Origin of the sequence: Streptomyces sp. NPDC088194 (assembly GCF_040702025.1) — a bacterium.
In the GTDB taxonomy this organism is placed as follows: Bacteria; Actinomycetota; Actinomycetes; order Streptomycetales; family Streptomycetaceae; genus Actinacidiphila.
The window spans coordinates 112,848-170,518 of record NZ_JBFBIV010000006.1 but is presented as its reverse complement, the minus strand read 5'-3'; the positions used below and the strand labels follow the sequence as shown (position 1 = coordinate 170,518).

Here is a 57,671-nt window from a genome sequence, read left to right as displayed (position 1 = left end):
CGGGTCGGGGACAGCATGGTGCACGTGGCCCCGCACCAGTCGCGGGCCGCACCACCCGCATCACCCGCATCACCCGTCGCCGGCGGACCGCCGGCAGAACCGGAGAACCCGCATGGAGTACCGCACCCTCGGCAGCAGCGGCGCAAGCGTGTCGACGCTGGCGCTCGGCACCATGACGTTCGGCGCCGAGACCGACGAGAAGGGCGCGTTCGCGCAGCTCGACCGGTTCGTGGCGGCCGGCGGGACCCTCATCGACACCGCGGACGTCTACAGCTCCGGCGTCTCGGAGGAGATCATCGGCCGCTGGCTGGCCGCCCGCCCCGCCGACATCACCGGCCGGGTGGAGATCGCCAGCAAGGGCCGCTTCCCGATGGGCGACGGCCCCAACGACGCCGGGCTGTCCCGGCGCCACCTCGACCGCGCGCTCAACGCGTCGCTGCGCCGGCTCGGCGTCGACTGCATCGACCTCTACCAGGTGCACGCCTGGGACCCGTACACCCCCGTGGAGGAGACCCTGCGCTTCCTCGACGACGCGGTGCGGCAGGGCCGTATCCACTACGTGGGCCTGTCCAACTTCACCGGCTGGCAGCTGCAGAAGGCCGTGGACGTCGCGGACTTCCGCGGGCTGACCCGCCCGGTCACCCTCCAGCCGCAGTACAGCCTGCTGGCCCGGGAGATCGAGTGGGAGATCACCCCCGCCTGCGAGTCCGAGGGCCTCGGCCTGCTGCCGTGGAGCCCGCTCGGCGGCGGCTGGCTGACCGGCAAGTACCGCCGTGACGAGCTGCCCACCGGCGCCACCCGGCTCGGCGAGAACCCCGATCGCGGTGTCGAGTCGTACCATCGGCGCAGCGCGATCGCCCGGACCTGGGACGTCGTGGACGCGGTCCGCGCCGTCGCCGACGAGCAGAGCGCCACGATGGCCCAGGTCGCCCTCGCCTGGCTGCTCGGCCGCCCCGCCGTCACCTCCGTGATCCTCGGCGCCCGCACCCTGGAGCAGCTGGAGGACAACCTCGGCTCGGTGGACCTGCGCCTCACCGCCGAGCAGGTCGAGCGGCTGGACACCGCGAGTGACCCGGGCGCCGCGGATTACCCCTACGGCGTTCCCGGCGTCAACCAGCGGGGCCGCGACATCCGGGGCCGCGGCTGACGGTCGCGCCTCGGCCGACGGTTCCGGCCGACGGTTCCGGTTGACGGTCTCGGCGCGGTTGGCGGGTCCGCCGCCGACGGCCGTGCCACCGCTGACGGTTCAGCCGTCGGCGGGCGCCCGCGGGGAGGGCATGCCGCGCCCTCCCCGCCCCTTGACCTCGCGGCCCCGCGGGAGCCTTCCCCGCGGGGCCGCGAGCCTGCCCCCAGCCCGCGTACCCGCCGTTCCCCGCCCCCGACTTGGCGCCCCTCGGCGGAAGGAGCCGCATCCTCCTGGCGGCGCGGGGAACCCCGCGAGACCCACCCGCCGGGCGGGCGCCGGAAATGCGGCCGGTACCGTGAGGGCGGGTTTCCGCAGGCCCCGCGCTGCGTGGATGTGATCGGTTCACGCCGTAAACGCCAGAACCGCGCAGAGCGCCTTGCGCAGGTCGGGGCCGATCGCGGCGCGATACGCTCGCTCTCCGATCGGCCGAAACGGAGGGCGGAGTCGATGGGGACGCACGAGCGCTGGACGCGGCTGCTGGAGGTCCTGGGCGACCGGGGCCGGATCAGCGTGGCCGAGGCGGCCGAACTGCTGGACGTCTCCGCCGCCACGGTGCGCCGGGACATGGAGGAACTGGCCAGGCAGCAGCTGCTGACCAGGACCAGGGGCGGCGCCGTGCTCAGCGGTGTCGCGTACGACCTGCCGCTGCGCTACAAGGCCGGGCGCCAGGCCGACGAGAAGCAGCGCATCGCCAAGGCCGCGGCCGCGCTGATCCCGCCGGGCGCGGTGGTCGGCGTCAACGGCGGCACGACCACCTCCGACGTGGCCAGGGAACTGGCGATGCGGGCGGACCTGGCCGAGCGCGGCAACGCCACCGCGCTGACCATCGTGACCAACGCGATCAACATCGCCAACGAGCTGGCGGTGCGGCCGTATGTGAAGACGGTCGTCACCGGCGGGGTGGCGCGGCCGAGTTCCTACGAGCTGACCGGGCCGCTGGCCACGATGGTGCTCCAGGCGATCTCGCTGGACTACGCGATCCTCGGGGTGAACACGGTCGATCCGCGGTTCGGCGCGGCCACCCACGACGAGGGCGAGGCCAGCGCGAACCGCGCGATGGCCGAGCGGGCGCAGAAGGTGGTCGTGGTCGCCGACTCCACCAAGCTGGGCAAGCGGGCGTTCGCCCAGGTCTGCGACGTGTCGGCGATCTCCGTACTGATCACGGACAAGGGCGCGCCGGAGGAACTGGTGGAGCAGTTCGTGGCCCAAGGCGTCGAGGTGTCCTGCGTCTGAACGGCCGGCCCGTGCACGGGAGTCCGCGCCGGGCCGTCCTCGTGGCGCCCGCACCCGCGGGGTCCCTCCAGGAGCCCGCCCGGTTCGCCCCGCCCGCACAAGTCCCCCTGCGTGAAGCTGATTCGAGATGTTCATAAGGGGCATGCTCTTGTCAATTTCGCGCAAGCCTGCCTAGATAGTCCTCGCATGGTTCTGGAGCGGCCGCCCCGCGGCGGCCCGACCGATCAGTGAGGTTGCCCCTGTGACATCACCTCTCGCCCGGCGCACGCGCGCCGCCCTGGCCGGCAGCGGCTGTCTCGCGCTGGCGTTCACCGGACTCCTGTTCACCGCCCCCGGCGCGTCCGCGGGCACCCCCGCGGACGCGTCGTCGGCGCCGTACCCGAACTACGCCCCCACCCCGCCCATGGGCTGGAACGACTGGTCGTACTACCAGTGCAACATGGACGAGCAGACCATCCTCGACAACGCCAAGGCCCTGGTCAGCAGCGGACTTGCCGCCAAGGGGTACGACACGGTCACCACCGACGACTGCTGGATGGCCAAGTCCCGTGACAGCTCCGGTGCGTTGGTACCCGACCCGGTGAAGTTCCCCGACGGCATGGCCTACGTGGGCGACCAACTGCACAAGCTGGGACTGAAGTTCGGCATCTACGAGGACGCCGGCACGGCCACCTGCGGCGGCTACCCCGGCTCGCTCGACCACTGGCAGCAGGACGCCGACCTGTTCGCGAAGTGGAAGGTCGACTACGTCAAGCTCGACGGCTGCAACGTGCCGACGAAGCCCGGCGAGACGGACGAGCAGAGCTACCACGACACGTACTCCGCGTGGAGCCAGGCGATGCTCAACACCGGTCGGCCGATGGTCTTCTCGGTCTCCGCGCCCGCGTACTTCCAGGGCGGGGCCGACTGGGACAAGGTCATCGGCTGGTCGGCGCAGGTCGGCAACCTGTGGCGGGAGGGCGCGGACATCGCGCTCGGCCAGGAGAGCGGAGCGGCCAAGTGGTCCTCGCTGCTCTACAACTACGAGTACAACGTGGGCCTGGCCGACCTGCAGAGCCCCGGGCGCTGGAACGACCCCGACTTCCTGCTGGCCGGCGACTCCGGGCTGAGCCGGGACGAGATCCAGAGCCAGATGTCGCTGTGGTCGATGATGGCCGCGCCGCTGATCTCCAGCACCGACCTGACCCACCTGTCCGCCGACGCGCTGGCGGTGCTCGGCAACAAGGACGTCATCGCGGTCGACCAGGACCGCACCGGGCTGCAGGGCCGGATCGTCCAGCAGGGCGGCGGCTATGACGTGCTCTCCAAGCAACTCGCGGGCGGGCAGCGGGCGGTGGCACTGTTCAACAGCTCCGACACCGCGCAGACGATCACCACCACCGCGGCCAAGGCCGGCTTCGCGCACGGCTCCTCGTTCACGCTCAAGGACCTGGTGACGAAGAAGACCACGGTCACCACCGGCACCATCTCCGCGGACGTGCCCCCGCACGGCACCGTGCTGTACCGGGTCGCCCCGGGCGGCAGCCCGCTCCAGCAGCCCGCCACCGCGGTGAGTTGGAAGGACGTCAGCACCACCGCGCACCCGGACCGGTACCAGGTCAGCCTCACCAACCACGGCGCCACCCCGCTGCTGGGCGCCACGGTCGCGCTGAGCGCCCCGTCCGGCTGGAAGGTCTCGCCGTCGAAGGCGCTGCTCGGGCTGGTGGTGAACCCGGGCCGGACCGCCTCGGCGACCGTCCAGGTCACCGCGCCCACCGCCCAGCCGGGCACCACGGTCTCCACGGTCACCGCGACCGCGAGCTACCGTGCGGGCCTCGCCGGCAGCGGCACGGTGAGCGGGCCGCTGACCATCACCTCGGTGGTGCCCTACCCGTCGCTGGCCGCCGCGTTCAACAACATCGGCACGACGCCGGAGAGCGACACCTCCAAGGGCGACTTCGACGGGTCCGGTGACAGCTACTCCGCCGACGCCCTCGCGAAGGTGGGCGCCACCCCCGGTGCCACGATCCAGGCCAACGGGCAGACCTTCACCTGGCCCGCGTCCGCGCCCGGCACCCCGGACAACGCCACGGCCGCCGGACAGGAGATCACCCTCGCCGGTTCCGGCAGCCAACTGGCCTTCCTCGGCGCCGAAGCGGGCTTCACCTCCGGAACCGTCACGGTCACCTACACCGACGGCACCACCAGCACGGGCACCCTCGGCTTCCCCAACTGGTGCTGCTCGACCACGAACGACTACGGCTCCCAGGTCGCTCTGACCACCGACCACCGGGACACCCCGTCCGGGCCGGCCAACTTCGGCACCAGCTACCAGGTGTTCTCCAACACCGTGAGCCTCGACGCGGGCAAGACGGTGCGGTCGGTGACCCTGCCGAACCAGGCCGCGATCCACGTCTTCGCGATGTCCGTCAAGTAGCACGTCCTCCCAAGGAGCAGGCGTCACCAAGGAGCAAGCGCCGCACGGCGGTCACGCGTCCCCGGCGGGGGAGTCCGATCTCCTCCGCCGGGGACGCGCCGCCTTGCGACGAGGCGCTAGTTCCAGGGCAGTCCGGCGCGGTGCCGCCAGTAGGCGGACGGCGGTTCGGCCAGTTCCGCGAGCGTGGCCAGCTGGGTCGGGGTGAACACGACCTGCCGGGCACGGAGGTTGGAGGTGAGCTGGGCGGCGGTCGCGGCGCCGGACAGGACCACGTCGGCCCACGGCTGGTGGAGGGCGGCGGCGAGGGCGACCGCGTCCGGCGTGGTGCCCAGGGCCGCGGCGAGCGGGCCGAGTACGGGGGCGAGGCGGGAATCGGGCGCGGCGAGCCGCCCGTTGGCGAGGGCCTCCTTGACCATCACCCGGCAGCCGGCGGCGTGTGCCTCGGCGAGGGCCGGTCCCGCGGAGGGTTCGAGCGGGTTCCAGGTGGACTGCACGCTGCGGAAGAGGGGCGCGCCGTCGACGGTGACCGCCAGCGCCGCGCGGATCGCGTCGGCCTGCGCGGGGCCGCTGGTGCTCAGGCCCACGAGGACGCCGTGCGCGGCCAGTTCGGCCAGCGCGCGGTGCAGCGCGGGGTCGGTGAGCGCGGGGCTGTCCGGGGTGACGGAGTGCACCTGGTACACGTCGAGCCGGTCGCCGAGCAGCGCGCGGGTCTCGGCGAGCTGCCGCTCGTACGTGGCCAGGCTGTGGTCCTTGATCTCGTGCGCCTCCGCGTCCACCCGCCAGCCCGCGGTGTAGGTGTAGCCCCACTTGCTGGACACCACCACCCCGGGCGGCTCCCGCTGGTCGAGCCACTGCGCCAGGAACTCCTCGGAACGGCCGTACGACCGGGCCGCGTCGAAGTCGCGCACGCCGTCCGCGTAGGCGAGGTCGAGCAGTTCGTGGGTGCGGCGGCGCATCGCGTCCACGGTGCGGTCGGGCGGCAGGTCCCGGTCGCGGCCGAGGTTGATGTAGCCGGGGCGGCCGACCGCGGCCAGGCCGAACCCGATCCGGGCCGTGGGCTCGGGCGCGGGTGTGGACGCGGGCGGGTCGGCGGGGGAGTGCGGCGGTGTGGCCACGGGGGCGGCTCCTGCGGTGGTGCGGGCACGTACGGACGGCGGGCGCGGGCGGCCGCGAAGACCCCGGCGGACCTGCGGCCGTACCGGCGCCGGCGCCCGTGGGGGCGCCGACGCCCGCGGGGACGCCGGCGCTCCGGCCGGCCGCTATGTCGCCGTCGCCAGGATCTCCGCGAGCGCGGCGGCCGCCGCCTGCGCGTCCGGCCCCTGCGCCCGCACGGTCACCGTACGCCCGGCGGTCGCGCCCAGGCCCATGACGGCCAGCACGCCGGCCGCGTTGGCGCTGCGTTCCCCGAACTGGAGCAACAGGTCGCTGGTGAACCGCGCGGCGGCCTGGGCGATCCGGCCGGCCGGGCGGGCGTGCAGGTCGGCCGGCAGCACCACGGAGATCTCCGCGGTGGGCTCGCCGGCGGGCGCGGTGCGGACGGACGGTTCAGAGTTTGCTGACATGGCGGGCCTCCGTGGCGGCGGTGAGTACGGCGGCGAGGTCCGCGCCGGCCGCGGCGGTGACCGCGGCGGCCACGGCGCCCTCGACGAAGGGGGCGTCGGCGATCACTGCGCCGTCGCGGGGCTGGTCTTCCAGGACGGCCCGGGCGGTGAGCACGGAACTGCCCAGGTCCGGCAGGATGAGCACGCCTGCGCCGCGGTCGGCCTCCTTGACCGCGGCGGCGACACGCGCGTAGCTGGTGCCGATCCGGCCGTCGTCCGTGCCGCCCGCGACGGCCACCGGAACGGCGTCGGAGCCGATCTGGCCGAGCAGCCGGCGCAGCCCTGCGGCCACTTCGGGGCTGTGGGACACGAGTACGATGCCGACAAGTTCAGTCATGAACAGCGATGCTAGATCTCGGAACAGCATTCAGCAATACCGAACGAAGAGGTTTTCCCATGGTGCAAGCGGTGCAGCGTGCCGTCCAGATCCTCCGGGAGCTGGCCGTCACCGGCCCCCGGCTGGGGGTCACCGAGCTGGCCGAGCGGCTCGGCGTGGCCAAGCCGACCGTGCACGCGCTGCTGCGCACCCTGGAGGCCGAGGGCATGGTGGTGCAGGACCGGGACAGCTCGAAGTACCAGCTCGGGCCCTATCTGGTGCACCTGGGCAACTCCTACCTGGACACCCAGGAGTTGCGGTCCCGCTCGCTCACCTGGGCGGACCTGCTGGCACGCCGGGCCGGTGAGGCGGTGTGGGTCGCGGTGCCCACCGGCGACCACATGCTGGTGGTGCACCACGCCTTCCGTCCCGAGGGGGCCGTCCAGATCCTGGAAGTCGGCGCGTCCATCCCCTGGAACACCTGCGCGCTCGGCAAGGCGGTGGCGGCCTTCGCCCCTGACGAGGAGCGCGAGCGGCTGCTGGCCGGCGAGCTGACCGTGCTCACCGGCGCGAGCATCACCGGACGCGAGCCGCTCGCCGCCCAGTTGGCGCAGGTCAGGGCGCAGGGCTACGCGCTGGAGGACCAGGAGTCGGCGATCGGCGACGCGGGGGTCGCGGCGCCCGTCTTCGACCGTTCCGGCGCCGTGGTGGGGGCGATCGGCGTGGTCGGGCCGGTCGAGCGGCTGCTCGCGGAGCCCGCCCGGCAGGAACTCGCCGTCGCGGTACGGGAGACCGCCCGCAACCTGTCCCGGGACCTCGGCGCGCCGCGCGGGGCGGCACGGGGTACGGCGCGAGGCGCGGCCGGCTGAACCCTCCCCGCGCCCGCGCGCCTTGAGCGGCGGGCGCGGCGCCGTACCGGGGCCGAGCGCGTGAAGCGCCGGCCCTTCCGCATGCCCGACCGTGCGCCCGGGCGCCGACTCGCGCCCCCGCATGCCCCCGTATGCCGCCATGCGCCGGGACGTGCTTCCGTCCGCCCCGCGGGCTCCGGCAACACACGCTGGGCCGCAGGGAGTTGGGCCCCCGCGCGGCGCCGAACCCCTTGACACCGGCGAAACGCCCGCTTAACTTCCCACTACGTTCATCATTAATGAACGTCATTCGGTAATAGGGAGGATTGGCTCCCCTCTCCCGTTGCCCGACCGGCCGCCAGGCATGGACCCTGCCCTGACCTGCCTGGCGGCCACCCGTCCGGTCTCCCCGGCACGCCTCTCCCCGCCACGCCCATACCACCCGCCCCGCACGCGCAGGAGGTGAGAGCCCGCGACCGCCACCGGCGGCCGGGCGCTCAGGATGGAAGACACCGCACTCCCGACCTACCCGCAGAAACTTCTCGCCGAGCTGCTGGGCACCGCGATGCTGGTGTTCGTCGGCGTCGGCTCCGTGCCCGCCACGACCCTGCTCGGCGGCGCCGCGCCCTTCACGATGGCCGAACTCGGCATGATCGCCTTCGCGTTCGCGATGGTCGTGATCGCTATGGTGTACGCGATCGGCCACATATCCGGCTGCCACATCAACCCCGCGGTCACCCTCGCGCTGGCCGCCACCCGCCGGATGCCCTGGCGCGACGTCCCCGGCTACCTCGCCGCGCAGGCGGCCGGCGCGCTGCTCGGCGCGCTCGCCATCGTCGCCGTACTCGGCCGCAGAGCCGTCGGCGCCGGACTCGGCATCGCCTCCTACGCCGCACCGACCGGCGCGGGACACGCCTTCGCCGCCGAGGCGATCGGCACGTTCATCCTGGTCTTCGTGATCTTCGGCGCGATCGACCGCCGCGCGCCCGGCGGCTTCGCCGGCCTCGCCATCGGCCTCGCGGTGTTCGCGGTGATCATCCCGATCGGCCCGGCCACCGGCGCGGCCGTCAACCCCGCCCGCGCGTTCGGCCCGATGGTCATCGGCGCGCTCTACGGCGGCACCGTGCACTGGGGCCAACTGCCGGTCTACGTCGGCGCCGAGGTGGTCGGCGCGCTGCTCGCCGGCCTGGTGCACACCGCGTTCGCCACCCGCCGTACCCCCGCCGCCCGTACCGCGGGCACCGCCGGCCGGCCGGCGCCGGCCGCCGCCCCCGAAGGAGCCCTGTCGTGAAGAAGCTGATCAACGCGCCCGAGACCGTGCTCGACGACGCTCTCGCCGGTATCGCGGCCGCCCACCCCGACCTCCTGACCGTCGACACCGTCCAGCGTTTCATCACCCGGGCCGCCGGCCCCAGACCCGGCAAGGTCGCGCTGGTCTCCGGCGGCGGCTCCGGCCACGAGCCGCTGCACGGCGGGTTCGTGGGCGCCGGCATGCTCGACGCGGCCTGTCCGGGTGAGGTGTTCACCTCGCCCGTGCCCGGCCAGATGGTCGCCGCCGCGAAGGCCGTCGACGCCGGCGCGGGCACCCTGTTCGTGGTGAAGAACTACACCGGCGACGTGCTGAACTTCGAGATGGCCGCCGAACTCGCCGCGGAGGACGGCCTGTCCGTCGCCTCGGTGCTGGTCGACGACGACGTCGCCGTCCAGGACTCCACCTGGACCGCCGGCCGCCGCGGCACCGGCGGCACGGTCTTCGTGGAGAAGATCGCCGGCGCGCTCGCCGAACGCGGCGCCCCGCTCGCCGACGTCGCCGACACCGCCCGCCGGGTCAACGCCGCCACCCGCTCCTTCGCCGTCGCCCTCACCGCCTGCACCGCGCCGGCCGCCGGCAAGCCCGGGTTCGAGCTGCCCGACGACGAGATCGAGGTCGGCGTCGGCATCCACGGCGAGCCCGGCCGCCGCCGCGAGAAGCTGCGCCCGGCACGGGAGATCGTCGCCGACATGCTGGCCGCCGTCCTCACCGACCAGCCACTCGCGACCGGCGACGAGGTGCTCGTCATGGTCAACGGCCTCGGCGGCACCCCGCTGATCGAGCTGTACGTCGTCTACGGCGAGGTCGCCGCGCTGCTGGCCGCACGCGGCGTGCGGATCGCCGGGAACCTGGTCGGGAACTATGTCACCAGCCTCGACATGGCCGGCGCGTCGGTCACCGTCTGCCGGGTCACGCCCGAACTGCTCGACCTGTGGCGCGCGCCGGTGCACACGGCGGCGCTGCGCTGGGGCGTCTGACCCGGCCATCGCCCGCGGGTGCCGTGCCAAGGCGTACCGCGCGCCATCCGATCGCCCTATCCGACTGCGCGCACTGCCCGCACATCACTTGCCGCCCGCGGGTGCCGTGCCTGCGCGTACCGCACGCCACCCGACCGCCCGCACCGCACGCACACCACCGCACTGACGAACGGAGATCCCGTGGACACCGCCCTCGCCCGCACTTGGGTGCAGGCCATCGCCGCGGCCATGGACACGCACAAGGACCGGCTGACCCAACTGGATTCCGCCATCGGCGACGCCGACCACGGCGCCAACATGCACCGGGGCTTCGCGGCGGTCGCCGCGGCCCTGCCGGAGTACGACGCGGCGACCCCCGGGCTGATACTCGTCAAGACCGGCTCGCTGCTGATCTCCGTGGTCGGCGGCGCGTCCGGGCCGTTGTACGGAAGCGCCTTCCGCTCCGTCGGCAAGGCGCTGGACGCGCCAGAAGCGCCAGAAGCGCCGGACGCGCCCGACGAGCCGGACGGGTCCGGGCCCGAGGCGGGTACGGCCGGTCCCGAGCGGCTGGCCGCCGCGCTCGCCGCGGGACTGGCCGGGGTACGGCGGCTCGGCGCCGCCACCGAGGGCGACAAGACGATGATCGACGCGTACGCACCCGCCCTCGCGGCGTTCCGCGCGTCCGCCGCGGCCGGCGGTGACCTGGCGGAGGCGGCCGCCGCCGCGGCCGACGCCGCCGAGGAGGGCATGCGGGCCACCACCCCCATGCAGGCCAGGAAGGGGCGGGCCTCCTACCTCGGTCCGCGCAGCGTCGGCCACCAGGACCCGGGCGCCACCTCCACCGCGCTGATCTTCCGCGCCCTCGCCGACACCGCCGCCGCGGCCAAGGCGGCGGCATGAGCACCCGCCTCCGCTATCCGGGACAGCCCGCCTCGCCCGGCACCGCACTCGGCGAACTCCACCGCACCGACCGCCCCTTCCCCACGCCCACCCCGACCCTCACCCGCGTTCCCCGTCAACCCGCCGACGCAGGCACGGGCACGGGCACGGCGTACGGCCCCGGTGGAACGGCCGCGAATACCGCCGCCGAGGGCGCGGAGTGCGGGTGCGGGCCCGGCGATCCCGCCACCGAGGGGAGCGGCGAACCCGTCATCTCCGGCCGCGCCGAAGCGAGTTCCGGCACCCCCGCCTCCGCCTCGGCCCCCGCCGGCCCGTCCGGTCCGCGCCGGCTCACCGCGCTGCCCGCGCCCGCCGACGCCGGCGAGACGGCCGGCGCACCCGAGGCCGGCGGGCTGGTCGCGGACGCGTTCGACACGGCCGCCGACCGCCTGCACGCCGTGGCCGCCGGGCTGCGGGCGCGGGGGGACGAGGAGCAGGCCGACATCATCGAGATCGGCGGGCTCATCGCGCGCGATCCCGATCTGCGGCAGCACGCCCTCCGATTGGTCGCCGGGGGAGCGGACCCGGCGGACGCGGTGCACGAGGCCGTGGACGCGCAGGCCCGGGCCATCGCCGCGCTCGGCGACCCGGTGCTCGCCGAACGGGCCGCGGACGTCCGGCAGGTGGGCCGCCGGGTGCTGGCGGTGCTGCACGGCGTCCAGGAGCCCCCGCCCGACCGGCCGGTGGTGCTGGCCGCCCGCGAGATCGGCGCCGCCGACCTGCTGGAGCCGGGCCGTACGGTGACGGCCGCGCTGTCGGTGACGGGCGGGCCGAACTCGCATGCCGCCATCGTGGCCCGCTCGTTGGGCATCCCGCTGCTGCTCGGCGTCGACCCGCTGGTGCTCGACCTGCCCGACGGAGTGGAGACCCTGGTCGACGGGGCCGCGGCCGTCGTCCACCCCGCGGCCGGGGAACGCGAGAGCGCGCTCGCCGCGATCGCGGCCGTACGGGAGCGGCGGGCCCGGCTCGCCGCCGAGCGGCACCTGCCGGCCCGGACCGTCGACGGCCACCCGGTGACCCTGCGGGCCAACGTGGCCACGCCCGCCGATGTGCGGGCCGGCCTGCTGGCGGGCGCGGACGGCGTCGGCCTGCTCCGTACCGAACTGCCCTTCCTCGACGCGGTGCGCTGGCCTTCCCGGGCCCGGCACACCATCGCGCTCGGGCCGGTGCTCGCCCCGCTGGCCGGGCGGATCGCCACCGTCAGGACGCTGGACTTCGCCGACGACAAGCTGCCGCCGTTCCTGTCCGCGGACCGGCCCGCCGGCCGCGGGATCGGGCGCGGGCTGCCGCTGATGCTGGCCCGACCGCACGCGTTCGGCGAGCAGTTCACCGCACTGCTGGCGGCGGCGGCCGGTGCGCGCGCCGAACTGCGGATCATGATCCCGATGGTGGCGGACGTCGGCGAACTGCGGGCCTGCCGCGCCCTGCTGGACCGGGCGGCGGCGGAACTCGACCTGCCGGCACCCCCGTTGGGGATCATGGTGGAGCTGCCGGAAGCAGTCCGGCGGATCGACGAACTCGCCCGCGAGGCCGCGTTCCTGTCGCTGGGCACCAACGACCTGACCTGCCAACTGCTGGAACTGGACCGCCGGGACCCGGCCGCGGGACCGGCGTCCACCGCACACCCCGCGGTCCTGCGCGCGATCGCCGCGGTGGTCGCGGCCGCACGGGCGCACCGGCGGCCGGTGTCCGTCTGCGGCGACGCCGCCGCGCACCCGCTGGTGCTGCCGCTGCTGGTCGGGCTCGGCTGCGACACCCTGTCGGTGGCCCCGTCCGCGCTCGACGAGGTCCGGGCCGCGGTCCGCCGGCTCGACCACACCTCCTGCCGGGATGCCGCGGCCGAGGCGCTGGTGCTGCGGACCGCGGAGCAGGTCCATCACCTGGTCCGCTGCCGGCTGCCCGCGCTGCCCGACTGACGTCCGGCCGGCGCGGACGGCCCGCGGACCGGGGCAGGGGCGGGGGGCGCTGAAGGCGGCGGAGACGGGGGCACAGACACGGGGGCACAGACGGGGGCGGGCTCACCTGACGATCCGGTGAGCCCGCCCCTCCCAGGAACCCGGCGGTGTCAGGCGGCCGGGTTGGTCGTGATCTGGCCCTCGCCGCTCTGCGCCAGCCAGGTCGACCAGCTCAGGTTGAAGTCCGCGTAGCCGTTGTCACCCTTGGCCTTGCCGCGCGGAGAACCGGTGATGGTGATCGGGTCGCCCGGCTTGATGAAGTTGTAGAACCACTTCGCGTTCGCGAGCGACAGGTGCACGCAGCCGTGCGAGCCGTAGCTGTGCCCGGGGTACGGGTCGCCGGTGGAGTAGTGCACGTAGGTGCCCGAGGTGGTCAGGTGCACGTCCCACGGCAGGGTCAGGTCGTAGTAGTCCGGGCTGGACTTGTTGCAGCTGATGCCGACGCTGCAGGAGGTCATCCGGACCTCCTTCTGCTTGTCGATGACGGCCATCGTGCCGTCCCACGACGGGAACGACGGGCTGCCGGCGTCGATCGGCATCGTCTTCACCACGGTGTCGTTGTGCGTCACCTTCATGCTGTGGCCGGTGACCGACACGCTGGCGCGGTTGTCGTCGCCGATGGTGAAGGTGTGCGTGTAGCTGTGGGTGCCGTAACGCCCGTTGCCGTTCGGCACGTTCTTCAGGTCCGCGTCGATGGTGACCTTGGTGCCCGGCTTCCAGTAGTCCTGCGGGCGGAAGTCCGCCCGGGTGCTGCTGAACCAGTGCCAGGCACCGGTGGTGGGCACCGACGTCGATATCTTCATCGCCTTCTCGACGCCGGCCCGCGCCGAGGTCGCCACCGGGTTGGTGAAGACCACGGAGATCGGCATCGCCACGCCGACGGTGGTGCCCGTCTGCGGCGTTATCGTGTCGAGAAGCATCGGCGGACCCAGCGGCTTCGGCGTGGTCGGCTTCGGGCTCGCGGTCACCGCCGAGCCTGACGACGACGCCTTCGCGTCGTCCTTCGGCGGCGTCGAAGCGGACGAATTCCCACCGCACGCGCTCGTGCCCGCGAGCACCGCACCTGCCACCAGTGCGATCCCCATGCTGGTCCTGACCCGACCCATGTACCTGTACTCCGCTCATATCACTGCATCGGCTGCGACTACCAAACTTAAGACTCCCCGGCGATCAGCGCGGTTCCGGTCGCCGGTAAAGCGGATGCCAAGCTTTCGAACCGACCCCGGAACGTGACGAGATGGCCGCCGTGCTCACGGACGGTGCCGCCGGTGCGGGACGGGGGAAAGCTTGGGCATGCTGGCCCCACCCCAGTCGGCAAGGCAACAGTAGTGAGGTCAGAGGCCCGTGGACGGCACAGTCGTAGAGGGCGCCGCGCCGTGCGGTACCCCTTTCGGAACGGCTGCGACGGGGAGTTCGGATCATGACGGATCTCACACGACGGAATGTGCTGCGCGGCTCGGGCGCGGCGGCGCTCGGCGGGTTCACCGCGCTCGGCGCACCGGGTCTGCCCGGTCTGCCCGGCGCCCCGCGGGCACAGGCGGCGTCGCCCACCGCGCGCCGCGACCCCTACCCCTTCCTGCACGGCGCGTTCGCCCCGGCCACCGAGGAGGTGACCGCCTTCGACCTGCCGGTCACCGGCCGCGTCCCACGCGAGCTGGACGGCCGCTATCTGCGAACGGGCCCCAATGTGCTGGGGCTTGAGGACCCCCGCGCCCACCACTGGATGCTCGGCGAGGGCATGGTGCACGGCGTGCGGCTGCGTGACGGGCGCGCCGAGTGGTACCGCAACCGCTGGGTCAGGTCCGCGGCCGTCGCCGCGAAGCTCGGCGAGCCCTACCCGTGGCAGGCCCCCGCCGACGACTTCGCCAACAACACCCACGTCATCCCCTACAAGGGCCGGGTGATGGCCCTCCAGGAGAGCGGCCCGACGCCGTACGAACTCGGCGAGGAACTGGACACCCTCGGGCCGTACGACTTCGGCGGGACGCTCAGCGGTGCGTTCACCGCGCACACCAAGTACGACGAACAGGCCGACGAGCTGCACGCGATCACGTACTACCCGACCTGGGACCACGTACGGCACCTGGTCGTCGACCGCACCGGGCGGGTGGCGCGCACCACCCGCATCCCGGTCGCGGACAGCCCGATGATGCACGACTTCGCCCTGACCGGGCGCTATGTGGTGGTGTTCGACACCCCGGTGACGTTCGACGCCGCCGCCGCGCAGGCCGGCGCGCTGGTGCCGTACACCTGGAACGACAGGCATCCGGCCCGGGTCGGGGTGCTGCCGCGGGCCGGCGGGCCGATCCGCTGGTTCGAGACCGACCCGTCGGCGTACTACTCGCACACGCTCAACGCCTACGACGACGGGACCACCGTCACCGTCGACTTCACCAGCTTCCCGACGCCGTTCTTCGCGGCCGGGCGCGGCTGCGACGGCCCCTCGGCGCTCGGCACGCCCCGCCTGGACCGCTGGACGATCGACCTGGCGCACGGGCGGTTGCGCTCCCAGCGGATCGACGACCGGCCGCAGGAGTTCCCCCGGGTCCGTGAGTCGCTGGTCTCCCGCCGCCACCGGTACGGCTACGCGGCCACGGCCGGAGAGATGTGGCGGGCCTACGAGACGGTGGACGGGGTGGCGCCCGACCGCGTCTTCGGCAACGCGCTGCTCAAGCACGACCTGTTGCGGGGGAGCACCGAGGTGCACCGCTTCCCGAAGGACTCACCCGCGAGCGAGGCGGTGTTCGTGCCGGCCGCCGGCGGCGGCGCCCGCGCCGAGGACGACGGCTACGCCCTCGCCTACGTCCACGATCCCGTGCGGGGCGCCGCGGATCTGGTGATCCTCGCCGCGCAGGACTTCAGCGGGGCGCCGCTGGCCCGTATCCATCTGCCCGGGCCGGTCCCCCTCGGCTTCCACGGAAGTTGGGTCCCGGCGTGACGCGGACGGGCGGGCTCACGCGGACGGGCTCACGCGGACTCGCTCAGGCGGACGGGCTCACGCGGACGGGCGGTCCGAGGGGACGCGGTCGGTCCGCCAGCACATGGAGCGGAAGGGGAGGTCGATCGTGCCGTCGGGGTCGAGGAGGCCGGGGCGGGCGCGAAGGGCCTGCTCCGCCTGGGAGATGAGGGCGGCGCGCTGGTCGGCGGGGAGGATGAGGAGACGGCTGTAGGTGCCGAGGAGGGCGGCCGCGTCGGCGGGGGTGGTACGGCGGGCGCAGGTGAAGGTGGCGTGCTCGGGCTCCGCGAAGGGGGAGCCGGGGCCGGCGAGGGTCTCCCGCAGCCGCTCGCCGCGCCGGAAGTGCTCCCGTGGCGGGCGGTCACGTTCGGCCGTACGGGCGGCGCGCAACCCGGTGCGCCACTCGTGCACCCAGGGCACGGTGTCGTCGAGTCCGTTCCACACGACGCTCAGCCGGCCGCCGGGCCGCAGCACCCGGGCGATCTCCGGCACCGCCCGCTCGGTGTCGAACCAGTGCCACGCCGAGGAGACCACGACCGCGTCAAGGGTGCCGTCCGGCAGCGGAATGGCCTCCGCGGTGCCCTCGAGCACGGTCACCCCCGGGTTCCGCTCCGCGAGCACCGCCCGCATCCGGCCGTCCGGTTCGACCGCGACCACCTCGGGCCCCCGCGCGGTGAGCAGCCCGGTCAACGTGCCGGCCCCGGCAGCCAGGTCGAGCACCCGCGCGGCGCCCTCGGGCACCAGCCAGTCCACGGCCGCGTCACACGGCGCCGGCCGCAACCGCCCGTACTCCGCGGCGATCGAACCGAACACGGTGGCCCGGCCCTCCGTCCCAGCGGTCTTGCTCGCGTCCTCGTCGGCCATGCCCGGCAACTCCTCCGCCTCGCGATTCCCGTTCAGTGACCGAGCGTAGGCGATCAAGCCGGCGGGGCTAGCAGGTGGTGTCGGTGGCGTAGAGGACGATCGCATCGAGGATGCCGCGATCGAGGGAACGGGACACCGACAGGTCCCAGCCGCCCTTGGACAGACCCGTGTCGACCAGGCCGTGCGCGGTGGTGCGCCGGTAGACGTGCCAGCCGTCGGCCACGAGGGCGCGCACGACCGCGGTGTAGTTGCCGGGAGTGTTGGTGACCGTGCTGTAGCCGCTGTCGGCGAAGCACTCCGCTGGCAGCGGCTTGCCCGTGCGCTTGACGGAGACCTTGAGCCCGACGGTGATGAGCCCGGTGACCTGCGGCGCCCGCACCGCCGTCACCACGCCCGAGAGGTCGGCCTCCACCACGGACTTGCTCAGGTGCGGCCCGGCCGGCACCCCGTCGCCGGGTTCGTCGCCCGACAGCAGCAGGACGAAGACGGCCGCTGCGCACAGCACGGTGGACCACGTGATCCGCATGCATCCCCCCGGTTGCGTCCGCTGCACGGACCCTATCGGCTCGGCCCGCGCCCGGCGGACGCATCCCAGCGGACGGGGCCCAGCGGACGGGGCCCGCGCCCCGGTTCGTACCGCCGGGGCGCGGGTCCGTGGCGTAGAAACCGGCCGGCACGGTGCCCGTGGGGTTCACAGCACCTTGAGGATGTCCTCCACCCGCTCCTTCGCGTCGCCGAACAGCATCTGGGTGTTCTCCCGGAAGAACAGCGGGTTCTGCACGCCCGCGTAGCCGGTGTTCATCGAGCGCTTGAAGACCACCACGTTCTCCGCCTCCCACACCCGCAGCACCGGCATGCCCGCGATCGGGCTGGCCGGGTCCTCCGCCGCGGCCGGGTTGACGGTGTCGTTCGCGCCGATCACCAGCACCACGGTGGTCGCCGCGAGATCGTCGTTGATCTCGTCCATCTCCAGCACGATGTCGTACGGCACCTTGGCCTCGGCGAGCAGGACGTTCATATGCCCGGGCAGTCGCCCCGCCACCGGGTGGATGCCGAAGCGGACCTCCACCCCGCGCTCGCGCAGCCGCCGGGTGAGGTCGGCGACCGGGTACTGCGCCTGCGCGACCGCCATGCCGTACCCCGGGGTGATCACCACCGACGAGGCGGAGCGCAGCAGTTCCGCGGTCTCCTCGGCGTTGATCTCGCGGTGCTCGCCGTACTCCCTGTCGTCCGAGGGGGCCGCCTCCATACCGAAGCCGCCGGCGATCACCGACAGGAAGGACCGGTTCATCGCGGTGCACATGATGTACGACAGGTACGCACCGGAGGAGCCGACCAGCGCGCCGGTGACGATCAGCAGGTTGTTGTCGAGGAGGAAGCCGGACGCCGCCGCGGCCCAACCGGAGTAGCTGTTGAGCATGGAGACCACCACCGGCATGTCACCGCCGCCGATGGACGCGACCAGGTGCAGCCCGAGCGCGAGGGCGACGACGGTGACCGCGATCAGCAGGCCGATGTTCGGCGACGCCACGAACGCGGCGGTCAGCCCGACGAACGCCACGAGGGCGCCCACGTTGAGGTAGTTGCGGCCCGGCAGCATCAGCGGGCTCGACTTGATCCGCGCGGACAGCTTCAGGAACGCGATGATCGAGCCGGTGAAGGTGACCGCTCCGATGAAGATGCCGATGAACACCTCGGCGTGGTGGATGCCCAGCAGGTCGTGCGCGATGGTGGTCTGGCCGCTGCCCTTGGCCTCCACTTCGAGATAGCCGTCCCAGCCGACGAGAACCGCGGCCAGGCCGACGAAGCTGTGCAGTATCGCGATGAGTTCCGGCATCCCGGTCATCTCGACCCGGCGGGCCCGCCACAGGCCGATCCCCGCGCCGATCACCATCGCGACGACCAGCAGGCCGATCCCGGTGGCGGCGATGCTGCGGGAGGCCAGGCCGATGGTCGCGGCCAGCGCGATCGCCATGCCGGAGATGCCGAACACCACGCCGGAACGGGACGTCTCGTGCTTGGACAGTCCGGCCAGGCTGAGGATGAACAGCAGAGCCGCGACGATGTAGGCCGCCTGCGCGGCGGTCGATGCAGTCATCGCGGCCTCAGTCCTTGGAGAACATGCCGAGCATGCGGCGGGTCACGGCGAATCCGCCGAAGATGTTGATGGACGCCAGCAGGATCGCCACGAACGACAGCACCGTGACGGCCGTGTGCGCGTGCCCGATCTGGAGCAGCGCGCCGACCACGATGATGCCGGAGATCGCGTTGGTCACCGACATCAGCGGGGTGTGCAGGGCGTGGTGCACATGCCCGATCACGTAGTAGCCGATCACGATGGCCAGCACGAACACCGTGAGGTTGCCGATGAGTTGGGCGGGGGCGAAGCCGGCGAGCACGAACAGCACGGCCGCTGCGGCGCCGACCACGGTGTAGCGGCGGCTCGCGGTGGCCGGCCGCTTCGCCGCCTTGCCCGCGGGCGGCGTCGGCGGTGACGCGCCGCCGGCCGCCGGCGCGGGCGCCGCCGAGACCTGCACCGGCGGTGGCGGCCAGGTCTTCTCGCCGTCGCGCACCACCGTCACCGAGCGCTGCACCACGTCGTCGAAGTCGAGCACGACCCGCCCGTCCTTGCCGGGGGTGAGCAGCTTCAGCAGGTTCACCAGGTTGGTGCCGTACAGCTGCGACGCCTGGGTGGGCAGCCGCCCGGCCAGATCGGTGTAGCCGACGATCGACACCTGGTTCGGGGTGACGACCACCTCCCCGGCGACGGTGCCCGCCACGTTGCCGCCCTGCGCGGCCGCCATGTCCACCACGACGCTGCCCGGCCGCATGCTCGCCACCATCTCCTCGGTGATCAGCAGCGGCGCCGGGCGGCCGGGGATCAGCGCGGTGGTGATGATGATGTCCACGTCCGCGGCCTGCTGGGCGTAGAGCGCGGCGGCGCGGGTGTTGTAGTCGTCCGACATCTCCTTCGCATAGCCGGTGGCGCTCACCTCGGCCTCCGCCGACTCGACCGAGAGGTACTCGCCGCCCAGCGACTTGACCTGGTCGGCGACCTCCGGCCGCGGGTCGGTGGCGCGCACCACCGCGCCCAGGCTGCCGGCGGCGCCGATCGCCGCGAGACCGGCCACGCCCGCGCCCGCGATGAGCACCTTCGCCGGCGGCACCTTGCCGGCCGCGGTGACCTGGCCGGTGAAGAACCGCCCGAAGAGGTGGGCCGCCTCCACCACCGCCCGGTACCCGGCGATGTTCGCCATCGAGCTGAGCACGTCGAGCGACTGGGCCCGGGAGATGCGCGGCACCGCGTCCATGGACAGCGCGGTGACCGGCCGCTCGGCGAGCGCGTCGACCAGGTCGGGGTGGGTGGCCGGGGCGAGCAGCGCGACCAGCACGGCACCGTCGCGGAGCAGCCCGATCTCCTCCGTCGACGGCGCGTTCACCGCCAGCACCACGTCCGCGCCCCACGCGCCGGCCCGGTCGCCGATCGTCGCGCCGGCCTCCTCGTACGCCTCGTCCGACAGGCTCGCACCGTGTCCCGCCCCGGCCGCCACGACGACCTCGTAGCCGAGCCCGCGGAGTTGCTTCACGGTCGCGGGGGTGGCGGCCACCCTCGTCTCCCCGGGTTGCGACTCCGACACGACCCCTACGACACCCACAGGTTGCGCAGACTGACTCATCTTGGTCCCTTCTGGCCTGGACGGGTTCGGTTACGCAGCCTGCCATGCATTACCAGATGGGCATTGTTCATTCGCGATCGGTACCGACTGCTTCGACACACCCGGTGCGGAAGGGGGCCGACGTGTCCGCCGTGCCAGCGGCGTCAGCCGCGTCAGGCCGTCAGCGGTGTCAACCGCCGTACCACCGGCCGCGAGGACCGGCGCCGTCACTGCGGATCGCCGGCGTGAGCACGCGGATCGCCGGCCGAGGTACGCGGACCACCCGCCGGACGCGCCGGGAACGGCCTGTACCCGATCCCGCCGGCGGAGCGCTACGATGCGTCGCAGGTCATTCGGGCAAGGGGCCCGGGAGTGGTTGCTGGGGGTTTGGCATGGTTGCCGGTCGGGTTGTCAGGTTCGACGGTGCTCGCGGTTATGGGTTCATTGCGCCGGAGACCGGTGGTGAGGACGTGTTCCTGCACGTCAATGACCTGTTGATCCCGGAGTCGTTCGTGCGCTCCGGTGTCGCGGTCGAGTTCGAGGTCGAGGACGGTGACCGGGGGCTCAAGGCGTCCTCCGTCCGCCTCGCCCACGGTGCGGACGGTGTGCCCGCCGGTGTCACCGCCTCGCGCGGTTCCGCGGTCTCCTCCGCCCCCCGCTCCTCGGGTGGCATCGACCTCGACGACCCCATGTGCGACGTGCTGAGCGAGTACGAGTACACCCGCGAGTGCACCGAACTCCTGCTCAAGACGGCACCTTGGATGACCGGCGAGCAGATCATCCAGATTCGCCAGCAGCTGCTCCGCTTCGGCAAGAGCCACGGCTGGGTCGAGGACTGATCGAGGACTGATCGAGGGCTGATCGAGGACCGGCGGCACCCGCCGGCCCCCCGCCGGGCGGCATCTCCTGAACACGCCGGAACCGTGCCGTCCCGAGCCCCGCAGGCACTACCGTGGGTCCCGAGACGTAACGTAGGCGTAGCGGCGCACTCCGCGTGACTACGCCTGGGCTCCGGGGGGTTGTGCCGTGCTTGATCCGCTGTCGGTGTCGGCGGTCACCACGTTCCTCGGTTCGGTCGGCGCCGGTGCGGCCGGCGAGTCGGGCCGCCGGCTGTGCGAGGCGGTCGGCGGTGTCGTGGCGCGCGTCGCCGGCCGCGAGGTCACCGCTCCCGCCGACGCGGCTGCCCGCGAAGCACTGGCGGCGGTCCTGGTCGACCAGGCCCGCAGCGACCCTGAACGGGCCCGTGCCCTCGGCACCTGGATGAGCGGCGCCCCCGCCGACCCGCGCCCCGACCGCCGGCACGTGCCGCACACGCTGCCCGCCTCCGTACGCTTCTTCACCGACCGCAAGGGCCCGCTCGCCGCACTGGACCGGGAGGCGTTCCGCAAGCCCGACGGCCGTCCGCGGATCGCCGTGCTCTACGGTCCGGAGGGCGTCGGCACCAGCGCGCTGGCCCTCCACTGGGGCGGTCTCCAGGCACACCGCTACCCCGACGGCACCCTCTACGCCGACCTGCGGGCCGGCTCCACCAGCACCGCCCCCACGGCCACCGCGCTGCTGCGGCACTTCCTGCTCAAGCTGCACGTCCCGCAGGAGCGCGTTCCGCCCGCCGCCCAGGACCGCGCCGAACTGTTCCGCGCGCTGCTCGCCGACCGCCGCCTGCTGGTCGTGCTGGACCACGCGCGGACCGCCGCCCAGGTCGTGCCCCTGGTCACCGCCGCGCCCGGCGTGTTCACGCTGGTCGTCGCGCGTCGCCCGCTCACCGGCCTGGACGCGCGGCCGGTGCTCGTCGACCCGCTGGGGGACAAGGACGCCAAACGGCTGCTGGTCGACCTCGTCGGCAAGCAGGCCGTGGCGGCGGCCCGCGCCACGCTGCCCTCGGTGCTGGAGCGTTGCGCCGGTTCGCCGTTCGCGCTGCGGGCCGCGGCGACCGACCTGGCCGGGGCCGCCACCGCGCCGCCGGCCGCCGGCGGGGACCCGGTGCGGACCGTGGTCGACGGCCTCTACCGCCGGCTCGCGGCGCCGGCCGCCCGGGTGTACCGGCTCGCCGCGCTGCGGGCCTGGCCGGCGCTGGACCCGGGACCGGTGGCCGCCGCGGCCGGGATCGGCGAGCCGGAGGCACGCGACCTGCTCGCCGAACTCGCCCAGCACGGCCTGCTGGAGCCGGCCCCCGACGGCCGGTACCGCTTCCGCCCCGCGGTCCGCGCGCACGCGGCCGACGCCGCCGCCCGCGAGGACGGCGTCGCCGCGTGCGCGGCCGCCCTGCGCCGCGCCGTCGAGTGGTACGTGTCGTTCGCGGTCCGCGCGGACCACGCGGCGCTGCCGCAGCGCTGGCACATCGGCCCCCGCTACGACCGCTACGACCGGCTCGGCGCGGACGGTGTGAGCGGCGCGGACGGCGGAGACGGTGTGAGCGGCGCGGACGGCGGGGCCTTGGCGGGCCGGTACGAGGACGAGGGCGCCGCCATCGCCGCGTTGACCGCTGAGGCCGACAACATCGTGGAAGCCGTCCTGGCCGCCGAGGAGTTCGACGACCCCGCCGCCGTCTGCGAGGGTGCCGAGGCGCTGTGGGCCCTCCAACTCAAGGCGGGCTGCCACGACACGGTGCTGCCCGCCCTGCGCGCGGGCGTCCGCGCCGCTCCCGCCTACCACGGCGACCCGCGGATGGCGGGCCGCATGCACACCCAACTGGCCCTCGCGCTCATCGAGTCGGCCGGATACGAGGAGGCGGGCCGCGAACTGGCCGCCGCCGCAAGGGCGGAGGAGACCGCCGGGCATCTGCGCGGCCGGGCCACCGCCGTCGAGACGCTGGGCCTGCTCCGGCTGCGGGAGTGGCGCTTCGCCGAGGCGCTGAGCTGCTTCGAACAGGCCGGGCTGCTGCTCGCCCGGATCGGCCCGGACGACGACGGCCGTGAGGACGTGCCGCGCGCCACGGCGCTGGTCGAACGCCACCAGGGCCGGGCGCTGCGCGGCCTCGGCCGCTTCGAGGAGGCGAGGCAGCGCCTGGACACCGCGCTCGCCTACTTCGAGCGGACCACCGACGAGCCCTACAACGCGGCCCGGGTCCTGACCGACCTCGCCGAGACCGACCTCATGGCCGGCGACGCCCCGGCCGCGCTACCCCTGATCGACCGTGCCGCCACCCTCCTCGGCGCGCAGCACGCCACCGTCCACCTCGACTACCTCGCCGCCCTGCGGCTGCGCTGCCGGCCCGAGCAGCCGTGACGCCACCGCGTGCACGGCCGTCCCGGTCCGCACCGTGAACTCGCGGGTGAGCAGCGGCTCGGCGCCTTCGCCGTGCGGCCCGAGCAAGGCGAGCAGCGCGGACGCGTACAGCGCCGGGTCCGGACCCTCCACCGGGCCCTCCACCGGGTCCTCCGCCGGAGTCTCGCCCGGCGCCTCGGGACGTGGCCGCGCGGTGAGTTCGGCCAGCAACCCGCCGCGGTGGCGTACGACGCACGCGTGCCGGCCGGTGACGTACGCGGCGAGCGAGCAGGACGGGTACCGCGCCAGTACCTCCGCGGTCCAGCGCCGCGGTGGGCCGAGCCGCGGGTCGTCCGGGTCGGCGTGGCGCAGGATCAGGTCGGCGAGGTCGAGCACGCCGGGGTCGAGGGTGTCCTCGTGGACGGCCAGATGCCCGTCGCCCGGCCCGTCGGGTTCGTGCCGAGGGTCGGCGTGGCGGCGTACCGCGAGGACGCCGTCGGCGTCGCGGTGGACGATCACCCGGAGCGGCGCGGTGGGCTCGGCCGGTTCGTACGGGGGCAGCGGCAGCGGGTCGAGCCGCGCGGGGGCGGCGGGCTCGGGGATGCCGATCAGCCGGTAGAACAGCTCGCGCAGCAGCCGCGCCGACCCGCCGGGCGAGGAGGTCGTCAACTCGGCCGGACCGCGCAGCGGTCGGTGCTCGGTGATCGCCCGCTCCAGTTGCGGAAGGAGCGCCGCGTACGGGTCCAGGCGGGGCGCGGCGCGGACGAAGGCGGCCACCGGAGTGCCGGGCCCGAGGGCGGCGAGGGAGGCGGAACCGAGCAGCACGGGTGTGCCGCGGGCGGCGGCGTAGTAGCTCACCGACCCGAAGTCGCCGATCACCAGGTCCGCGGCGATCAGCGCCTGCCGCCAGCCGGCGAGCGGGTCGATCAGCGTCAGGCCCGCGCGGCGGGCCCGGTCGAGCCACAGCCGCACCTGCCCGGGGCCGTGCCCGGCCCAGATGTTCGGGTGCAGCACGGCCGCCACCCGGTACTCGTCCGCGGGCAGCTCCGAGGTCAACCGCGGCAGCAGCAGCGGCAGTACGTCATCCGGGCCGCCGTCGCCGAACAGGGACGTCGGGTTCCAGGTGGAGTTGAGCAGGACCAGCCGCTGGCCGGGGCGCACGCCCAGCGCCCTCCGGTAGCGCGGCCGGTGGTGCTCGGCGGCGAGCATCCGGTCGTAGCAGGGGTCCCCGCCGAGCACCGCGGTCGGTACGGCTTCCGGGCAGGCGGCGGCGAGGCGGTCCACCTGCTCGGGGTGGGACAGCACCATCGCGTCCGCGATCGGTTCGCCGCGGGCGAGCAGCCACTCCCGTGACAGCCCGAAGACCGATTCCGGCTTTCCGGCTTTCCGGCTTTCCGGCTTTCCGGCTTTCCGGCTTTCCGGCTTTCCGGCTTTCCGGCTTTCCGGCAAGGGTCTTATTGTAGCCGATTCCATGTGAAAGTATGACCAATTTGCCCTCAAGGCGCTCCAGTTCGCCGCCGAAGCTCGCCGACACCGCCAGGTCCACCGGGGTGCGGAGCGCCTGGTCCCAGGGCAGCACCGGGACGCCCACCGCGTCGAGGAGTTCGCGCACCCCCGCGCCGAACGGCGAGGAACCCGTACAGGTGGCGAGGAGTTGGACCCGCAGGTCGTCGCGGAAGAGCGGGAGCACGTCGAGCAGCCGGGTCGCCGAGGTGACGTTGTGCACGACGAGCAGCACCCGGCGGCAGCTACCGCGGGTCGCCCAGCGGGCCGCCTCCTCGCCGACGGGGACGCGTATCCACGCGTCGCCCGGCTCCGCCCCCTCCAGCACCTGCGCACCCCTTTCGGCCGACCGTGCAGGTCGGCGGCCCTCCAACCTACTCGGGCGAGGCCGGGTACGGGGCGCGGGGCGGAGCAGAAGCGCGGGCGGTCGCCGGGGCGACCGGCCGCGCTAGTGCTGGGGCCGGAAGCGGGTCTGGGCGTAGGTCCCGCCCTTGCGGAAGGCGAAGACCGTGGTCGGCGCCACCTCGAACACCGGCACCGTGCCCAGCGCCCCGCCGTTCGGCCCCGCGTGCCGGAAGCCGTCGTCCAGCGGCTCGAACCGCCACTCCTCGCCGTACTTCGCCACCCATGCCGCCGCCAGCTCCGCCAGGCGCCGCTGCCCGGTGACGCGCACGGCGCTGCCCTCCACCGCCACGTCGAGCCCGTCCTTGAGCGCGCTGCCGCCGGTGGCGAGGACCACCTCGGGGTGCACCGCGAGGTTGCGTGCCTTCTGCTCGCCCTCGCCCGTGCAGAAGTACATCGCCTCGCGGTGCCAGACCGCGATCAGCGGCGTGAGATGCGGGCGTCCGTCGGCGCGTACGGTCGTCAGCCAGTACGTGCCCGCGGCGGAGAGCACCTCGCCGACCTCCGCCCAGGTGCTCGGCTCCGCCGCCGGTTCGCTGAACCGCCGGTCCAGCACGCCCACTCCGGCACCCGTGTCCTGGTGCTCCGCTCCCATGCCGCCACCTCCGCTGCCGCGCCTGCCCGCTTCCTTTCCCGCCAGCATGACGCATCCCACTGACAACGCGACGGAAGCCGCGTATACCTTGAACAGCGCGAATCTCCGCGAACATTCATGAACGCCCGCGAATCGTACGAAGGCCGCGGATCGGCTACGCCGTCACTCCGCGATGCCCCGGGTCAGCAGCACGACCGTCACGAACGTCCGGTACAGCCGCACCGGGTCCTGGTCGGTGAGGGTGACCGTGAGCGGGTCGGCCGGGTCCGGTTCGACGCCGGTGATCCAGGTGGCCATCTCCGCGAGGTCGGGGTTGCGCATGCGGACGGTGAGCGTGGCGGGCAGTGCGATCGCCGGGAGGGACGCCGAGGGGAGGGTCTGCACGGCGCGGCGGGCCGCCGAGCGGATCACCTCGCGGGCCTCTTCGGGATGCATGCTGTCGGCGGCGAACCGGGACACGGACGACTTCACGACGGCGCCGACCGCGTCCGGGCAGAAGGGGCGCAGTTCGGCCGCGGTGGTGTCGTCGCCGGTGATCAGGACCACCGGGACGCCGTGGCCGAGAGCGACCAGCGCGTTGATGCCGCTCTCGCCGGCGACCACGCCGTTGAGCCGGACCTCGGCGATCGCGGCCGGGTTGTAGGTGTGCGACAAGGTGGCGGGCGCGCTGGACATGGAGCCGTGGTACGAGACGAAGAAGACCGCGTCGAACGAGTCGTCCAGGCCCTGCATCATGTAGAGCGGCTTGTGCCGACCGGACAGGTAACGGGCCCGGCCGGCCAGGGCGTCGGGGCGCAGGTTGGACATCGTGGAGTGCGAGTCGTTGACGAGGAACGCGGTCGCGCCGCCGGCCGCGGCGCCCTCGATCGCGGCGTTGACCTCCTCCTGCAGGAGGGTGCGGTAGTACGCGTACTCGGGCTGGCCGTGCCGGCACTGCGACCAGTCGACGACTCCGGCGGTGCCCTCCATGTCGGAGGACAGGAAGATCTTCACAGCAGGCTCCTCACGGCACTCACGGCACTCACGGCACTCACAGTGCGTACGGCACTCACGTCGTTCACGGTGCGCGCGGCACCCACCGCGCTCACAGCACGATTCTCGGGCGGAACTCCGGCTCGGTGGACGCGTCGGTCATCAGACCGTAGACGCTGCCCTGCTGGCCGGCCGCGCCGCCGTGGCGCCCGTCGGGGGTCATCGCCAGGGCGCGCAACTCCGCGCGGAAGTCGTCCGGCAAGGTGGCGGCGTCGGCGAGCGCGGCCCGGCACGCGTCGGCCGGCTCCTGCCCGTCGGAGAGCAGTTCCACGATGGTGCGGGCGGTGCCGCCGCGCATGCTCAGCTCGCCGCGGCCGGTGCAGGCGGCGCCGCCGGCCCGCAGGTCGCACCAGTTGCCGGCGCCGGGCAGCGCCGAGTCGCCCACCCGGCCGGGGTACTTGTAGGGGTAGCCGGAGGTGGACACGCCCACGCACATCTCGCCGGTGGCGTCGAGGGCGATGATGTTGATGGTGCCCCAGGGGCCGTCGTGCGGGGCGAGCCGGCGGATCAGCGCGAGGGCGCTCTCCCGGTAGCGGGCGTCGCCGTCGGTGGCGGCGGTGTTCTCGCCCTCGACCGACTCGCGGGAGTCGGCGACCTGCTTGCGCCACAGCTCGCGGGACTCGTCGGTGATCAGGTCGGCGGTGGTGAACCCGCACTCCTCGGCGAAGAGCGCGGCGCCCTCGCCGACCAGCAGGCTGTGCTGGGGCAGCTTCTCCAGGACCGCGCGGGCCACCGAGATCGGGTTCGGGTAGCCCTTCAGCGCGCCCACCGCGCCGAACCGGCGGCCGGAGCCGAGCATCAAGGAGGCGTCCAGCTCGACCTCGCCTCGGGCGTTGGGCAGACCCGCGGTGCCGACGTAGTGGTCGGCCGGGTTGTCCTCGCAGCGCCGCATCGCGGCCTCCACGGCGTCCAGCGCCGAACCGCCGCGGCGCAGCACCTCCATCCCGGTCGCCAGACCCGCCTCGCTGCGTTCGCTGCCGATGATCGTCGCTTCCGCCACGTGTCCTCCTGATCCGTGTTCGCGGGCGCAGTCTTGCACCCGCTGACCTGGGACGGGCAACCGGGGGCCGGGGTTCCGCGCCGGTCACACCCGCATGGCGGTCACGGCTGTGCCCGCAGGGATACGGGATGCAGGAGAGAGATTGACATCGACTTTCTTGCACATCTTCTGTCAAATATTTCGCCTGATGCGCGATCTATTGCGTCTGTGTGTTCGCGTCGTTACGATCCCCGCACCAGCCGCCGGGCCGGTCCATCTCCGCCCACCAGCCCCGCGGTTGCCGGAGTTGACGACCGATCGGAGGAGTCCAGATGGGTGTCACACGCAGGGTCTTCCTGCAGGCCGCGGTGGCCGCCACCGCGACAGGAACCGCCGTCCTCACGCAGACCGCGGCCGCGGGGTCCGCGTCGGCGGCCAGCGGTCCCGGCGACGTGGTCGGGAAGGTGACCGTCGGCTACCAGGGCTGGTTCGCCTGTATCGGCGACGGCGCGCCGATCAACGCCTGGTGGCACTGGAGCGCGAACGACGCGACGGCGCCCTCGCCGTCGAACACCGGGATCGTGGCGTGGCCCGACGTCAGCGACTACGCGCACACGTACCAGACCGGCTACGCGGCGCTCGGCAACGGCCAGCCGGCCACGCTGTTCTCGTCGTACGACCAGCAGACCGTCGACACGCACTTCCTGTGGCTGCAGGAGAACGGCATCGACGTCGCGGCGCTGCAGCGCTTCAACCCCAACGGCAGCGAGGGCCCGACCCGCGACGACATGGCGGCGAAGGTGCGCAGCTCCGCCGAGAAGTACGGGCGGAAGTTCTACATCATGTACGACGTCTCCGACTGGACGAACATGCAGTCGGAGATCAAGACCGACTGGACCAGCAAGATGCACGCCCACACCGCGAGTTCGGCGTACGCGGTGCAGAACGGCAAGCCGGTGGTGTGCGTGTGGGGCTTCGGGTTCGCCGACAACCAGCGGCCGTTCGCCGCCGACGCGTGCCTGGACGTCGTCAACTGGTTCAAGAGCCAGGGCTGTTACGTGATCGGCGGGGTGCCGACCTGGTGGCGTACCGGGGACCGCGACTCGCGTGCGGGCTTCTCGGACGTGTACCACGCGTTCGACATGCTCTCGCCGTGGATGGTGGGCCGGATCGGCAACGTCTCGGACGCCGACAACTTCTACAACGTGGCGACGGTGCCGGACCTGGCGGAGTGCGCCACCTACGGCATCGACTACCAACCGTGCGTGCTGCCCGGTGCGGTGACGCTCCGTCAGCGCGCGCACGGCGACTTCATGTGGCGGCAGTTCTACAACATGGTCCGGGCCGGCGTGCAGAGCGTCTACATCTCGATGTTCGACGAGTTCAACGAGGGCAACCAGATCGCCAAGACCGCCGAGACCCAGGCGCAGGTGCCGACGAACTCCGGGTTCCTGGCGCTCGACGAGGACGGCACGGCCTGCTCGTCGGACTACTACCTGCGGCTGACCGGCGACGGCGGCCGGATGCTCAAGGGCCAGATCGCCCTCACCGCCACCCGCCCCACCCAGCCGGTGGTCGGCGGGAGCACCACGCCCCCGCCCACCGGGAACCTCGCCCTGCACCGTTCCACGTCGGAGAGCAGCCACACCCAGTCCTACGGCTCCGGCAACGCCACCGACGGTGACGCCAACTCCTACTGGGAGTCGGCCAACAACGCCTTCCCGCAGTGGCTCCAGGTCGACCTGGGCGCCGCCACCACGGTCAAGCGGCTCGTGCTCAACCTGCCGCCGGCCACCGCCTGGGCCACCCGCACCCAGACGCTCTCCGTGCAGGGCAGCGCCGACGGCAGCAGCTTCACCCAGCTCGCCGCCTCCGCCGGCCACACGTTCGACCCGGCCACCGGCAACGCCGCGACCGTCACCCTGCCGGCCTCGGTCACCACGCGCTACGTGCGGTTGAACTTCACCGCGAACACCGGCTGGCCGGCCGCGCAGCTCTCCGAGGTCCAGGTCTTCGCGAGCTGAACCGATCGAGCCGTCCGGGCGGTCGCCGACCCTTCCCCGCGCGGCCGCCCGGACTGCCCCCGGCCGGGGCCGAGTCGGTACCCGGCCGGGGGCACCCACGTTTCGGCGCCCACGTTTCGGCGAGGTGCCCGGCGGTCGGAAAGATCCGCCCACCGCGCGCATCACTCCGCTCGGCCATGGGCATGCTCCGCCCAGACATCGGATGTCCTGTCCGGGGGGAGGTCGTCCGAAGGACTGCTGTCAGAACCCTTGAATCCATTAATTAGTAGTTTTATGTTGCTCCTGCGTTTCTGCCAGGACCCCCCGCGTGCCGCAGAACATCACAGGAGGACCACCCCTCATGACCGCCCCTCAGCCCGCACCCGCTCAGCGGCCCAGTCGTCGGAGCTTTCTCGCCCTGGCCGGTGCCGGGACCGCCGGCTCGCTGGCCGCGTTCGCCGGGCTGCCGGCCTTCACCGCGGCCGCCGCGGAGCCCCAGCGGCCCACCGCCGACCCCCGTACGGACGACGCCGCCGCCGTACGCCTGTGGTACACCGCCCCGGCATCTGCCGACGCGATGATCCAGCAGGGCCTGCCGGTCGGCAACGGGCGGATCGGCGCGCTCGTCGGCGGCGACCCCGCCGACGAGGCGCTCTACATCACCGACAGCACCCTGTGGACCGGCACCCGCAACGACGTCCTCGACGACGACGGCCAGTTCCCCTACGAGCAGGTCGAGTTCGGCTCCCTCACCCAACTCGCCCACCTCTCCGTGCAGATACCCGCCCACACCGCGGACTCCGTCACGGACTACCGCCGCACCCTGGACCTGAGCAACGGCCTGGTCACCGCCACCTACCGGCAGGGCGGCGCCACCTACACCCGCGAGGTCTACGCCAGCCACCCCGACGACGTGATCGTGCTCCACCTGTCCAGCAGCGCGGGCGGCAGCCACACCGGCCGGATCGCCCTGGCCGGCACCCATGGCGAGACCCCGGCCGGCGACCCGGGCGACCGCACCCTGTCCTTCGCCGCCGCCTTCGACAACGACCTGCGCTACGCCGCCGCCGTCACCGCCTCCAGCGGCACCGGCACCGTCGAGGTCACCGCCACCGCCATCGAGTTCACCGGCTGCGCCGACCTCACCGTGGTGTTCAGCGGCGGCACCGACTACGCCCCCGACGCCGCCCGCGGCTACCGCGCCCCCGGTCTCGACCCGCGCGCCCTCGCCCGTACCAAGGCCCGGGCCGCGCTCCGGCACAGCCCCGCCGTCCTGCGCGGCACCCATGTCGCCGACTACCGCCGCCTGTTCGACGCGATGACGCTGTCGCTGGGCACCTCCACCGACCAGCAGAAGCAGGCCGACACCTGGACCCGGCTGCAGGCCCGCGCCGCGGACGGGGCCGCGCCCGACCCGGAACTCGAAGCGTCCTACCTCCAGTTCGGCCGCTACCTGATGATCTGCGGCTCCCGCGACAGCGTCCCGATGGGCCTGCAGGCGCTGTGGCTGGACGTCAACGACCCGGCCTGGATGGGCGACTACCACACCGACATCAACGTCCAGATGAACTACTGGATGGCCGACCGGACCGCGCTGCCCGGCTGCTTCGACGCCTTCACCGACTACTGCCTCGCCCAACTCCCCTCCTGGACGCAGAACACCGGCAAGCTCTTCAACGACCCCCGCAACCGCTTCCGCAACTCCTCCGGCACGGTGGCGGGTTGGACGGTCGCGTTCTCCACCAACATCCACGGCGGCTCCGGCTGGTGGTGGCACCCCGCGGCTAACGCCTGGATCGCCAACTCCCTCTTCGATCACTACGAGTACACCCAGGACGCCCGCACCCTGGCCCGGATCTACCCGCTGCTCAAGGGCGCCTGCGAGTTCTGGCAGGCCCGGCTGGTGTCCATGACCGTCACCGACCCCGCCACCGGCGAGGACCGCGAGGTGCTCGTCGACGACAAGGACTGGTCGCCCGAGCAGGGCCCGCAGGACGGCATCGGCAACACCTACTCCCAGGAACTGGTCTGGGCACTGTTCGGCAACTACCGCACCGCCGCCCAGCTCCTCGGCAAGGACGCCGGCTTCGCCCGCACCATCGGCGGCCTGCGCGACCGGCTCTACCTGCCGCGGATCAGCCCGGCCAACGGCTGGCTGGAGGAGTGGATGTCGCCGGACAACCTCGGCGAGGACCAGCACCGCCACCTCTCCCCGCTGATCGGGTTCTTCCCCGGTGACCGCATCACCCTCGACTCCTCGCCCGCCGACCTCGTCGCCGCCGTCCGCGCGCTGCTCACCGCCCGCGGCATGGACAGCTACGGCTGGGCCAACGCCTGGCGCGCCCTGTGCTGGGCCCGGCTGCACGACGCGGAGAAGGCGTACCAGCTGGTCACCACCAACCTGCGGCCCTCCACCGCGGACAGCAACGGCTCCGCGCTGAACTTCTTCGACATCTACCAGCTCGGGCAGGACAGCAGCGTCTTCCAGATCGACGCCAACTTCGGCACGCCGTCGGCGATGGTGGAGATGCTGGTGTACTCCCGGCCCGGCCGGATCGAGTTGCTGCCCGCGCTGCCGAAGGCGTGGGCGGGCAGCGGCCACATCACCGGCGTCGGCGCCCGCGGCGGCTTCACCGTTGACCTGACCTGGCGCGACGGGCGGGTGCGGCAGGCCGTGATCCGCAGCGTGGGCGGCCGCAGCACCGAAGTGGTGGCGGGCGGCACGGTCCACACGGTGCGGACGGCGCCGGGCCGCAGCGTCACCCTGCGGTTCTGAGCGCCCGAGCCGGTTCCGGGCGCCCCGAGCCGTACGGCTCAGCTCTTGCCGATCACCGCGAACATCAGCCACAGGAAGAACGCCATGAAGTGCGCCACCGCGACGTACACCAGGACGCGCAGGATCACCGCGCGCTCCTTGTGCTTCTCGGTGCTGTCGAGGGCCGGCACGACCACGACGACGGGCACGGACTCCGCCTCGGGACCGGCCGGGCCGGGACCGGGCCGCGGGGTCGGCGCGGGCTCCGCGGTGGGCTCCGGCGCGGGGTGGGCACGCGGCTCGGCGGGGTTCGTGGTCATGAACGGCCTCCTCGGGGGTCGGCGGGCTCGCGCGGCACGACGCACAGTGCCGACGTCTCGCTCTGCATGAGGGTGTGGACGAAGAGCAGGTCGACCCCGTCCGGGCCGCCGGCCGCCAGCCGGTGCGGTACGAGCGAGTCGAAGTGCGCGGAGTCCCCGGCGGCCAGGGTGTGGGAACGGTCGCCGAGTGAGAGTTCGAGTACCCCGGCGGTGACGTAGAGCCACTCCTCGCCGGGGTGCACCCGGACCAGGCCGCCCTGGGCATGGGCGGGCACGTGCACGCGCAGCGCCTGCATGGCCCGCCCGGTGCCGCCGGCCCGCCGGTACGTCCAGCCGCCGGCGGGCACCGCGGCCATCGAGGCGCCGCGTACGATGGGATCGGGCTCGGCCGCCGTCTCGCCCAGCAGATCGGAGACGGTGGTGCCGTACAGGCGGGCGAGGCCGAGGAGCACCGGCAGGGACGGCTGGCGCAGGCCGGACTCCAGCCGGGACAGGTGCGCGGCCGAGAGGTCCGCGCGGCGGGCCGCGGCCTCCAGGGTGAGGCCGCTCGCGCGCCGCCGGTCCCGCAGCCGCGGGGCCAGGGCCGAGGCATCGGCGCCGACCGCGTCGGCGGTGTCCGGGGTGGCGGTCGCGTCGTCCATGAACCCATGGAACAACATGATGTGCCTCAGAGGCAAAAGTCTTGCCTCTGAGGCAAACCGTCGTTCCTTCGTGGAGGAGAGCCGCATCTCCTCAGGGGGCTGGGGGCACCACCCTGGCGAAGCTCAGGGGGAGGAACTGCGCGACCCGCCACGGCCCTCCGGCGCGGTGGACACGGCGAGGGGCGGCCTCGGCGCGGGCGGCGGCGTCGAGGCGCCGGCCGCACCGGTCGCGTCCGGCTCGGCCGGCACCCCGCCGTCCAGCCGGTCCCACAGCCGCAGCAGCGGCGTCGCCATCACCGTGGTGACCACCGCGACCACCACCAGCACCGTGAACATCGACGGCGACACGATCCCCTCGGACAGGCCGACGTTGATCGCGATGAGCTGCATCAGGCCGCGCGCGTTCATCAGGGTGCCGATCCGCAGCGCCACCGCGGGCGGCTGCCCGCCCAGCCGCGCCGCGGCCCAGCACGCGCCGAACTTGCCGACCACGGCCGCGACCGTGCACCCCACCGCGAACAGGAGCAGTTTCGGGTCGCTGAGCAGCCCCGCGTCGGTGTTCAGCCCGGAGTAGGTGAAGAACAGCGGCAGCAGCAAGATCCGGCTGAGGGGCGCGGTCGCCTCGATCGTGCGGTCGATGCGCGGCGAGCGCGGGAACGCGGCGCCCAGGCTGAACGCGCCGAACACCGCGTACAGGCCGATCCGGTCGGTGTACCAGGCGGCCGTGCACAGGAACAGCACGGTGGCGAGCAGCAGTTGCTCGTCGCTGAGCCGCTCGGTGACCCGCAGCGCCGGCCCGCGCAGCCGGATCAGCGCGGTCAGCAGCACGACCAGCCCGGCCGCGCCGGCGGCGGCGAGCACCACCGTGTGCGCGCTGCCGCGCGCCAGGCTGACCACGCCCGCGAGCATGATCCACGCGGCGACGTCGTCCATCGCGCCGGCCGCCAGCGAGATGGTCCCGAACGCGGTGCCGGACAGCCCGTTCTCGGTGATGATCCGGGCCAGCATCGGGAACGCGGTGATCGCCAGCGTGACGCCGACGAACAGCGCCGTCACGTGCAGCGGCACCCCGGGCGGCGAGGTGTCCACGGAGCCGTGCACGGCCCAGGTCAGCCCGGCGCCCAGCAGCAGCGGCGTGGCGCTGCCGGCCGCCGAGATCAGCGCCGCCGACCTCGCCACCGGCTTGATCCGCTCCAGCCGGAAGTCGTACCCCGACTGGAACATGAAGAACACCAGGCCGAGTTGGCCGGCGACGTAGAGCATCGGGTGCAAGGCGGCCGGGAACAGGTGGTGCTCGACGGACGGCAGCACCAGCCCGAGCACCGACGGGCCGAGCAGCACCCCGGCGATCATCTCGGCGACGACCGGCGGTTGCCCGAGTGGTCGCAGCAGCAGCGCGACCAGCCGGCACAGCACCAGGATGACGGCGACGGCCAGCAGGAAAGCGGTGCCCAGTTCGGTGGAGGACATGGGGAGCAGCCCTTCGGCGGGGACGGCGTGGGGGAAAGGCGTGCGGCTCAGTCGCGGTGGTACGGGCAGGTCGGCGGGGCAGCGGTCGGCTGCGTGGTGGCCGGTGACCCGGCGGTCGGTGGGACGGCGTCCGTCGACCCGGCGGACGGCAGCGGGCGGCCCTGCGTGTCGTGCGCGGCGAACCACGTCTCCGTGAGCCGCAGCCGCCGCGCGTCCACCACCATCCAGGTGCCGAACACCGCCTGGAGCACGCTGCGCCCCAGGTCCTCCCAGCGGTCCCGGACCCTCAGCGCGGCCAGCACGGCGCCGATCCGGTAGCGGGGCAGCGGCCGGTCGCGGGCGACCAGCAGGCAGGGCGCGCGGTGCGGGATGGAGCGGGTGTGGGACACCGACGAGTGCAGGGTGAAACGGCTCAGCACCTCGCGGGTGACGGCCCGCATCACCAGCGGCGACAGCCGCCACGCCGGGCACGGCCGGTTCGCCGCGACCCCGAACGGGATGTGGTGCGCGTCCTTCGCCGACAGCCGGTCCCAGCGGCCCGGGTCGAAGACCTCCGGGTCCTGGTAACCGGTGGAGTGGTAGGCGGCGTAGTCGAAGCACAGCACCGTGCCGGCCGGGTAGGCGGCGCCCGGGCCGAGGTCGATGTCGGCGCCGGTGATCCGGTGCGCGATGCCGAACAGCGGGTACATGCGCAGCGTCTCGTTCATGACGTTGCCCAAGTCGTGGTCGTCGTCGGGGTGTTCGGCCAGCCGGCGCTGGACGTCCTGGTGCTGGGCGAGCACCAGCAGCAGGTGTGCCATCGCCTCCGACATCTGCACCACGGCGGTGTTGAAGAAGGTGCCTTGGAGGTAGTGGGCGCGGTCGCGCGGGGTGGCCAGCTCCGCGGGCAGGTCGTGCGGCACCTCGTTCGCGGCCAGCCGGCGCAGCAGGTAGCGGGTCAGCCGGGCCCGCCGGTCCATGTGCCGCAGCCGGGTGTTCTTCAGCGAGTTGACCACGTCCTCGGCGTTGTCCACGATCAGCCGCCGTACGTCCGGCGGGCACGGCTCGCGGAACACCAACTCGTGGAAGAACTCCGCCCAGATCGGCATCATCAGGTCGCGCAGCCGCACCAGCGCGGCCCGGCCGGGTATCCGCTCGTCCAGTACGCGTGCCGCGCACCGGCCCGCGGCGGCGGACAGCTCGGCGCTGGTCCCGGCGAGGATCGAGCTGGTGGTCCGCGCCACCGCGTCGTAGCGCGGCCCCGGCTCCAGGTGCTCCTGGTGCACCTCGGGCCCCGGCGACAGCCAGTACCAGAACAGGTCCGACAGCCCCGCGCCCTTGCTGCGGCCGCTCGCGGCGGGGTGCGCGTACAACTCGGCGAACCGCTCCGGGCCGACCCGCTCGTTCGGGACGATCACGCCCTCGGGCCCGTTGACCTTCGCGAACACCTTGACGCGTAAGGCGACCAGGGCCTTCGGCAGCCAGTACGGACTGGACAGCGCGACCGCGGCCACGGCGGCGCCCCGGGACAAACCCCGCGCGGCGTTCGGCGTCATGCGCCCGCCACCCCCTGCCCGCCGCGGACGACCACCTGGTCGCGGTTGAGGTCGGCGCAGTCCCGGGCGCCGCACAGCGTCAGCACGTGCGCGGTCTGTTCGGCCAGCTCCGCCAGCACCCGCGCCACCCCGGCCTCGCCCTCGGCGGCCAGCCCCCACAGCACGGGCCGGCCGATGCCGACCGCCGTGGCGCCGAGCGCCAGCGCGGCCACCACGTCGGCCCCGGACCGTATCCCGCCATCGAGCAGCACCGGGACGCGGCCGGCGACGGCCTCGGCGATCCGGGGCAGCGCCTCGATGGTGGCGGGCGCGGCGTCGAGCTGCCGGCCGCCGTGGTTGGAGACGATCAGCCCGTCCGCGCCGTCGCCGATCGCGTGGCGGGCGTCGTCCGGGTACAGAACTCCCTTGACCAGCACGGGCAGTTCGGTGCGCTCCCGCAGCCTGCGCAGGTCGTCCCAGGACAGTGCGGGGCTCATCGCGATGTCGAGCGGCGCGTCCGGGGGGCCGCCGGGCAGGCCGCGCATGTTCTCCGCCGCGTAGCCGGGCGGCAGGTCGTGGAAGCCGTTGCGGTCGTCGCGGGCGCGGCGGCCGAAGACGGGGGAGTCCGCGGTCACCACCAGCGCGGTGCAGCCCGCGTCCTCGGCCCGCCGCACCAGCGCGTCGGTGACGTCGGCCCGCGGCTGGAGGTAGAGCTGGAACCACACGGCCGCGTCCGCGCGTACCTCCCGGGCGGCCGCCACGACGTCGGCGACGGCGGTGGTCGCGGCCATCGAGGTGATCAGTACGGTGCCGGCCGCCGCCGCGGCACGGGCCGTGGCCCGCTCGCCGTCGGGGTGGGCGAGGCGGTGGAAGGCGGTCGGCGCGACCAGGACGGGTGTCGCCGCGCGGGCCCCGGGCAGCTCGACCGCGGTGTCCGGCGGGCCGGCGCCGCGCAGTATCCGGGGCAGCAGGGCGAGGCGGCCGAAGGCGCTGACGTTCTCGGCCACGGCGGTCTCCCGGCCGGCGCCGCCCTCGTAGAAGTCCCAGTGCACGGGGTCGAGTCGGGCCCGGGCCTGGTCGCGCAGCTCGTCCAGGACGTCGAACGGCAGGGCGGGGGCACCGCTGGGCGGGTCGAGGGCTCCGGTGGACAGGGCGGTCACGACGGTTCCGGGGTGGCCGCCGGCGCAGCGGGGTCAGGTGCGGGCCGCCCGGCCGGGAAGAGGTGCGTGGCGAGGAAGCGGACGAGGGGGGTGCGGTGTACCTCCTCGCTGTCCCACTCGTTCTCCAGGTTCTCCGTGATGTGGTGGTCGGCCAGCTCCTTCCCGTCCTGCCACAGCCGGACCACCGGATGCAGGTAGCGGCTGTCGAGGCCGCCGGTGTCCTGCTGCGAGAGCCGGTTCACCGAGATGTCGAACGGGTTCACCTTGTCGTGGTCGGCGCCGTATTCGAGGGTGACCGTCAGGTAGCGGTCGACCGGGCCGAACTCGCCGTCGGCGAGCGAACGGTGGAGGTGGTCGACCGGCACCTCCTCGTAGTGGCCGACCGATCCGGCGCCGACGAGGATCGCGTCACCGAGGAAGCCGAACAACTGCCACAGCGCCGAGGTGCGGTTGACCCGGGTCAGCACGGCGTCCGCGACCGCCTCCGGGGTGGCCGGCAGCTCCGTGTGCGGCCATGCCTCGCCGTGGTAGCGCCGGGCCAGGATGCGGTGCAGGGCGCGCACGCCGTAGCGGAAGCCGTGGATGAAGCCGCTGGTGGACTTCTTGAAGTCGCGGACCTGGGTGATCGTGCCGGCGAAATACAGGTCGGGCACGTTGGCAGACTCCCACGCGTCGGTCTGCGCCGGGAACCGGTCCTTGATCGTCAGCTCGGGACGGCACTCCTCGGCGAACAAGGACGCGTCGAATCTGAATCCGGTGGCCAGGATCACCCGGTCGTAGGATATCTCCTTGACCACTTCCGCGACCCGGACGAATTTCACCGCGACCCGATATCGGCCGTCCTCGTCCGATCGCCTGATCGAGACGACCTCGCCGTCCAGCAGGGCGTTCTGCGACTTGAGCTGATAAGTGTCGAGGAAGTTGTTGTTCACCGCCCTGAGATGGCCGACGAAATGGGTCTGCCAGGCCAGTCGCAGCGATCCGGGGCCCACCATGTGAATCACCGACGCGGTCTCCACGAGATTGTCCGCGGTCTCGAAGGCGGAATTCCCGCGGCCGATGATCAGCACCCGCTTGCCGGTGAATTCGGCCGGGTCGACCGACACCTCGCCGTACGGCTCGGCGAGCTCCACGCCGTCGATCGGCGGGATGTGCGGGCGGGTCACGCCGGTGGCCACGATCAGGCGCTTCGCCCGCAGCGCGGTGCCGTCGGCGGCCTGGGCCAGGAAGTCCCCGTGCAGGTGCGCGGGACGGCTGATGTGGGCGATGCGGGTGTTGTAGCGGATGCGCAGCCGGTGGGTGGCGGCGAAGTCCGCGAGGTAGCCGACCATGTCGTCGGCGGAGGGGAAATAGCGGGGGGTGACCGCGGTGAAGAGCGGGCCGCGCTCGTCGGACAGCAGCGAGTTCCAGTCGGTGCGCAGCCGCAACTCCGGGTCGTCCCAGCCGGTGTGCACCTTGTTGATCGAGATCAGCGTGCGATGCCGGGGAAACCTCGTGAAGAACGTCCCCGGTGCCGCGCCCTCCTCGACCACCAGATAGTCGCGGCCGGCGCGTTCCAGGAAATACCCGGCCTGGATTCCAGCGGGTCCGGCGCCTACCACCAGGTAGTCGATCCGCTCTTCTCCCGACATATGCCCTCCCGATCGTTCCCCCGATGGAGATGCAACACCCTAGTTGAGGGTTCAAAGAGCCATCCAGGGTGCGTAATGTGATCCATGTCACATATCTTTCGGTGATTGGAAATGGCCCCGGCCGGATAACTTCGCCCTCGACTCGGAGCGCTTGCCGGCCCGCGCCTCCGCTATGTCCGGACGCCGCCCGAGGCGGTTTGCCGTGGTCGAAACGCGCCCGCGGCCGATCGCGTGGATCGGAGGGAAAGATGAGCAATCCGGCCGAATCGGTGTTTCCGCAACCCCTGATCGACGCGTTCGCCCGCGACCCGGACACCGCCGCCTTCGAGTTCCGGACCCGGCCGGTCAGCCGCGGCCGGGTCCTCGACCTGGTCCGCGACTGCGCCGCCGGCCTCGCCGCCGCCGGCCTCGGACCCGGCCGCGCGGTCGCCCTCACCACCGATGTGACCCCCGCCGGATTCGCCGCCCAGATCGCCGCCCACCTGCTCGGCTGCCGCGTCGTCGGACTGCGGCCCGGCCTGACGCCCGCTCAACTCCGCCACGTGCTGGCCCAGGACATCGACACGGTCCTCACCGACGACACCACCCGCACCGACGCGCTCACCGACGCGGCCAAGGCGGCGGGCAGCGCCGTGCTGGACGTCGAACGCGACCTGCTCGGCGGCAGCGGTGGCGACGGCGGCATCGGCCCGCGCGGCTCCGCGACCGGCGACGGCCCGCGCGACGCCGAGGCCGGCGACACGGCGCCCCGCGCCGGACTGACCGCGCGCGGCCGCCCCGACGACATCGCCCTGATCACCCTCACCAGCGGCAGCACCGGCAACCCCAAGGGCTGCGCCCAGACCTACCGCGCGCTCGGCGACCACTGGTCCTGGCAGCCGACGCGGTGGAGCGCCACCACCCGCCAACTCGCCGACGGCTACCGCAGGTTCCTCGTCTTCGGCACCCTCACCAGCGCGGTGATGCTCGAACACCTCGCGCTGTGCCTGCTCGGCGGCGGCACCGCGATCATCCCCGAACCCCCGGTCTCCTTCCCGCACACCTGGCAGCGCCACCGCGTCACCGCGTGCCTGTGCACGGTCCCGCGCCTGTACCAGGTGCTCGACACGCTGCGCACCGAGGACGTCGACACCAGCAGCATGCGCGCCCTGCTCGTCGCCGGTTCACCGCTGCCCCCGCACCGCCTCGCCGAGGCGGCCGACCGGCTGGGCCCGGTCGTCTACCAGGGCTACGGCCAGACCGAGACCGGCATGCTCGCGCTGCTCACCCCCGCCGACCAGGACCGGTACGGAGACCGGGTACGGGACTCCGTCGGCCGCCCGATGCCCGGCGTCGGCATATCCGTACGCGACCCCGCCGGGCAGCCCGTGCCCACCGGAGCCGCCGGCGAGGTCTGGGTCCAGGCCGGCGGGGCCATGTCCGGCTACTGGAACGACCAGGAGCAGACCCGCGAGGTCGTCCACGACGGCTGGATCAGGACCCGCGACCTCGGCACCCTGGGCGACGACGGCTTCCTGCGGCTGGCCGGCCGCGCCCGCGACGTCGTCTTCGTCAACGCGATCCTCCACTACACCGCCGCCATCGAGTCCGCCCTGACCACCCACCCGGACGTCGACCAGTCCTACGTCGTCGCCGCCCCCGACGAGTCGACCGGCGAGGCGGCCCACGCCTTCATCGTGCCGGCCTCGCCTGACCGGGTCCCCGACCCCGCCGAACTGCGCGCCACCGTACGGGCCGTACTCGGCGACGGCGCCGTCCCCGCCACGCTCACCGTGCTCGCCGCCGTCCCGGTCGCGCCCAGCGGCAAGCCCGACAAGAAGGCGCTGCTGGCCATGGTGGCGGCCCGGCCGGTGGACGGTAGGCCAGAGCGCGACGCGACGGAGTAGCCGCGCCCTGGCCCGTTCGGCCGCGCCCTGGCCCGTTCAGCCGGACCCGGGGCCGGTCGACCGGAGGCGGTCAACCGGCCCGGCCGGTCGGCCCGTTCAGCCGCGCCCGGTCAACTCGGCAGCGTCCACTGCTGGTTGGCGGCGCCCCCGCAGTCCCAGATCTGGAGGGGCGTGCCGTTGGCAGAACTCGGGCCGGTGGCGTCGAGGCAGCGGCCCGACTGCGGGTTGACCAGGGTGCCGCCGGTTCCCGCTCGCCACACCTGCGAACCGGTGCCGTTGCAGCCGTAGAGCTGCACCGGAGTGCCGTTCGCGGTGCCCGCCGCCTTGACGTCGAGGCACTTGCCGAGCGCCCGCAGCGTGGAGTCGGCGCCCACCGTCCACTGCTGCGCGGCGGTGCCGTTGCAGTCGTAGAGCTGAACCGCCGTGCCGTCGGCGGGATTCGCCCCCGCGATGTCGACGCACTTGCCGCCGTACCCCTGGATCGCCCCGGTCGTACCGCCGCCGGTCCCGGTGCCGGTACCCTGCGTCGCGTCGAACGAGAACGAGTTCGTCCCCAGGCCCTGACCGCCCTGCCAGATCTCGAACCCGGCCTCCGCGTCGATGAGATAGGAGTCGGCGCCGGTCGTGCCCCGGCTCACCGAGTCGTCGATCAGCGCCTTGACGTCCAGGCCGTTGACCGACGTTCCGCCACCCTGGAGCACGTACGACACGATGTTCCATGACGTCTGGCGGCCGGTGTACACGTCCCAGTTCAGGCCGCCGATGGTCGCGGTGGCGGTCTTGCTGCCGAACGGGGAGACCCCGCCACGGCTGTTGAGCCAGATCATGATCTCGCTGTCGTCCGGCTGGCCGCCGGTGGTGGCCGCGGAGTTGGTCCACAGGTCGTACGCCACGTCGTACGCGCCCGTCGCGGGCTGGACCGTCGACCAGGACGAGGTCGCGCTCGCCAGCTTGCTCACCTGGATCGGCAGGTTGCTGCCGGTGGTGCACGCACCCCAGTGGCAGCCCTTGTAGATCGACGGATACGTGGCCGGCGCGCCGCCGGAGAGGTCGAAGTTCGCGGTGCTCACCGACCAGGCGGTGCCGGTGGTGGCGGTCACGCACTGGGGCGCGGAGGAGTTCCACTCGTTGTTCTGCAACGTGTACTCGCCGCCGGCCAGGCTCACCGAGCCCTGCGGCTGGCAGTTGGTGGTGTCCGCCGGGGCGGCCGTGCCCGTCGCGTGGGCGCCGGCGGCGGGCACGAACAGCGCCGCACAGACGGCCGCGATCATCGCGGCGGCCCGTATCCGGCCTGTTGGTCGCGTCATGAGCCGATCCTTTCGGGTGGGGGTCCGGCTCCGCGAGGTGGTGAGAGCGCTCCCATGGCGCGGGGCGCCGCACCCGCCCCGCGCAGCGGAAGGAGGGCTTGGGTTCGGTATCGAACGGTGCGGCCGGGCGGCGGCCGACCGTTCGCCGGCTGCCGGTCTCGCGCGTGGGGGCGCTTGCCGTACCGCCAGCCATGAAGTCAGATCCAGGAAGCGGGTGTCAATGGTCCGGACCAGCGACGCATCGGTCGGACGGTTGCCGGCGGGACGAACCCGCTGGCAGCGGGGCGGGGCCGTGGGAGCGCGCCCACGAGAATCTTCTGCGGCGAGGCGGCGGTGTCGCGGGGGAGCGGGCATGGGAGAGCGCTCTCCTGACCGTTCGTCGTACCAGAAGAGCGCTCTCCCGCGGGTTCCCACGGGTTCCCACGGGTTCCCACGGGTTCCCGGGGGAGGAATCTCAGGTCTCGTCGACCTCGATGGCCCAGGAGGGGCAGCCGGCGGCGGCGTCGCGGACGTCGGCCCACATCGTCTGCGGGGGCTTGGGGTCGAGCAGTTCGACGATGCCGTCGGCGTCGCGCTGGTCGAACACCTCGGGCGCGGCCAGCACGCACATGCCGGAACCGCAGCACTTGTCCTGGTCGACGTGGATGCGCATGGGCGGGGTCCTTCCCGTGGGGCGGGGCGGTGGCTGGGGGATCGGGGGCGCGGTCACCAGGCCACGGGGAGGGAGTGCACGCCGTAGACGAGCATGTCGTGGCGGAAGCGGACGTCCTCGAAGGGGATCGCCAGCCGCAGATTGGGCAGCCGGCGCAGTACGGTGGGCAGCGCGACCTGGAGTTCGAGCCGCGCCAGCGGCTGGCCGAGGCACTGGTGCACGCCGAACCCGAAGGCGATGTGGCGGCGGCTGCCCGGGCGGGCCAGGTCGAGCCGGTCGGCGTCGGCGAAGACGTCCTCGTCGCGGTTGGCGGCACTGATCATGCACAACACGCCCTCGCCGGCGCGTATCACGGTGTCCCCGATGACGACGTCCTCGGTGGCGACCCGGGTCACCCCGCCCTGGATGACGGTCAGGTAGCGCAGCAACTCCTCGACGGCCGACTTGACTTCGTCGGGTCCGGCGGCGCGCATCCGCTCCAGTTCGCGCGGGTTGCGCAGCATCGCGAGGGTGGACAGCGAGGTCATGTTCGCGGTCGTCTCGTGACCGGCGACCAGCAGCAGCCGCCCCATCCGGGCGATCTCGTCGTCGGACAGCTCGCCCTGCTCGGCGAGCCGGCTGAGGATGCCGTCGTCCGGGGAGTGCCGCTTGGTGCGGGTCAACTCGGCGAGGTAGCCGAGCAGTTCGTCCTGCGCGGTGGTCACCTCGGCCTCGGTGGCATCGGCGCGGAGCATGGTGCTGCTGCACCGCTGGAAGAAGGCGTGCTCGGAGTACGGCACGCCGAGCAGCAGGCAGATCACCACCGACGGCAGCGGCAGTGCGAAGTCGGCGACGAAGTCGGCCTCGTGGCGGCCTTTGGTCATCGAGTCCAGCAACTCGTCGGCCAGTTCCTGGACCTGCGGCCGTAACGACTCGACCTTGCGGATCATGAAGTCCGCGGTGAGCATCCGGCGCAGCCGCGCGTGGTCGGGGTCGTCCATCCGGATGAAGGTCGGCCGGCCGGTGGCGAGCGCCCTGCGGCCGGGGTTCTGGAACGGGAAGCCCGGCCGGTGCGCCTCGGCGCTGAAGCGGTCGTCGCGCAGCGTGCGGCGGACGTCCTCGTGGCGGGTGATCATCCAGCAGGACGAGCCGTCCCACAGCGTGGTACGGGCGACCGGGCGCTCGCGCCGGGCCTGCTGGTAGGCGGGCGGCGGGTCGAAGGGGCAGGCCCCGTGCGGCGCGGGGGCGTCGAAGGGGTCGGGGAGCGCGGTGTACGGTCCGGCGCCGGTGACGGGGCATGCGCCGCTGCCGGCGTCCAGGGTCGTCGAGGGGCTCGGGTGCGCGGTCGTGGGCGGGCTGGTACGGGCGGCGGGGTGCGGTCCTGCTGCGGCCATGGCGGGCTCTCTCCTCCGGGGGTGAGGGTGAGATGTCTGATGCGGGGTGCAACTGCTGTGGCGCGCGGGGTAGTTGCCCATACCACTAGATGCTTGGGGCAACTAACCCAAACGTCACGTTAGTTCACGCTCCGTGCGGAGGGAAGGGCGCCTCGGGCGCTGAGCGGAATCTGTCCCGAAGCCGACGGTGCGGCGCCGCCACGGGGCGCGAGAGCCGCCCGAAGTCCGGTGCGACGGGGGAGAACCGGCCAACCCCGCCCGCCCGCCCCGCCCGGCGGGGGCTCGGCCACCCGGGCGGTGCGGGCGGGTAGGTTCGGAGGCATGGGAGACGTGCGGGAAGGCGTGACGGACGGAAGCGCGGGAGACGCGGACTACGGGGTGATCGGCGGCGGCTACAGCGCGTACCGGCAGCCCGACCCGCGGATCGCGCGCGTGGTGGCGGACGCGTTGGGCGGTGCCCGCACCGTGGTCAACGTCGGTGCCGGCGCGGGGTCGTACGAGCCGGCCGGCGCCGAGGTGGTCGCGGTGGAGCCGTCGGCGGCGATGCGCGCCCAGCGGCCCGCCCACCTGCCGCCCGCGGTGGCCGGCACCGCGGAGCAACTGCCCTTCGCTGACGACCGGTTCGACGCCGCGATGACCACGTTCAGCGTGCACCAGTGGAGCGACACCGTCGCCGGGCTGCGCGAGATGCGGCGGGTGGCGCGCGGCCCGGTCGTCGTCGTGACCTGCGACCCCGCGCTGGTACGGGACTTCTGGCTCTACGAGTACGCGCCGCTGGTGCTCGACACCGAGGCGCGCCGCTACCCGGCGATCGAGGCCATCACGGCCGCGCTGGGCGGGAGTTGCACGGTGACCTCGGTGCCGATCCCGGCCGACTGCACCGACGGGTTCAACGAGGCGTACTACGCCCGCCCGGAGCGCCTGCTCGACCCCGGCGCCCGGCAGGCGTGCTCGGCGTGGAGCTTCGTGCCGCCGGAGGTGTGCGAGGAGTACACCGGCGCACTGCGCGCGGCGATCGGCTCGGGCGCGTGGGACGCGAAGTACGGGGAGTTGCGCCGCCGCCCGTATCTGGACGGGTCGCTGGTGCTGATCCGGGCGGTGCCGGACCGCGCGGCGCCCTGAGCCGCGGCGGCACCCCGCCCGCGATCTCGGGGCTGCACCTGTGGCGGCATCCCGCCCGCGACCTCGGGGCCTCACCCGCGGCGGCACTCCGCCCCGCCCCGGGGCCTGACCTGCGATTCCTGGCCCTTACGGGCGATCGATATGGACGTTTGTCGACTTCACCCGGGCCACCGCCTCCGCGCCGACCTCCAGGCCCAGCTCCTCCACCGCCTCGCGCGTGACCAGGGAGACCAGCCGGTGCGGGCCCGCCTGGATCTCCACCTGCGCCGCCACGTCGCCGATCTTGACGGCCGTGACGATGCCCGGGAACGCGTTCCGGACCGAGGTGTGCGAGGTGTCCGACTCCGTGTCGGGGTTCTGGGCCAGTTCGACGGAGAACGCGGCGAGGTCGCGGCCGTCGATGAGCCGGCGGCCGGCGTCGTCGCGGTGCGTGGTGACCCGGCCCGCGTCGGCCCAGCGGCGCGCGGTGTCCGGGCTGACGCCCAGCAGCCGGGCCGCCTGCCCGATCGTGTAGGACTGCATACCGCCAGCCTACGGCGGCCCGCCCCACCACCGGCGCATCCGCCCGCGCCGCGCCGTACCGCCCCGTACCCCCGCACTCCGCCGTACCGCCTGCCGCCCGCCCACGGCCGGGCCCCGGTCCGCGCGCCGATTTTCCCTCGCGCGCCGGACCGGCGGTGCCACTACGCTGAACGACATAGACGGCCGAACACATGGACGACAACACGGGGACGGGATGCCCATGACTGAGCCGGACGCCGGCACGCGCCGCGCCGCGCTCCTCACCGTTGACGACGATCCCGGGGTGTCCCGGGCGGTCGCCCGCGACCTGCGGCGCCGCTACGGCGAGCGGTACCGCGTGGTGCGGGCGGAGTCCGGGCAGGACGGGCTGGACGCGCTGCGGCAGATGAAGCTGCGCGGCGACCTGGTCGCGGTGATCCTGGCCGACTACCGGATGCCGAACATGACCGGTATCGAGTTCCTCGAACAGGCGATGGACATCTACCCCGGCGCCCGCCGGGTGCTGCTCACCGCCTACGCGGACACCGGCGCCGCGATCGACGCGATCAACGTGGTCGACCTCGACCACTACCTGCTCAAGCCGTGGGACCCGCCGGAGGAGAAGCTCTACCCGGTGGTCGACGACCTGCTGGAGAGCTGGCTGTGCTCCGACCACCGCCCGGTGCCCGAGACGAAGGTGGTCGGGCACCGCTGGTCGGCGCGCTCCTCCGACGTGCGGGAGTTCCTGGCCCGCAACCAGGTGCCCTACCGCTGGTATCAGTCCGACCAGGCGGAGGGCCGGCGGCTGCTGGAGGCCGCCGGGCAGGACGGGCTGCGGCTGCCGCTGGTGATCGCGCCGGGCGGCGAGGCGCTGCTGGAGCCGTCCGACCAGGACCTGGCCGCGCAGGTCGGCCTGTCCACCTCGCCGGCCGAGGAGTTCTACGACCTGGTGGTGATCGGCGGCGGCCCGGCCGGGCTCGGCGCCGCGGTCTACGGCGCCTCCGAGGGGCTGCGCACCGTCCTGGTGGAGCGGACCGCGACCGGCGGGCAGGCCGGGCAGAGCGCGCGGATCGAGAACTACCTCGGGTTCCCCGACGGGATCTCCGGCGCCCAACTCACCGACCGCGCCCGCCGCCAGGCCACCCGCTTCGGCGCGGAGCTGCTGACCGCCTGCGAGGTCAACGCACTTGAGACCAGCGGCCCGGCCCGCACCGTACGGTTCTCCGACGGCTCGGCGATCGCCGCGCAGAGCGTGATCCTCACCACCGGCGTCGCCTACCGGCAGCTCGACGTGCCGGGCCTGGCCGAACTCACCGGCCGCGGCGTGTATTACGGCTCCGCGCTGACCGAGGCGGCCGGCTGCGAGGGCCAGGACGTGTACATCGTCGGCGGCGCCAACTCCGCCGGCCAGGCCGCCGTCTACCTGTCCCGGCACGCCAAGTCGGTGACGCTGCTGGTGCGCGGCGCGTCCCTGGAAGCGTCCATGTCGCACTACCTGATCCAGCAGATCGCCGACATCCCCACCATCCGGGTACGCACCCGGACTTCGGTCACCGCCGTGCACGGCGAGGAGCACCTGGAGGGCCTGGCGCTGCGCGACGCAGACACCGGCGGCACCGAACTGGTCGACGCGCACCGGATGTTCGTCTTCATCGGCGCCGCGCCGCGCACCGACTGGCTGGACGGCACCGTCCACCGCGACCGGCACGGCTTCGTGCTGACCGGCCCGGACCTCGTCACCGAGGACGGCCGCCGTCCGCCCGGCTGGCAGCCGGACCGGCTGCCGTACCACCTGGAGACCAGCGTGCCGGGCGTCTTCGCGGCCGGCGACGTGCGGGCCGAGTCCGCGAAGCGGGTGGCGTCCGCGGTCGGCGAGGGCGCGATGGCCGTCATGCTCGTACACCGCTACCTGGAGGGGCTGTGACCGAGAACCCGGCGCAGAACTCGCCGCAGAACCCGCCGAAGAACTCCACGCAGGCCCCGCAGGCCCCGCAGCGCCCGCTGGACACCTGCGACCCGGACGAGCTGCGCACGCTCTTCCTGTTCGAGAAGCTCTCGCCCGAGCAGCTCGCCGAGCTGTGCCGGATCGGCCGGGTGGAGACGATCGAGCCGGGCCCGGTCTTCGCCGAGGGCGACCCGGCGACCTGCTTCTACGTGCTGCTGGACGGCGCCCTGGTGACCTCCCGGCGGGTCGGCAACGACGACGTGGAGGTGGCCAGGACCTCGCAGCGCGGCGTGTACTCCGGCGCCTTCCAGGCGTACCTGGGCGACCGGGTGCCCCAGCGGTACACCAACTCCATGCGGGTGACCGCGCCTTCGCGCTTCTTCGTGCTGGCGGCCGACGACTTCTCGCGGATCGTCACCGAGTGGTTCCCGATGGCCGTGCACCTGCTGGAGGGCCTGTTCTTCGGCAACAAGTCGTTCCAGCAGGTGGTCAGCCAGCGGGAGCGGCTGCTCGCGCTGGGCTCCCTGTCGGCCGGCCTGACCCACGAGTTGAACAACCCGGCCGCCGCGGCGCTGCGGGCCACCGCCTCGCTGCGCGAGCGGGTGGCCGGGATGCGGCACAAGCTGAAGATCCTCGCCGGCGGCCCCTACCGGCAGGCCGACCTGGACACCCTCGTCAGCGTCCAGGAGCGGGCCGCCGAGCGGGTCGCGAAGGCCGAGCAGCTCAGCCCGATGGACGCCTCCGACCGGGAGGACGCGATCGCGGACTGGATGGACGCGCACGACATCGCGGGCGGCTGGGACCTGGCGCCGGCCTTCGTCCAGGCCGGGCTCGACGAGGAGTGGCTGGACCAGGTCGCCGCGGCCGTCGACGGCGCGGTGCTGGAGAGCGCGGTGCGGTGGCTGAACTACACCGTCGAGACCGAGCTGCTGATGAACGAGATCGAGGACTCCACCACCCGTATCTCCGGCCTGGTCGACGCCGCCCGGCAGTACTCCCAGCTCGACCGCGCCCCCTACCAGGTGGTCGACGTGCACGAACTCCTCGACAGCACCCTGCAGATGCTCGCCGGGAAGATCGGCGCCAAGGTGCGGGTGGTCAAGGAGTTCGACCCCGCCCTGCCGCCCATCCCCGCCTACCCGGGCGAGCTGAACCAGGTGTGGACGAACCTCGTCGACAACGCGGTCGCCGCGATGGACGGCGAGGGCACGCTCACCGTGCGGACCTGGCGGGAGCACGGCAACCTGGTAGTGGAGTTCCGCGACACCGGTCCGGGGATTCCGCCGGAGATCCGGCAGCGGATCTTCGAGCCGTTCTTCACCACCAAACCGGTCGGCCAGGGCACCGGCCTCGGCCTCGACATCTCCTGGCGGATCGTGGTCAACAAGCACCACGGCGACCTGACGGTCGAGTCCGAGCCGGGCGACACCCGCTTCCGGGTCTGCCTGCCGCTGAGCACGTCCGAGACCGGTCAGGACAGCGAGGAGGAAGCCGTATGACCCCGTCCGACGACCAGGGCACGCCCGGGACCTCCGGGACCATCGACCCCTCGGTGCCGCCCAGCGGTACCGGCTGCATGGAGTGCGAGGCCGGCGGCGGCTGGTGGTTCCACCTGCGCCGCTGCGCGGCCTGCGGCCACATCGGCTGCTGCGACTCCTCACCCGCGCAGCACGCCGGCGCCCACGCGGCCGCCACCGGCCACCAGGTGATCCGCAGCTTCGAGCCCGGCGAGGAGTGGTTCTGGAACTACGCCAAGGAGCAGTACGTCGAGGACGGCCCCCGACTCGCCGCGCCGCAGAGCCACCCGGCCGACCAGCCGGTGCCCGGCCCGGCCGAGCGCGTGCCGACCGACTGGCGCGACCGGCTCAACTGAGCCCGGCTCGACCGCGAACCGGCTCAACCGACCGTCCCGTCCGCGACCGGCTCAACCGACTGGTCCGACCGTGACCGGCTCGACCGACCGGGCGGGCGCCGCTCCTGGGCGCCCGCCCGTCCGTATCCGCGCCGCCCGCCCGTCCGTATCCGCGCCGGCCGGCCGGAGACCGCCGGCTCAGTCGCCGAGCACCGGCAGCAGCTCCGGCAGGTGCCCGTCAGAGGCGAGCGCCGCGGCGGTCCGCTCCTCCGGCACCTCCCCGTACAGGGTGGTGCGCGGGCGGGAGGGCCGGCCGGCCGCGTCGGCGATCGCGACGAGGTCGCGCACCGAGCGGTACGACCCGTAACGCGAGCCCGCCATCCGTGAGATGGTCTCCTCCATCAGGGTGCCGCCGAGGTCGTTCGCGCCCGAGCGCAGCATCTCCGCCGCGCCCTCCGCACCGAGCTTCACCCAGCTGGTCTGGATGTTGGGGATGTGCGGGTGCAGCAGCAGCCGCGCCATCGCGGTGACCGCCCGGTTGTCCCGCATCGTGGGGCCGGGCCGCGCGATGCCCGCGAGGTAGACCGGCGCGTTGGTGTGGATGAACGGCAGGGTCACGAACTCCGTGAAACCGCCGGTGCGTTGCTGGATCTCCGCGAGCAACCGCAGGTGCCCGAGCCAGTGGTGCGGCTGGTCCACGTGGCCGTACATCATCGTGGACGACGAGCGGATGCCCAACTCGTGGGCGGTGGAGACCACTTCGACCCAGGTCGCGGCGGGCAGCTTGCCCTTGGTGAGCACCCAGCGGACCTCGTCGTCCAGGATCTCGGCCGCCGTGCCCGGGATGGTGTCCAGGCCGGCCTCCTTCGCCGCCGACAGCCAGTCCCGGATCGACATCCCGGTCCTGGTCGCGCCGTTGACCACCTCCATCGGGGAGAAGGCGTGGACGTGCATGCCCGGCACCCGGGCCTTGACCGCGCGGGCGATGTCGAAGTACGCCGAGCCGGGCAGGTCCGGGTGGATGCCGCCCTGCATGCACACCTCCACCGCCCCCACCTGCCAGGCCTGTTCGGCCCGGTCGGCGACCTGGTCGAGGGAGAGCGTGTACGCGTCGGCGTCGGTACGGCGCTGGGCGAAGGCGCAGAAGCGGCAGCCGGTGTAGCAGACGTTGGTGAAGTTGATGTTCCGCGTGACGATGTACGTCACCTCGTCGCCGACGGTGTCCCTGCGCACGTCGTCCGCGATCCGGCACAGCGCGTCCAGGGCCGGGCCGTCGGCGTGCAGCAGCGCCAGCGCCTGCGCGTCGGTGAGCCGGGTCGGGTCGTCGGCGGCCACCGACAGCGCCTGCTTGACGTCGGCGTCCACCTTGTCGGGCACCAGTCCGGGCGCGGCCTGCTCGCGCAACTCCGCCCAGTCGCCGTACACGTCGTCGAAGTCGTCGCGCCGGTCGGCGCTGCGCCCCTGCGTGTCGATGGTCCGGTGCAGGTCGGTGCGCCCGCCCGCCGCCGGGAAGGCGTCCTCCGGCTCCTGCCAGGGCAGCCCCCGCGGCCGTACGCCCTCGCGGGCCAGGCCGGTGTCGGGGTCGGCGAGCGCGGTGACGTGGGGCAGCAGCCGCGGGTCGAGCCAGGGCTCGCCACGGCGTACGTACTCCGGGTAGATCGTCAGCCGCTCCTTGAGCGTGAAGCCGGCGTCCGCGGTGCGCGCGGCCAGCTCCTCGATCTGCGGCCACGGGCGTTCGGGGTTGACGTGGTCGGGGGTCAGCGGCGACACCCCGCCCCAGTCGTCGATGCCGGCGGCGACGAAGCTGCCGTACTCGCCGTCCACCAGGTTCGGCGGCGCCTGGATGCGGGCCGCCGGGCCGAGCACGATCCGGGCCACCGCGATCGCCGCGGCCAGCTCGCCGAGTTCCGCGTCGGGCATGCCGCGCATCGCGGTGTCCGGCTTGGCCCGGAAGTTCTGCACGATGACTTCCTGGATGCCGTGGTACTGCCGGGAGGTGCGGCGGATCGCGAAGAGCGACTCGGCCCGCTCGGTGTACGTCTCCCCGATCCCGATCAGGATGCCGGTGGTGAACGGCACGTTGGAGCGGCCGGCGTCCTCCAGCACCCGCAGCCGGACCGCGGGCTCCTTGTCCGGCGAGCCGTGGTGCGGGCCGCCCGGCTCCGACCACAGCCGGGTCGCGGTCGTCTCCAGCATCATGCCCATCGACGGCGCGACCGGCTTCAGCCGCTGAAGGTCGGTCCAGCCGAGCACCCCCGGGTTCAGGTGCGGCAGCAGCCCGGTCTCCTCCAGCACCCGCACCGCCATCGCCCGCACATACGCGAGCGTGTCGTCGTAGCCGTGCGCGTCCAGCCACTCCCGGGCCTCCGGCCAGCGGTCCTCCGGGCGGTCGCCGAGCGTGAACAGCGCCTCCTTGCAGCCCATTTCGGCGCCGCGCCGGGCGATGTCCAGCACCTCGTCCGGCGACAGGAACATCCCCTCGCCGGCCCGCCGCAGCTTCCCGGGCACCGTGACGAAGGTGCAGTAGTGGCACTTGTCCCGGCACAGCCGGGTCAGCGGGATGAAGACCTTCCGCGAGTACGTGATCACGCCCGGCCGGCCCGCCGCGGCCAGTCCGGCGTCCCGCACCCGCCCGGCCACCGCCGACAGCCGTTCCAGGTCCGCGCCTCGCGCCTGGAGCAGCACGGCCGCCTCCGCGGCGTCCAGCGCTACCCCTTCCTCCGCGCGGTGCAGCGCACGGCGCATCGCGTTCGCCGTCGGCCGGCTCTCCGTCCCCGCGGCGGCGGGCTCTTCAGGTTCACGCGTCGTCATTGTCCGAGCATAAGCACACCCGCGCCCCCGACCCGATGCCCCCAGGGGGCACCCGTACTACCCGGCAGGCCGGCCGGCTCTCGCCGCCACCGACCACGGGCCGCCCCTGAACCGCTACGTCGCGCCGCCGGGAGGCCCGTCCACCGCCCTGACCTGGGCGTATCGGTGACCGGACCGGCGGGCTTCCTTACTCCCGCGTGGCCTTGACCCGGCCGGACCTGGCGGCTTTCGCCAGCGCGGCGTGGTCCCGTTCGTTCTGGTCGGCATACGCTTCCGCGAACGTGGAGATCGCGCGGTCGAAGACGTCGCCGCGGCCGAGATACGCGGAGATCGCGATCCGGTCGCCGGACCGGGCATGGGCGCGGGCAAGAGTGGCCCCGCACAGCTCCCCGAAGACGCGCAAGCCGAGGGGCACCATCTGGGAAGGGTCGATGACGCCCTTCCAGTCGCGCAACTGGCGTACGTAGAAGTCGCGTTGGACCCCGTCCATGCCCTGAGCCCGCTCCCAGCCGAGGAAGATGTCGCCCGCCGACTGCATCAGCCGCTGGCCGGCCACCACCCGCTTGCCCTGGATGCCGTAGCGGCTCGCGCCCGCGTAGGGCGCGAGCACGGACTCGGACGCCTCCTTGGCCTGGAGGAACAGGGGGTCCCCGCTGTCGCGGCCGAGCAGGAGCACGACCCAGCAGCGAGTGCCGACGCTGCCGACGCCGACCACCTTGCGCGCCATGTCCACCACCCCGAACTGCTCCAGCAGATGCTGCCGATCGGGTTCCAGGGACCGCTGGTAACCGGTGAGCAGGCCGCGCAGCAACTCCTCGACCTGGACGCTCTCCGCGCCGGGCAGCAGGTCGTCGAGGCGGGAGAGCATGGGCGGGTCGGAGATGATCCGCGGCCGGCCTCCGACGACCTCGGTGAGCTTGCGGGCGGCCTGGAGGCTGTCGCGCCCGCGGGCCTTGGCGAGTTGCGCGGAGAGCTTCCTGCGCCCGCGCGCCCGCAGCCGGCCCCCGGCCAGTTCCTTGAGCATGTCGGCGTCGGCCCTGGCGTACCAGACGTCCAGGTCGCGCATCCCGGCGAAGCGCCACATCTGCTCGCGGTACGACCTGACGGTGGCGCGCACGATCGTACGGCGCTCCGCGTCGTCGAAGCCGTTCTCGCGCGCGGCGATCACCATGCTGGCGGCCAGCCGCTTGACATCCCACTCCCACGGGCCCGGCAGCGTCTCGTCGAAGTCGTTGAGGTCGAAGAGCAGGTTGCGCTCGGCGGAGGCGAGCAGCCGGAAGTTCATCAGGTGTGCGTCGCCGCACAGTTGGGTGCGGAAACCGGACACGGGGGTGCGGGAGAGGTCCTCGGCCATGATGGCGGCCGCGCCTCGGTAGAAGCGGAACGGCGACTCGAGCATCCGGCCGTAGCGGAGCGGAACCAGCTCCGGCAGCCGGGTCGCCGACTGCCGTTCGACGGTGTCCACCGGGTCGGTACGGTCCCGGGGCGGGGCGAACTCCGCGTGCGCGGAGCGCGGCGCGTGCGCTCGCGCCGCCTTGCCCAGCCGGGCCCGTTCCTCGGGGGAGGGCATGTGGGTGCCGCTCACGGTGACGATCCCGGCCCGCCCGGACCCCGACCGGGAGCCGGTCCGGTCCGCCGCGCGCCCGCCTTTCGCCCTCGCCGCTCGGGTCTCCGCCATCGCCGGACCTTCCTGATCTCTGCACGGATGAATGAGGAGGTTCTGTGGTCTTTCTTCCCTTTTGTCGGGACTCTAGGGCACGACGGGTCGGCCCACCTCCCGGGTCCTCGCCGTTCACCCGGCCTGGGTGCGGCCCCGCGCTTTAGGTGGGCGTGGTGAGGGAGTGGAGGAGGGTGTAGCAGGTGTTGATCAGGGCGCAGGTGCGGTCGTGGCGGGTGGCGGTGCCGATGACGGCGGTCGCGGTGGCCGGATGGAAGCCGAGGAAGGACTGGTGGCCGAAGGTCGCGCCGGCGTGGAAGAGGATCGGGCCGCCGGAGGCCGGGTGCAGGTACCAGGTGAGGGTGTGGGTGTGGCGGTGGCCCAGGCCGCGCCGGAGCTGGGGGACCTGGACGTCGCGCAGGGCGTCGCGCAGGGGCGCGGGGGTGCCGGGCGCGTCGGGGGAGAGGAGGGCTTCGGCGTAGCGCAGCAGGTCGCCGGGGGTGGCACGGATCGCACCGGCCGAGGTGAACGCCGCCATGTCGGTGGGGGGCAGCGGGGTACGGCCGTCGGGGCGGTGGCCGATCGCGGCGGTGGCGGCGGGGCTGCCCGCGGGGGCGGGGCCGATGGTGGTCCGCGCCAGGCCGAGCGGGCGCAGCACGCGCTCGGTCAGGAGGGTGGCGTAGTCGCTGCCCACGGCGCCCTCCAGGGCCGGGCCGAGCAGGGCGAGGCCGAGATTGGAGTAGTGCCAGTGGCTGCCGGGGGCGTGCCGGGTGCGGGTGCGGGCGAAGGCGCGCAGCAGCCGCTCGCGGTCGTAGCCGGCGTAGCCGTTGGTGTACGGCCGCAGCAGCGCGCCGGGGATCAGGTCGCGCGGCACCCGGGGCAGCCCGGAGGTGTGGGTGGCCAGGTGCCGCAGGGTGATGGCGCGGGAGTCGGGGTGCGGAAGTTCCAGCCCCGGCAGGTGTGCGGCGAGCCGGTCGTCCAGGCCGAGCGCCCCCTCCCGGGCCAGTTCGGCGAGCAGCAGGACCGTGAACGTCTTGGAGAGCGAGCCCAGTTCGTAGCTGAGCGACGTGCGCGGCAGCCGGGGGTCGGCGGTGCCGCCGGTGGCGACGGTCCGGCGGCCGGCGCGGCTGACGGCCAGCACCAGGTCGGGCGCGCGGACCTGCGTCAGCGCCTCCTCCAGCCGGGCGGCGACATCGGCTTCGGGGTCGGCCCCGGTTGCGCCTCCGGTTTCGGCACGCGAGCTGCGGCTGCCGGTGCCGGTTCCGGTGTCCTCGCCGGCCTCCGTGTCGGTTCCGTGGCCGGGGCGGGAGCCGGGGGCGGCCGGGTGCGGGGCGGACGCGGGCCGCCTTGCCGCGGGCCCGCTCACGCGGCGACGTCCGACGACAGCGCCCGGGAGGTGGCCATCGCGGAGGCGAACGCCGCGACCAGCGTGGGGTGGTGGACGATGTCGAAGACCGTGGCCGGGCTCCCGGTGGGCATCTCGTGCTGTACGGGCATCGCGCCGTCGGCGGACTGCGCGGCCGCGTACCGCTCCCACAGCCGCGCGTCGAGCGTCGGCCGGGGCAGGCACGCGTCGACCACGAGCAGCTCGCCCAGCAGGTCCCAGTGCTCCAACTCGGCCCAGTCCGTGGCCCATGCGGGCAGGTACAGCGCCAGGTAGGACGCGATCCGCGGCGGCAGCCGGTCCGGCTCCGCGCCCCAGTCGGTGAGGTGGAAGACGGTGTGCGTGACGTCGTACGCGATGTGGAACTGCGCCGTCCACGGCTCCGGCGTGCGGCCCAGCCAGGTGGCGGCGACGGCCTGTTCGAAGTCGCCGCTGGGGACCAGCCCGAGCTTGCGTTCCGCGTTGAGCAGGCCGAGCCGCCGGTTCGGCAGCATCTCGACCGCCTGCCAGCTCGCGGTGGTGCGGGCGAGGTCGATCGCCGCCTCCAATCCCAGGTGGCGGTGGCCGAGTTCGTGCAGGCTGCCGTAGATCTCCAGCGGCACCGGGGAGAGCGGTTCCTGGGCCTGGAGCTCGGCCAGCACGTTGCCGCCGTCGAGCAGGTCCCGCCAGGCGTAGTCGAGCAGCCGCACGGAGATGTCGTGCTGCCGCGAGCCGGCGATGCCCTCGCGGGCCAGGACCCGCATGTTGATCGCCAACTCGCCGATGGGCTTGAGGCGTTCGACCAGACCGCGGCCCGTTTCGCGGTCGTCGTCGGTGAGCCGGAAGTACTCGCGGTTGGCGTGCAGCCAGGCGAGTGCCTGGTCGCCGACACGGTGCAGGAGCGCGGGGGATGCGGCGGTCACGGCAGGACCTCGCTCTCGGCGGGTGCGGGTGCGGGTGCGGACGGGGACGCGGGTGCGGCGGAAGCGGCGGGGGCGGCGTTCTTCGCGAGCGCGGCAGGAGCGGTACGCGCCAGGGTCGCGGCGAAGGCGATCACCAGCGTGGAGTGGTAGCAGCCGGTGAACTCCTCCTCGGGCGGGGCGCCTTCGGGCGGCCCGTCGCCGGTCTCGGGCACGGCGCCGTCCGGGCGCTGCGCCGCCGCCAGCACCCGCCAGGCCGCCGGGTCGTACGGCGCGCCCGGCGTGCACGCGGCGACGGCGAGGAGTTCGCCGGCCAGGTCCCACTGCCGCTCCTCCAGCCAGCTCGTGGTCCACGCCGGCAGCCACAACCGCAGGTAGCCGGCGACGGGTTCGGCCATCCGGTGCGGGGCACGGCCCCAGTCGGTGACGTGGTAGACGTCGTGGGTGACGCCGTACGCGGTGCGCAGGTCCAGCGCCCACGGCTCGGGTCGGCAGCCCAGGCCGGTCCGCGCGAGCACGGCGGCGAAGTCGGCGTGCGGCGGCAGGCCGATCCGCCGCTCGGCGTTGAGGACGTTGAGCGTGCGGGTGTGGTCCGCGCGGGCGAGCTGCCACAGCCGCAGCCCGGTGGTGGCCGCCATCAGCTCCTCGGCGGCCGGGTTGCGCAGGCCGGCCCGGGCGAACACCCCGTACAACTCGACCGGGTAGGTCGCCTGCGGTTCGCCGCGGACCAGGTCGGCGAAGAGCTCGCCGCCGCGGGTCTCCTTCCAGGCGAAGGCGAACAGGTCGTCGGCCAGGGCGCGCACCCCCGGCTGGGGGTGGCAGCCGCGCACCACGT

Annotated in this window: 45 protein-coding genes (1 of these 45 only partly in view); 18 read left to right on the top strand and 27 right to left on the bottom strand. The window is 73.4% G+C overall.

All coding sequences use genetic code 11. The features are described 5' to 3' along the window. The first annotated feature begins 112 nt into the window (after positions 1-112). The 3 genes from AB0399_RS05075 (at position 113) to AB0399_RS05065 (ending at position 4,835) form a co-directional block, all read left to right on the top strand. Positions 113-1,147: an aldo/keto reductase gene (locus AB0399_RS05075; protein ID WP_328471841.1), complete on the top strand. Its 1,035-nt coding sequence runs from the start codon at positions 113-115 to the stop codon at positions 1,145-1,147. Between the two features lie 486 nt (positions 1,148-1,633). Beyond that, positions 1,634-2,419 carry a DeoR/GlpR family DNA-binding transcription regulator gene (locus AB0399_RS05070; RefSeq protein ID WP_328471843.1) on the top strand — a complete coding sequence of 262 codons (786 nt, stop codon included), beginning with the start codon at positions 1,634-1,636 and terminating at the stop codon, positions 2,417-2,419. A gap of 241 nt (positions 2,420-2,660) precedes the next feature. Next, entirely contained in the window at positions 2,661-4,835 is a 2,175-nt protein-coding gene (locus AB0399_RS05065) for an NEW3 domain-containing protein (protein WP_366410263.1), read from the top strand. A 116-nt stretch (positions 4,836-4,951) separates the two neighbouring features. Here the strand turns inward: AB0399_RS05065 and AB0399_RS05060 are convergent, their stop codons facing one another. The 3 genes from AB0399_RS05060 to dhaM all read right to left on the bottom strand — a co-directional run bounded on the left by AB0399_RS05060 (position 4,952) and on the right by dhaM (position 6,773). Then, complete coding sequence (locus tag AB0399_RS05060) at positions 4,952-5,950, bottom strand: aldo/keto reductase (RefSeq protein WP_366410262.1); 999 nt, start codon at positions 5,948-5,950, stop codon at positions 4,952-4,954. A gap of 144 nt (positions 5,951-6,094) precedes the next feature. Then, positions 6,095-6,397, bottom strand: coding sequence for an HPr family phosphocarrier protein (locus tag AB0399_RS05055; RefSeq protein WP_329362796.1), 303 nt, complete (start codon positions 6,395-6,397; stop codon positions 6,095-6,097). After that, positions 6,381-6,773 (bottom strand): dihydroxyacetone kinase phosphoryl donor subunit DhaM, encoded by a 393-nt coding sequence (gene dhaM, locus AB0399_RS05050; RefSeq protein ID WP_329362794.1) that lies wholly within the window; start codon positions 6,771-6,773, stop codon positions 6,381-6,383. Before dhaM ends, AB0399_RS05055 begins: the two co-directional genes overlap by 17 nt. A 59-nt stretch (positions 6,774-6,832) precedes the next feature. Here dhaM and AB0399_RS05045 point away from each other — a divergent pair, with 59 nt between their 5' ends. From AB0399_RS05045 to AB0399_RS05025, 5 genes are all read left to right on the top strand, one after another. Then, positions 6,833-7,621 (top strand): IclR family transcriptional regulator, encoded by a 789-nt coding sequence (locus AB0399_RS05045; protein ID WP_328471853.1) that lies wholly within the window; start codon positions 6,833-6,835, stop codon positions 7,619-7,621. Positions 7,622-8,102: 481 nt separating this feature from the next. Further along, positions 8,103-8,891, top strand: coding sequence for an aquaporin (locus AB0399_RS05040; RefSeq protein WP_329362791.1), 789 nt, complete (start codon positions 8,103-8,105; stop codon positions 8,889-8,891). Further along, positions 8,888-9,889: a dihydroxyacetone kinase subunit DhaK gene (gene dhaK / locus AB0399_RS05035; RefSeq protein ID WP_366410261.1), complete on the top strand. Its 1,002-nt coding sequence runs from the start codon at positions 8,888-8,890 to the stop codon at positions 9,887-9,889. Before AB0399_RS05040 ends, dhaK begins: the two co-directional genes overlap by 4 nt. A 228-nt stretch (positions 9,890-10,117) precedes the next feature. Next, positions 10,118-10,768 carry a DAK2 domain-containing protein gene (locus AB0399_RS05030; RefSeq protein WP_366410275.1) on the top strand — a complete coding sequence of 217 codons (651 nt, stop codon included), beginning with the start codon at positions 10,118-10,120 and terminating at the stop codon, positions 10,766-10,768. Next, positions 10,765-12,723 (top strand): putative PEP-binding protein, encoded by a 1,959-nt coding sequence (locus tag AB0399_RS05025; protein WP_366410260.1) that lies wholly within the window; start codon positions 10,765-10,767, stop codon positions 12,721-12,723. Before AB0399_RS05030 ends, AB0399_RS05025 begins: the two co-directional genes overlap by 4 nt. Before the next feature lie 149 nt (positions 12,724-12,872). On the opposite strand, the gene AB0399_RS05020 is transcribed toward AB0399_RS05025, so the two are convergent. Beyond that, positions 12,873-13,868, bottom strand: a complete 996-nt coding sequence (locus tag AB0399_RS05020; protein WP_329362783.1) for a L,D-transpeptidase — start codon at positions 13,866-13,868, stop codon at positions 12,873-12,875. Between the two features lie 314 nt (positions 13,869-14,182). Between AB0399_RS05020 and AB0399_RS05015 the strand changes: the two genes are divergently transcribed. After that, entirely contained in the window at positions 14,183-15,700 is a 1,518-nt protein-coding gene (locus tag AB0399_RS05015; protein WP_366410259.1) for a carotenoid oxygenase family protein, read from the top strand. A gap of 57 nt (positions 15,701-15,757) precedes the next feature. Here AB0399_RS05015 and AB0399_RS05010 read toward each other — a convergent pair whose 3' ends face one another. The 4 genes from AB0399_RS05010 to AB0399_RS04995 all read right to left on the bottom strand — a co-directional run bounded on the left by AB0399_RS05010 (position 15,758) and on the right by AB0399_RS04995 (position 20,259). After that, the gene (locus AB0399_RS05010) at positions 15,758-16,582 is read right to left on the bottom strand and encodes a class I SAM-dependent methyltransferase (protein ID WP_366410258.1); all 825 of its coding nucleotides are present in this window, start codon (positions 16,580-16,582) and stop codon (positions 15,758-15,760) included. Between the two features lie 67 nt (positions 16,583-16,649). Further along, a complete protein-coding gene (locus AB0399_RS05005) occupies positions 16,650-17,108 on the bottom strand; it encodes a hypothetical protein (protein WP_366410257.1) in 459 nt (152 codons plus the stop codon). 165 nt (positions 17,109-17,273) lie between these two features. After that, complete coding sequence (pntB, locus tag AB0399_RS05000) at positions 17,274-18,680, bottom strand: Re/Si-specific NAD(P)(+) transhydrogenase subunit beta (protein WP_329362775.1); 1,407 nt, start codon at positions 18,678-18,680, stop codon at positions 17,274-17,276. 7 nt (positions 18,681-18,687) lie between these two features. Next, positions 18,688-20,259: a Re/Si-specific NAD(P)(+) transhydrogenase subunit alpha gene (locus tag AB0399_RS04995; RefSeq protein ID WP_366410256.1), complete on the bottom strand. Its 1,572-nt coding sequence runs from the start codon at positions 20,257-20,259 to the stop codon at positions 18,688-18,690. 371 nt (positions 20,260-20,630) lie between these two features. Between AB0399_RS04995 and AB0399_RS04990 the strand changes: the two genes are divergently transcribed. Further along, on the top strand, positions 20,631-21,077 hold the full coding sequence (locus tag AB0399_RS04990; RefSeq protein ID WP_329362771.1) for a cold shock domain-containing protein: 447 nt from the start codon (positions 20,631-20,633) through the stop codon (positions 21,075-21,077). Between the two features lie 187 nt (positions 21,078-21,264). Then, complete coding sequence (locus tag AB0399_RS04985) at positions 21,265-23,463, top strand: tetratricopeptide repeat protein (protein ID WP_366410255.1); 2,199 nt, start codon at positions 21,265-21,267, stop codon at positions 23,461-23,463. On the opposite strand, the gene AB0399_RS04980 is transcribed toward AB0399_RS04985, so the two are convergent. The 4 genes from AB0399_RS04980 to AB0399_RS04965 form a co-directional block, all read right to left on the bottom strand. Continuing rightward, entirely contained in the window at positions 23,356-24,891 is a 1,536-nt protein-coding gene (locus AB0399_RS04980; RefSeq protein ID WP_366410254.1) for a hypothetical protein, read from the bottom strand. The genes AB0399_RS04985 and AB0399_RS04980 overlap by 108 nt on opposite strands. Before the next feature lie 502 nt (positions 24,892-25,393). Beyond that, positions 25,394-25,942 (bottom strand): pyridoxamine 5'-phosphate oxidase family protein, encoded by a 549-nt coding sequence (locus AB0399_RS04975; RefSeq protein WP_366410253.1) that lies wholly within the window; start codon positions 25,940-25,942, stop codon positions 25,394-25,396. Positions 25,943-26,104: 162 nt separating this feature from the next. After that, positions 26,105-26,935 (bottom strand): M55 family metallopeptidase, encoded by an 831-nt coding sequence (locus tag AB0399_RS04970; protein ID WP_366410252.1) that lies wholly within the window; start codon positions 26,933-26,935, stop codon positions 26,105-26,107. Positions 26,936-27,026: 91 nt separating this feature from the next. Continuing rightward, the gene (locus tag AB0399_RS04965) at positions 27,027-27,974 is read right to left on the bottom strand and encodes a N(4)-(beta-N-acetylglucosaminyl)-L-asparaginase (protein WP_328471882.1); all 948 of its coding nucleotides are present in this window, start codon (positions 27,972-27,974) and stop codon (positions 27,027-27,029) included. Between the two features lie 311 nt (positions 27,975-28,285). On the opposite strand from AB0399_RS04965, the gene AB0399_RS04960 reads away from it, so the two are divergent. Beyond that, complete coding sequence (locus AB0399_RS04960; RefSeq protein ID WP_329362762.1) at positions 28,286-29,977, top strand: discoidin domain-containing protein; 1,692 nt, start codon at positions 28,286-28,288, stop codon at positions 29,975-29,977. A 340-nt stretch (positions 29,978-30,317) separates the two neighbouring features. Continuing rightward, on the top strand, positions 30,318-32,732 hold the full coding sequence (locus AB0399_RS04955; protein WP_366410251.1) for a glycoside hydrolase N-terminal domain-containing protein: 2,415 nt from the start codon (positions 30,318-30,320) through the stop codon (positions 32,730-32,732). Between the two features lie 38 nt (positions 32,733-32,770). Here AB0399_RS04955 and AB0399_RS04950 read toward each other — a convergent pair whose 3' ends face one another. The 6 genes from AB0399_RS04950 to AB0399_RS04925 form a co-directional block, all read right to left on the bottom strand. Beyond that, complete coding sequence (locus tag AB0399_RS04950) at positions 32,771-33,031, bottom strand: DUF6126 family protein (RefSeq protein WP_329362760.1); 261 nt, start codon at positions 33,029-33,031, stop codon at positions 32,771-32,773. Beyond that, complete coding sequence (locus AB0399_RS04945; RefSeq protein WP_329362758.1) at positions 33,028-33,672, bottom strand: XRE family transcriptional regulator; 645 nt, start codon at positions 33,670-33,672, stop codon at positions 33,028-33,030. Before AB0399_RS04945 ends, AB0399_RS04950 begins: the two co-directional genes overlap by 4 nt. A gap of 123 nt (positions 33,673-33,795) precedes the next feature. Beyond that, entirely contained in the window at positions 33,796-35,142 is a 1,347-nt protein-coding gene (locus AB0399_RS04940) for a cation:proton antiporter (protein WP_366410250.1), read from the bottom strand. A gap of 47 nt (positions 35,143-35,189) precedes the next feature. After that, on the bottom strand, positions 35,190-36,677 hold the full coding sequence (locus AB0399_RS04935; protein WP_366410249.1) for a cytochrome P450: 1,488 nt from the start codon (positions 36,675-36,677) through the stop codon (positions 35,190-35,192). Then, a complete protein-coding gene (locus AB0399_RS04930) occupies positions 36,674-37,750 on the bottom strand; it encodes an alpha-hydroxy acid oxidase (RefSeq protein WP_366410274.1) in 1,077 nt (358 codons plus the stop codon). The genes AB0399_RS04935 and AB0399_RS04930 overlap by 4 nt, the downstream gene beginning before the upstream one ends. Positions 37,751-37,812: 62 nt before the next feature. Continuing rightward, on the bottom strand, positions 37,813-39,447 hold the full coding sequence (locus AB0399_RS04925; protein ID WP_366410248.1) for an NAD(P)-binding domain-containing protein: 1,635 nt from the start codon (positions 39,445-39,447) through the stop codon (positions 37,813-37,815). Between the two features lie 248 nt (positions 39,448-39,695). On the opposite strand from AB0399_RS04925, the gene AB0399_RS04920 reads away from it, so the two are divergent. Then, complete coding sequence (locus tag AB0399_RS04920; protein WP_366410247.1) at positions 39,696-41,333, top strand: fatty acid--CoA ligase family protein; 1,638 nt, start codon at positions 39,696-39,698, stop codon at positions 41,331-41,333. A 110-nt stretch (positions 41,334-41,443) separates the two neighbouring features. On the opposite strand, the gene AB0399_RS04915 is transcribed toward AB0399_RS04920, so the two are convergent. The 3 genes from AB0399_RS04915 to AB0399_RS04905 all read right to left on the bottom strand — a co-directional run bounded on the left by AB0399_RS04915 (position 41,444) and on the right by AB0399_RS04905 (position 44,665). After that, on the bottom strand, positions 41,444-42,640 hold the full coding sequence (locus AB0399_RS04915; RefSeq protein ID WP_366410246.1) for an RICIN domain-containing protein: 1,197 nt from the start codon (positions 42,638-42,640) through the stop codon (positions 41,444-41,446). Positions 42,641-43,094: 454 nt separating this feature from the next. Beyond that, the gene (locus AB0399_RS04910) at positions 43,095-43,292 is read right to left on the bottom strand and encodes a ferredoxin (protein WP_329362745.1); all 198 of its coding nucleotides are present in this window, start codon (positions 43,290-43,292) and stop codon (positions 43,095-43,097) included. Positions 43,293-43,345: 53 nt separating this feature from the next. Continuing rightward, positions 43,346-44,665 carry a cytochrome P450 gene (locus AB0399_RS04905; protein WP_366410245.1) on the bottom strand — a complete coding sequence of 440 codons (1,320 nt, stop codon included), beginning with the start codon at positions 44,663-44,665 and terminating at the stop codon, positions 43,346-43,348. A gap of 321 nt (positions 44,666-44,986) precedes the next feature. On the opposite strand from AB0399_RS04905, the gene AB0399_RS04900 reads away from it, so the two are divergent. Further along, the gene (locus AB0399_RS04900; RefSeq protein ID WP_366410244.1) at positions 44,987-45,787 is read left to right on the top strand and encodes a class I SAM-dependent methyltransferase; all 801 of its coding nucleotides are present in this window, start codon (positions 44,987-44,989) and stop codon (positions 45,785-45,787) included. A 126-nt stretch (positions 45,788-45,913) separates the two neighbouring features. Here AB0399_RS04900 and AB0399_RS04895 read toward each other — a convergent pair whose 3' ends face one another. Continuing rightward, entirely contained in the window at positions 45,914-46,309 is a 396-nt protein-coding gene (locus tag AB0399_RS04895) for a helix-turn-helix transcriptional regulator (RefSeq protein WP_328471907.1), read from the bottom strand. Positions 46,310-46,529: 220 nt separating this feature from the next. On the opposite strand from AB0399_RS04895, the gene AB0399_RS04890 reads away from it, so the two are divergent. The 3 genes from AB0399_RS04890 (at position 46,530) to AB0399_RS04880 (ending at position 50,106) form a co-directional block, all read left to right on the top strand. Beyond that, complete coding sequence (locus AB0399_RS04890) at positions 46,530-48,212, top strand: FAD-dependent oxidoreductase (protein WP_329362739.1); 1,683 nt, start codon at positions 46,530-46,532, stop codon at positions 48,210-48,212. A gap of 77 nt (positions 48,213-48,289) precedes the next feature. Beyond that, positions 48,290-49,732, top strand: a complete 1,443-nt coding sequence (locus AB0399_RS04885; RefSeq protein WP_366410273.1) for an ATP-binding protein — start codon at positions 48,290-48,292, stop codon at positions 49,730-49,732. Next, positions 49,729-50,106, top strand: coding sequence for a UBP-type zinc finger domain-containing protein (locus AB0399_RS04880; RefSeq protein WP_329362737.1), 378 nt, complete (start codon positions 49,729-49,731; stop codon positions 50,104-50,106). Before AB0399_RS04885 ends, AB0399_RS04880 begins: the two co-directional genes overlap by 4 nt. A 177-nt stretch (positions 50,107-50,283) precedes the next feature. Here the strand turns inward: AB0399_RS04880 and AB0399_RS04875 are convergent, their stop codons facing one another. The 5 genes from AB0399_RS04875 to AB0399_RS04855 all read right to left on the bottom strand — a co-directional run. After that, positions 50,284-52,896, bottom strand: coding sequence for a bifunctional FO biosynthesis protein CofGH (locus tag AB0399_RS04875; protein WP_366410243.1), 2,613 nt, complete (start codon positions 52,894-52,896; stop codon positions 50,284-50,286). A gap of 187 nt (positions 52,897-53,083) precedes the next feature. Beyond that, positions 53,084-54,466, bottom strand: coding sequence for a DUF2252 domain-containing protein (locus AB0399_RS04870; RefSeq protein ID WP_366410272.1), 1,383 nt, complete (start codon positions 54,464-54,466; stop codon positions 53,084-53,086). 250 nt (positions 54,467-54,716) lie between these two features. Next, positions 54,717-55,919 (bottom strand): serine hydrolase domain-containing protein, encoded by a 1,203-nt coding sequence (locus tag AB0399_RS04865; protein ID WP_366410242.1) that lies wholly within the window; start codon positions 55,917-55,919, stop codon positions 54,717-54,719. Further along, a complete protein-coding gene (locus AB0399_RS04860) occupies positions 55,916-56,839 on the bottom strand; it encodes a hypothetical protein (RefSeq protein WP_366410241.1) in 924 nt (307 codons plus the stop codon). The genes AB0399_RS04865 and AB0399_RS04860 overlap by 4 nt, the downstream gene beginning before the upstream one ends. Continuing rightward, a protein-coding gene (locus tag AB0399_RS04855) for a hypothetical protein (protein ID WP_366410240.1) crosses the window boundary here: on the bottom strand, positions 56,836-57,671 show its 3' portion. It continues 262 nt past the right edge of the window; only the last 836 of its 1,098 coding nucleotides appear in the window; its start codon lies beyond the right edge, outside the window; it ends in the stop codon at positions 56,836-56,838. The genes AB0399_RS04860 and AB0399_RS04855 overlap by 4 nt, the downstream gene beginning before the upstream one ends.

What these genes read in the sequence shown, in the direction of transcription:
- AB0399_RS05075 (WP_328471841.1), top strand. Translation starts at nt 113, where the DNA reads ATGGAGTACCGCACCCTCGGCAGCAGCGGCGCAAGCGTGTCGACGCTG.
- AB0399_RS05070 (WP_328471843.1), top strand. Translation starts at nt 1,634, where the DNA reads ATGGGGACGCACGAGCGCTGGACGCGGCTGCTGGAGGTCCTGGGCGAC.
- AB0399_RS05055 (WP_329362796.1), bottom strand. Translation starts at nt 6,397, where the DNA reads ATGTCAGCAAACTCTGAACCGTCCGTCCGCACCGCGCCCGCCGGCGAG.
- dhaM (WP_329362794.1), bottom strand. Translation starts at nt 6,773, where the DNA reads ATGACTGAACTTGTCGGCATCGTACTCGTGTCCCACAGCCCCGAAGTG.
- AB0399_RS05045 (WP_328471853.1), top strand. Translation starts at nt 6,833, where the DNA reads ATGGTGCAAGCGGTGCAGCGTGCCGTCCAGATCCTCCGGGAGCTGGCC.
- AB0399_RS05040 (WP_329362791.1), top strand. Translation starts at nt 8,103, where the DNA reads ATGGAAGACACCGCACTCCCGACCTACCCGCAGAAACTTCTCGCCGAG.
- AB0399_RS05030 (WP_366410275.1), top strand. Translation starts at nt 10,118, where the DNA reads ATGGACACGCACAAGGACCGGCTGACCCAACTGGATTCCGCCATCGGC.
- AB0399_RS05025 (WP_366410260.1), top strand. Translation starts at nt 10,765, where the DNA reads ATGAGCACCCGCCTCCGCTATCCGGGACAGCCCGCCTCGCCCGGCACC.
- AB0399_RS05020 (WP_329362783.1), bottom strand. Translation starts at nt 13,868, where the DNA reads ATGGGTCGGGTCAGGACCAGCATGGGGATCGCACTGGTGGCAGGTGCG.
- AB0399_RS05015 (WP_366410259.1), top strand. Translation starts at nt 14,183, where the DNA reads ATGACGGATCTCACACGACGGAATGTGCTGCGCGGCTCGGGCGCGGCG.
- AB0399_RS05010 (WP_366410258.1), bottom strand. Translation starts at nt 16,582, where the DNA reads ATGGCCGACGAGGACGCGAGCAAGACCGCTGGGACGGAGGGCCGGGCC.
- AB0399_RS05005 (WP_366410257.1), bottom strand. Translation starts at nt 17,108, where the DNA reads ATGCGGATCACGTGGTCCACCGTGCTGTGCGCAGCGGCCGTCTTCGTC.
- pntB (WP_329362775.1), bottom strand. Translation starts at nt 18,680, where the DNA reads ATGACTGCATCGACCGCCGCGCAGGCGGCCTACATCGTCGCGGCTCTG.
- AB0399_RS04995 (WP_366410256.1), bottom strand. Translation starts at nt 20,259, where the DNA reads ATGAGTCAGTCTGCGCAACCTGTGGGTGTCGTAGGGGTCGTGTCGGAG.
- AB0399_RS04990 (WP_329362771.1), top strand. Translation starts at nt 20,631, where the DNA reads ATGGTTGCCGGTCGGGTTGTCAGGTTCGACGGTGCTCGCGGTTATGGG.
- AB0399_RS04975 (WP_366410253.1), bottom strand. Translation starts at nt 25,942, where the DNA reads ATGGGAGCGGAGCACCAGGACACGGGTGCCGGAGTGGGCGTGCTGGAC.
- AB0399_RS04960 (WP_329362762.1), top strand. Translation starts at nt 28,286, where the DNA reads ATGGGTGTCACACGCAGGGTCTTCCTGCAGGCCGCGGTGGCCGCCACC.
- AB0399_RS04955 (WP_366410251.1), top strand. Translation starts at nt 30,318, where the DNA reads ATGACCGCCCCTCAGCCCGCACCCGCTCAGCGGCCCAGTCGTCGGAGC.
- AB0399_RS04950 (WP_329362760.1), bottom strand. Translation starts at nt 33,031, where the DNA reads ATGACCACGAACCCCGCCGAGCCGCGTGCCCACCCCGCGCCGGAGCCC.
- AB0399_RS04945 (WP_329362758.1), bottom strand. Translation starts at nt 33,672, where the DNA reads ATGGACGACGCGACCGCCACCCCGGACACCGCCGACGCGGTCGGCGCC.
- AB0399_RS04940 (WP_366410250.1), bottom strand. Translation starts at nt 35,142, where the DNA reads ATGTCCTCCACCGAACTGGGCACCGCTTTCCTGCTGGCCGTCGCCGTC.
- AB0399_RS04935 (WP_366410249.1), bottom strand. Translation starts at nt 36,677, where the DNA reads ATGACGCCGAACGCCGCGCGGGGTTTGTCCCGGGGCGCCGCCGTGGCC.
- AB0399_RS04925 (WP_366410248.1), bottom strand. Translation starts at nt 39,447, where the DNA reads ATGTCGGGAGAAGAGCGGATCGACTACCTGGTGGTAGGCGCCGGACCC.
- AB0399_RS04920 (WP_366410247.1), top strand. Translation starts at nt 39,696, where the DNA reads ATGAGCAATCCGGCCGAATCGGTGTTTCCGCAACCCCTGATCGACGCG.
- AB0399_RS04915 (WP_366410246.1), bottom strand. Translation starts at nt 42,640, where the DNA reads ATGACGCGACCAACAGGCCGGATACGGGCCGCCGCGATGATCGCGGCC.
- AB0399_RS04910 (WP_329362745.1), bottom strand. Translation starts at nt 43,292, where the DNA reads ATGCGCATCCACGTCGACCAGGACAAGTGCTGCGGTTCCGGCATGTGC.
- AB0399_RS04905 (WP_366410245.1), bottom strand. Translation starts at nt 44,665, where the DNA reads ATGGCCGCAGCAGGACCGCACCCCGCCGCCCGTACCAGCCCGCCCACG.
- AB0399_RS04900 (WP_366410244.1), top strand. Translation starts at nt 44,987, where the DNA reads ATGGGAGACGTGCGGGAAGGCGTGACGGACGGAAGCGCGGGAGACGCG.
- AB0399_RS04895 (WP_328471907.1), bottom strand. Translation starts at nt 46,309, where the DNA reads ATGCAGTCCTACACGATCGGGCAGGCGGCCCGGCTGCTGGGCGTCAGC.
- AB0399_RS04890 (WP_329362739.1), top strand. Translation starts at nt 46,530, where the DNA reads ATGACTGAGCCGGACGCCGGCACGCGCCGCGCCGCGCTCCTCACCGTT.
- AB0399_RS04880 (WP_329362737.1), top strand. Translation starts at nt 49,729, where the DNA reads ATGACCCCGTCCGACGACCAGGGCACGCCCGGGACCTCCGGGACCATC.
- AB0399_RS04875 (WP_366410243.1), bottom strand. Translation starts at nt 52,896, where the DNA reads ATGACGACGCGTGAACCTGAAGAGCCCGCCGCCGCGGGGACGGAGAGC.
- AB0399_RS04870 (WP_366410272.1), bottom strand. Translation starts at nt 54,466, where the DNA reads ATGCCCTCCCCCGAGGAACGGGCCCGGCTGGGCAAGGCGGCGCGAGCG.